Here is a 55,704-nt window from a genome sequence, read left to right on the forward strand (position 1 = left end):
CGGTGTCGTGTACGCGGTGAAGGAGGTCGCCGCGCACGGGCTGACCTGGCAGCCGGTGGCCGTCGGTTTGCTCGGGGCCGCCGCTCTCCACTGGTTCGTGCGGCGCCAACTCACGCTTCCCGCACCGCTGTTGGACGTGCGACTGTTCCGCAACAGGGGCTTCTCCGGAGCCGTGCTCGCCGACCTGTTCACCGTCCTCGGTCTGTCCGGGCTGGTCTTCTTCCTCTCGCAGTACCTGCAACTCGTGCAGGGCAGGGGGCCGTTCGAGGCCGGGCTCGCCGAAGTCCCCGCAGCTGTGGGCGCGGTGGCGGCGGGTCTGGTCGCGGGCACGGTCGCCCGGCGGTTCTCGGTGCGTGCCGTGGTCTCCGCCGGTCTCGCCGCGGTCGGCCTGGCGCTCGCCGTGCTCACCCTGCTGAACCAGTCCACCGGCTATCCGCTGCTCGGCACCGCTCTGCTGGTCGTCGGCATCGGCGCGGGCTTCTCGTTCACCGTCACCGCCGACGTGATCCTGTCCAGCGTGCCCAAGGACCAGGCGGGCGCCGCCTCGGCGGTCTCGGAGACGGCCTACGAACTCGGTGCCGCCCTCGGCATCGCGCTGCTCGGCTCCATCGTGACCGGCGTCTACGCGGGCTTCACGGGCCCGGCGGGCACACCGGCCGCGGCGCACGAGTCGCTGGGCGGGGCGGTGGAGGCGGCGAAGGGTCTGCCCGCGCACACCTCCGAGACCATGTTGAGCGCGGCCCGCGAGTCCTTCGTGGACGGCCTCACGCTCGCGTCGGGCGGCGGCGCGGCGGTCCTGCTGGCGACGGCGGTGGCGGCGTGGTTCCTGCTGAGGAACCAGCGGCTGGAAGGCGGGCGCGAGGAGGCGCCCCGATAGGGCGTGGGTCTTTGTGACATCGTGCGGCTCCGCCGCGTGGGTGCGAGCAGTCACAAGCTACCCGCACCCGACAAACGTCCCCTTGGCTACGCGGCTTTCGCCTTCGTGGCGTACATGTCCACGTACTCCTGCCCCGACAGCCGCATGACCTCGGTCATCACGGAGTCGGTCACGGCCCGCAGGACGTAGCGGTCGCGGTCCATGCCCTCGTACCGCGAGAACTCCATGGCCTCGCCGAAGCGGACCGTGACGCGGCCGGGGCGCGGCATGCCGGCGCCGCCGGGCTGGATCTTGTCCGTGCCGATGATGGCGAACGGGACGACGGGCGCGCCGGTCATCAGGGCCAGCCGGGCGATACCCGTACGGCCCCGGTAGAGCCGGCCGTCGGGGGAGCGAGTGCCCTCCGGGTAGATGCTGAAGACCTTGCCCTCCTCCAGCACCCGGCGGCCGGTCATCAGCGCGGCGACACCGCCGCGGCCGCCGTCCCGGTCGACCGGGATCATGCCGCAGCCGGTGAAGAACCAGGCCATCAACCGGCCCTTGACGCCCTTGCCGGTGACGTACTCGTCCTTGCCGATGAAGAAGACCTGGCGGTCGCAGAAGAGCGGCATGATCATCGAGTCGATGAACGTGAGGTGGTTGCCGGCCAGGATGACCGGACCGTCGCCCGGGATGTGCTCCACGCCCTCCACCCGTGGGCGGAACATCAGGCGCATGATCGGTCCGAGCACTGCCTTGATGAGCGCGAAGCGGGACAACGGGCCCTCCGGTGTCAAGGGATTCGGTATGAGTCTGTGCAGGTGAGGACGATACTCGCGGCTCCCCGGTGATTGCACATCGGGTTCACCGACTGGATACGCACTGTTGACGCACGTTTACCTGCGGTGGCGCGCCGGTGAGCGGCCGACACGCGGACGACACGATGTGACGGACATCGCGTGTCGCGCTCCCCTGACGGGCCGGCGCGCCGCTGACGGTCGCCTACCCGCCCTCGGCCGTCCGAAGCCGACGGACCGTCAAGTCTTATGTCCCGCACGACATCCAGGGGCACCCGCGTGTTCTGCCGCAGGTCTCCCTCCCGTCACACAAGGGCACCTACGATCGTCCCGCTTTGGCAGTCGGGGGCACTACGGCGGGAGGAGCGCTCATGGGGGCGCAGGAGTCGAACGGACAGGAGCGGGGCACGGCGCGGCGGGCGCTGCTCGGGGCCGCGGTGCTCGGCGCGGGCGGAGCGGTCCTCGGACTGCCCGGCGTGGCGAGAGCCGACGAGCGGCACGGGGACGGCGGCTACCGGAGCCTGCCGAAACCTACTGTTATCGGACACCGCGGGGCCAGCGGCTACCGGCCGGAGCACACCTTCGGCTCGTACCAGCTGGCCCTCGATCTGGGCGCGGACGTCATCGAGGCGGGCGACCTGGTGCCCACCAAGGACGGCCACCTCGTATGCCGCCACGAGCCCGAGATCGGCGGGACCACGGACGTCTCGGCGCACCCCGAGTTCGCCGACCGCAAGACCACCAAGACGCTCGACGGGGTCGCCACCACCGGCTGGTTCACCGAGGACTTCACGCTCGCCGAGCTGAAGACCCTGCGGGCCGTGGAGCGCATCCCTGCCAACCGCCCGCACAACACCCTCTACGACGGCCGCTGGGAGATTCCCACCTTCGAAGAGGTGCTCCGCTGGCAGGACGAGCAGACCCGTAAGCGCGGCAAGCAGGTCTGGATCTACCCCGAGACCAAGCACCCCACGTACTTCCGGGCGCTGGGCCTCGGCCTGGAGGAGCGTCTCGCCGCCGTGCTGCGCAAGCACGGCAAGGACAAAAAGAACTCGCCGGTCATCATCCAGTCCTTCGAGCCGAGCAGCATCCAGCGGCTCGACAAGCTCGTCGGCAACCCGCTGGTGGTGCTGCTGTCCGCCGCGAACACCCGCCCCTGGGACTTCGTCGCGTCGGGCGACCCGCGCACGGTCGCCGACCTCGTCACGCCCGCGGGCCTGAAGTGGATCGCCTCGTACGCGCAGGGCATCGGCCCCACGCTCGACCTGGTCATCCCGAAGGACGCGAGCGGCAACCTCACCACGCCGACCACGCTCGTCGGCGACGCGCACGCCGCGGGCCTGATCCTGCACCTGTACACCATGCGCAACGAGAACCCCTTCCTGCCCACGAGCTTCCGCAAGGGCACTGACCCGGACGCCTACGGGGACGCCTTCGGCGCCTTCAAGGTCTACTTCGAGACGGGCATCGACGGCGTCTTCTCCGACAACGCGGACACCGCGCTGCTCGCCCGCGCGGACTTCGTCAACGGATGACCCAGCCACCCCGATTGGGGTGACAGTCGGCCGCCCCGGCAACCTCGCGCCGGGGCGGCCGCGTCGTGCCGCATATGACCCACGAGATGGTTTCCACGCTGCGCCCACTGCTCGCCGCCGAGGCCTCGGCGGAGGCATATGCGGCCGGGACCGAACAGAGCGACCTCGAACAGGCCGTCTGGCTGCGCCTTCTGGAGCGCCTCGACGCGGACGGCCCACCCGTCGACCCGCAGGCGTGGGTACGCCGCGCGGTGCGCTCCGAGGCCCGCCGCAGCCGTCGCGCGGCCCGCCTTGAACTGCCGTACGCCTCGGAACCCGCCGACGACCGCGGGCCCGGTCCCGAGCAGCAGGCGATGACCGCCGACCGCCGTCGCGCCCTGCACGACGCCGTGCGCCGCCTGCCCGGCCGCTGCCCGAGCCTCATGGCGGCGCTGCTCTCCCCGAAGGACCTCACCTACCGGGAGATCGCAGGGGAGTTGGGTATCTCACAGGGCAGCCTTGGTCCGGAACGTTCCAGATGCCTGGGATGTCTGCGTCGTTTGCTCGCGGTGGAGGTTGCGGCCCGCTGACGGCGGGGATAGGAGTGAGGGACAACCGGTGGAACAGGTGAGCGGGAGGCATGCACGCATGGGCATGAGCGTGACCATCTCGGCGGCGACCGAGCAGGACGCCGAGCAGATCCTCAAGCTGCAGTACCTCTGCTACCAGAGCGAGGCCGAGCTGTACGGCGACTACGGCATCGAGCCGCTCACTCAGCCGCTCGACTCCTTCAGGGCCGAGCTGGCGGGCGGCACCGTCCTGGTGGCCCGGCTCGGAGACGAGGTGGTGGCCTCCGTCCGCGGAGCCGTGGACACCGACGGCACGGCCCGTATCAACAAGCTCATCGTCCACCCGCGCATGCAGCGCCACGGCCTCGGCGGACGCCTGCTCGCCGCGATCGAGGCACAACTCGGCGCGGACGGCGCGGCCAAGTCCTTCGAGCTCTTCACGGGCCACCGCAGCGAGCGCAATCTCCGTCTCTACCGCAAGCACGGCTACGCCCCGGTCTCCCAGAAGCGTGTCGACGAGCGGCTGACGCTGGTGACCCTGGCCAAGGGTGCCGACGCGGGCGCGTTCGTGGCCAGCGCGTAGCTGTTGGCGCGCAGCTGTTACTGCGTGGCCGTACGCGCCTTGCGCAGCCAGTACATCGCCGACACCGGCAGCAGCACCGGGATGAAGAGGTAGCCCATCCCGTAGTCCGACCACACCGTGGCGTCGGGGAAGGCGGACGGCTCGACCAGCGTCCAGGTCCCGACGATCAGCACACCCGCGAGCTCGGCGGCGCAGCACACCAGCGCCGCCCTGCGGGCCGTCTCTCCGCCGCGGACCAGCGAGTACGTGATGAAGCCGTAGACGAGGCCCGCGACCGCGGACAGCGAGTAGGCGAGCGGGGCCTTGTCGAACTCCGTCGAGATCTGCACGGCGGAGCGCGACACGGCGCCGACGACCATCACGCCGTAGAGCCAGAGCAGCAGGATGCCGGGGCCGCTGATGAGCCGCGTCCGCTTCTTCGGCGTCTCGTCGTTCGCCGTCTCGTTGTTCTCCGTCTTGCCGGGCACGGGCCCGTTCTCCTCGGTCGCCGTCATCTCAGCCTCCCCAGATGTCATAGAGCCGCACCTCAAGGACGGCGAGGACGATGCCGCCGGCAGCCACCGTGACCGAACCCCAGCGGGTGCGCTCCGCCAGCGACATGAAGCCCGCGGCCGGGATGCACGCGAAGGCGCCGAGCAGATACGCCACGAAGATCGTCGTGCCCTGCTCCGGCTTCTCGCCGCGCGCCAGCTGGACGATGCCGATCACCAGCTGGATCACGGCCAGCAGTGACACCACGGCCATGCCGATGAAGTGCCAGTCCTTGGTGGGCTGATCACGGTAGGCGGCCCAGCCGCACCAGGCGGCGAGCGCGAGCGCGGCGACGGCCGTCGCGACCGTCAGGGCATCAAGCATGCCGTGACCCTATTACGGGCCAAAAGACCCGATGCCCTCGCCCCCGGGTGCCCCATAGGGTCGAGGGCATGAAGATCCATGCTGAAGCCCTCCTGTTCGACAACGACGGAACGCTCGTCTCATCCCTTGAGTCGGTGAACCGGTGCTGGACGCGCTGGGCGCAGGAGTACGGCATCACCGCCGAGGACTTCGCCCGGATCGAACTGCACGGCCGCCCCGCCGTCGAGATAGCCGCCGACCTGCTGCCCGCCGACCTCGTCCCCGAGGCCCTCGCGCGCATCGAGCGGCTGGAGGTCGAGGACGTACCCGGTGGGGTTCTCCTGCTTCCCGGGACCGCGGACTTCCTCGATTCCCTGCCCGCCGACCGCTGGGCCGTCGTCACCTCAGCCACCCGGCGCCTCGCCGAGGCCAGGCTCGACGAGGTCGGCATCCGCCCCAAGACGCTGATCGCCGCCGACGACATCACCCGCGGCAAGCCCGACCCCGAGCCCTACCTCCTCGCCGCCCGCGAACTGGGCGTCGACCCGGCCCGCTGTGTGGTCTTCGAGGACGCCCCCGCCGGTCTCCAGTCGGGCCGCGCGGCCGGAATGACCACCGTGGCGTTGGCCACAACCCACCAGTCTCACGAGCTGGACGCCGACCTCGTGGTCAAGGACCTCTCCGCGCTGTCCGCACTGGTCACGAGTCAGGGAGTGGAGATCTCCGTCCGAGGCTGAAGGCGTCCACCACTGTCCGCTATTCGGACAGTGGTGGCAGGTCCCACCTGTGGGTCTGCTTTACTTGATCCCATGACCACGACGAGCAGCCGCATCCTTGCGACCGAGGCGACCATGACGCCCGGTGCTCGTTGTATGTGTCGAATGTGCGCCTGCTAGAGGGCCCCTGCACCACCGCCTGGCCTCGCGCCCCGAAGCGAGACCGCCGCGCCCCGTCCGTACCTCGTACGTGACTCGGGCTGCCCCGCGCACAAGTTCTCCCCGGATACATCCGGTTCCATCGCCACCGCGAGAACCGTGCCGCGTTCCCGACCGAATGCACCCGTGCCCGGCGCACACCCACGCCCTGCACTCGACAGTGACGGAAACCCCAGTGATCACGACAACGGGCCTCACCAAGGTCTACCGCTCGCGCGGCCGTGAAGTGACCGCCCTCGACGGCGTCGATCTGCACATCCGCGAAGGCGAGGTGTACGGCGTCATCGGCCAGTCCGGCGCCGGCAAGTCCTCGCTCATCCGCTGCGTCAACCTCCTGGAGCGTCCCACCTCCGGCACGGTCACCGTCGCCGGACAGGACCTCACCGCCCTCGCGGGGCGCGGCCCGCGCGCGGGCAGGGAACTCCGCAAGGCGCGCAGCCACATCGGGATGGTCTTCCAGCACTTCAACCTGCTGTCCTCACGGACCGTCCAGGACAACGTCGAGCTGCCCCTGGAGATCCTCGGCGTCTCCGGCAAGGAACGCTCCCGCAAGGCGCTCGAACTCCTCGACCTCGTCGGCCTCTCCGACAAGGCCAAGGTCTACCCGGCGCAGCTCTCCGGCGGCCAGAAGCAGCGCGTCGGCATCGCCCGCGCCCTGGCCGGTGACCCGAAGGTGCTGCTCTCCGACGAGGCGACCAGCGCCCTCGACCCCGAGACCACCCGCTCCATCCTCCAGTTGCTGCGCGACCTGAACCGGCAGCTGGGCCTGACCGTCCTGCTCATCACCCACGAGATGGACGTCGTCAAGACGATCTGCGACTCGGCCGCCCTCATGGAGAACGGGAAGATCGTCGAGTCCGGCACCGTCAGCGAGCTGCTCGCGACGCCCGGCTCCGAGCTGGCCTCCGCGCTCTTTCCGGTCAGCGGCGACGCCTCCGGCGACGACCGCACGGTCATCGACGTCACCTTCCACGGCGAGGCCGCCACCCAGCCCGTCATCTCGCAGCTCTCGCGCACGTACAACATCGACATCTCGATCCTCGGCGCCGCGATGGACACCGTCGCGGGCAAGCAGGTCGGCCGGATGCGCATCGAACTGCCCGGCCGCTACGAGGAGAACGTCGTGCCGATCGGATTCCTGCGCGAGCAGGGCCTGCAGATCGACATCCAGGGCCAGCAGCCCGTACTGGTGAAGGATGGTGCCAAGTGACCTGGTCCGAGATGCAGCCGCTGCTGTCCCAGGCGTGTTGGGACACGCTCTACATGGTCGGCTGGTCCACCGCCATCGCGATCGTCGGCGGTCTCCCGCTCGGCATCCTGCTCGTCCTCACCGACCGCGGCGGACTCCTCCAGAACGTCGTCGCGAACAAGGTCATCGGGCAGGTCGTGAACATCGCCCGCTCGATGCCCTTCATCATCCTGATGGTCGCGCTGATGAGCTTCACACGCACGATCACGGGGACGACGATCGGCCGTGAGGCCGCCATCGTGCCGCTCGCCATCGGGGCGATTCCCTTCTTCGCGCGGCTCGTCGAGACGGCTGTCCGCGAAGTGGACGGCGGGCTCGTCGAGGCCGTGCAGTCGATGGGCGGCAACACCTGGACGGTCGTCCGCAAGGTCCTCGTACCCGAGTCGCTGCCGTCGCTGATCTCCTCCGCGACCACCACGATCGTCGCCCTCATCGGCTACTCGGCGATGGCCGGCACGGTCGGCGCCGGCGGCCTCGGTGACATCGCCATCCGCTACGGCTACCAGCGCTTCGAGACCGGGCTGATGTGGATCACCGTGGCGATCCTCGCCGTGGTCATCTCCGTCATCCAGTTCGCCGGCGACTACGCCGCGAGTGGGCTGCACCGGCGCGGCGGGCACTCCGGTGCCGCGCCGAAGCTCAGGCTGCTGAAGGCCAAGGCGCCCGCCGCGGAAGCGGCCACCGCCGACGTGAGCAAGGCCGCCTGAGCCTCCCGGGTCTCCCGGTTCCGCACCCGCAGATTTCCCCGTCCACCCAACGACGGGGACGCTCCACCCATAAGGAAAGGCACTTTTCGTGCGTAACACCGCCAAGATCACCACCGCCGTCCTCGCCGCCGGAGCCCTCACCTTCGGGCTCACCGCCTGCGGCTCGGGCTCGGACTCCGCCTCCGACACGAGCGGTCCGCTCATCGTCGCCGCGAGCCCCACCCCGCACGCCGAGATCCTGAACTACGTCAAGGACAACCTGGCGAAGAAGGCGGGCCTCGACCTGGAGGTCAAGGAGTTCACCGACTACGTGACGCCTAACACGGCGACCGAAGACGGCTCCGTGGGCGCCAACTACTTCCAGAACCAGCCGTACCTCGACGACTTCAACAAGAAGAACGGCACCCACATCGTGCCCGTCGTCACGGTGCACCTGGAGCCGCTCGGCCTCTACTCCCACAAGATCAAGAGCGCCGACGCCCTGAAGAGCGGTGCGACGATCGCCGTCCCGAACGACACGGTCAACGAGGCGCGGGCGCTCAAGCTGCTCGCCGCCAACGGCCTCATCACGCTCAAGGACGGCGCGGGCAACAGCGCGACCACCAAGGACATCGCGAAGAACCCGAAGAACCTCAAGTTCAAGGAGCTGGAGGCGGCCCAGACCCCGCGCTCCCTGGACGACGTCGACGCCGCGGTGATCAACGGTAACTACGCCATCTCGTCCGGCCTCAAGCCCTCCAAGGACGCGCTCGTCCTGGAGTCCGCGAAGAACAACCCGTACGGCAACTTCCTCGCCGTCAAGAAGGGCAACGAGGACGACCCGCGCGTCAAGAAGCTCGCCAAGCTCCTCACCTCGTCCGAGGTGAAGAAGTTCATCGAGGACAAGTACGCCGGCTCCGTCCTCCCGTCGTTCTAGTCGTTTCCGAGGGAGAACGCGATGCGCAAGCACGTCATATCCGCGGTGTCCGCCGCACTGGCGCTCGGTCTCGGACTGACCGCCTGCGGTTCGGGCTCGGACACGGACTCGGGTTCCGGCAGTGGTGGTGACGACGCCCTGGTCGTCGGCGCCACCGCCGTCCCGGCCGGCGAGGTCCTGTCGTACATCAAGAAGGACCTCGCCGAGAAGGCGGGCCTCAAGCTGGAGATCAAGGAGTTCACGGACTACGTCCTCCCGAACACCGCGCTCCAGGAGGGCTCGCTCGACGCGAACCTGTACCAGAACCAGCCATTTCTGGACGAGTTCAACAAGTCCAAGGGCACCGACCTGGTGTCGGTCGTCAAGGCGTACCTGCCGCCCATGGGCGTGTACTCGAAGAAGATCACGGACATCGGGAAGCTCGCCGACGGAGCCACCGTCGCCGTGCCCAACGAAACCACCAACGAGGGCCGCGCCCTCAAGCTCCTTGCCTCCAAGGGCCTCATCACCCTCAAGGAGGGTGCCGGAACGGCCGCGTCCCCTGCGGACATCACGGCCAACCCGAAGCACCTGACGTTCAAGGAGCTGGACCCCGCCCAGCTGCCGCGCTCGCTCGACGACGTGACCGCGGCGGTCATCAACAACAACTATGCCCAGGACGCGGGCCTCAGCCCCGCCAAGAACGCGATCCTCCTGGAGTCCGCGACGGACAACCCCTACGCGAACCTCCTGGCGGTCAAGAAGGGCAACGAGGACGACCCGCGCGTCAAGAAGCTCGCCAAGCTCCTCACCTCGTCCGAGGTGAAGAAGTTCATCGAGGACAAGTACAAGGGCTCGGTCCTGCCGGTCACCTCCGGCTGACGGCCGCTCCCGTCACCGCACGGGGTCCACTCCATTACCCGGTGGGGGTCCCCCACATCCTTTGGTAATGGGGGAGGACCCCGTTGTGCGGTTCAGTGGTTTCATGCTGCATGCTGGGCAGTTCAGCGGGCCCGACGGTTTTTGCGGGCCCGAAGTCCCCGACGGTTACGGAGCGGCGCATGACTAGCACCTTCCCCGACATCTCCATCAGCACGGAGCGGTTGGTCCTGCGTGCGCTCGAGGACGACGACGTCCCCGCCCTGGCCGAGATGATGAACGACGAGATGGTGGCGGCCTGGACGTCGGTGCCCCAGCCCTTCACCGAGGACGGCGCCCGCAGCTGGATCACCGAGTACGCGCCCACCGAACGCACGGCGGGCCGCGGACTCGACCTCGCCGTCACCGAGTTCCTCACCCAGCGCCTGGTCGGCATCATCCAGCTCGGCAAGACGAACTGGCATGTACGGTCCACCGAACTGTCGTACATCATCGCGCCCTGGGCCCGCGGCGAGGGCTACGCCTCCGAGGCGGCGCTCGCCACCGCCCAATGGCTCTTCCGCGACCAGAAGTTCGAGCGCATCGAGCTGCGCACGGCGGCCGACAACACCGCCTCGCAGCAGGTCGCCCAGAAGATCGGCTGTATCAGCGAGGGAGTGCTGCGCAACGCGTGCATAGCCCGCACCCGTACCGAGGACGGCGCGTGGGTCGACCTGCGCACCGACTTCATCGTGTGGAGCCTGCTGCCGGAGGACCTCGAAGGCGTCGCCGAGCAGCTCGCCGACACCGGTGGTTTCACGTCGTTCTCCGACTGGAACTGACACTGGAGGAGTCCTCGAACGGACACCCGGGAGCCCCGGAGCGGAAGCCACGGGACCGCTCCCACGCTCCGGAGCCCGTCGCGGCGTCGCAAAGCCGCACCGGGTACCCTCACGGAGCCCGCGTGCGGGCTGCCCCCTGACGACCTGCGCAAACCTTCTGGAGACTGACGACGATGGCCGACCGGGTCACGGTGATCGGCTGGGACGGCTCGCCGCTGACCGCCGCGGCGCGCTCCGCCCTCGGTGCCGCCACGCTGGTGGCCGGCGCGGCCCACCACCTCGCGCTCCCCGAGGTGCCCCGGGTCGCCGAGCGCATCCGCCTCGGCAGCGTCGCCCTCGCCGCCCGCCGGATCGCGAACCACCGGGGCACCGCCGTCGTCCTCGCCGACGGGGACCCGGGCTTCTTCGGCGTCGTACGCACCCTGCGGGCCCCCGAATTCGGCTTGGAGGTCGAAGTGGTGCCCGCCGTCTCCTCGGTGGCCGCCGCCTTCGCCCGCGCCGGAATGCCCTGGGACGACGCACAGGTGGTCGTCGCACACCCCCGCACCCTGCGGCGCGCGGTGAATGTGTGCCGCGCCCACACCAAGGTCGCCGTTCTCACCTCGCCGGGCGCAGGCCCCGCCGAACTCGGTCTGCTCCTTGAGGGCGTCCACCGCACCTTTGTCATCTGCGAGGAACTCGGCACCGCACACGAGCGGGTCACGATCCTCACCTCCGACAAGGTCGCCGACCACACCTGGCGCGACCCCAACGTCGTCATCGTCATCGGCGGCTTCGTGGCCGCGGCCGAGGGCGGCGGCTGGATCGCCGGACGCGATCCGGGTGCCGGACCGCGCGGCTGGGCGCTGCCCGCCGGGGCGTACGGCGGCGCACTTGGCGAAGGCGAAACGGATCTGCTGCGCGCCGCCCAACTCGCCCGCCTGGGACCGCGCGTCGGCGACCTGGTGTGGGACATCGGCTCCGGCAGCGGTGCCTTCGCCACCGAGGCGGCGCGCACCGGTGCCGCGGTCATCGCGGTCGACCGGAATCCGGGCTCCTGCGCCCGCACCGAGGATTCAGCCCGCCGTTTCGGGGTCCAGATGCAGATCGTGCAGGGCTCCGCGCCGCACATCCTGGAGAACCTTCCCGAACCCGATGTCGTACGCGTCGGCGGCGGGGGAGTGGCGGTGGTCTCGGCCGTCGCCGACCGCCGTCCGCAGCGCATCGTCACCCACGCGGCCACCCGCGACGCGGCCGAACTCATCGGCCGGGACCTGACGGAGCACGGCTACCGGGTCGAGTGCGCGCTCATTCAGTCCGTCGAACTCGACACAAGGGCCTGGACGGAGAAGGAACGGAGCGTCGCGTTCCTGCTCAGCGGACTGCTGCCCGATCGCGCCCCGTGATCCTGTTGTCGTACTGCGCGCGGTAGGCTGGCCGATCGTTGTACCGCTCTCGGGGGATCGGCCTTTCGTAGGTCAATGTCCGGAAAACGCGCCCGTTTTGAGGCGTGTGTGGTACGGCAGAACCGGAGGACGCGCAACGTGGCGCAGTCCACAGCGGGCCGTCGCGGATCAAGCTGTCGCGAGGGCCGGACGACCGGAACAATGCCAGTTAATGGCTTTGTCGTCTTTCTTGGCCGGTCGTTCGTGCCGCTGGGCACGCACGCTCGTTCTTCACTGTGGGGCGGTCGGTGCGCCGTTCCGGGCGAGCTGGACTTGGAAGCACTAACCGATGGGCGAGGGGTACGCATGACCGACACCGGCCAGGTCCCGGGCGAGGGACTGCCGGAGAACGCAGGCATGGTGGAGCAGCCGGGCGTCCCCGCGCCGGGCGCGTACACCTACCTCGACCCCTCCGAGAACCCCGCCGATGACGACGACCTGCTCCTGATGCCTGGCGCACAGGGCGCGTGGGGCAACGAGGTGGCGCCGCCGGCCCCGCAGCCGCTCCTCCACGAGCCGGGTCCGCACGAGATGGCCGGCCGGGACAGCGGTTCGGTCGACCTCGGCGCCGTCCGCGCTGCGGAACAGGCGCCCGCCCCGCAGTCGATCCCGCCGCGCCGCCCGCTGCACCTCGGTCCGCCGACCCCGGACGGCTCCGCGAGCCCGGTGCGCTCGCTCGCCGACCGTGGGCCCGCGGGTGCGCCGGTGAGCCCCGCTCCCGTCGCTGCGGCGCCCGCGGCCGCTCCCGTGGAGCCTGTACGGCACGCCGGTCCGCCGACGATCGGGCCCGAGTATCTCGATGTGCCGTCGCTCGGCGACATCCCGCCGCAGGGCGCGGTGCCGTGGGGGGCTCCGCCCATGGGCCCCGAGGCGGTGGCTGCAGAAACGGTCGGCCCGGTGGCAGGGCCCGAATACGGGGCTGTTCCTGGGGTGGCGCAGAGCGTGGAGGCGCTGGGCGCGGAGGTGCCGCAGGGCGCCGAGGCCGCTGAGGTCCCGGCTTTCGCGCACGCGTCCCAGGTCGCGGAGGCCGCTCAGGTCGCCCATGCCCCGGAGGCCTCGCAGGTTTCCCAGGCTCCGGAGCCGGCGGAGAATTCCCTCACTCCCCAGGCCCCGGCAGGCGCGCAGGCCCCCGAGGCCGCGCCCTCCCTGGACGGCTCACTGGACCCCCATGCCCCGCAGGTCCCGGACGCGACGCCCTTCCCGGCGGCCCCGGATGTCCCGCACCCCGCACAGTCGGCGGACGACACCGGGCACGCCGGTGACGCCGCCGTGCCCGCCCACGCCGTGGCACCCGTACACGCCGCCGCTCAGGCGCAGGTCACGCCGGACGGCGAGCACTTCGCACCCGCGCAGGAGCCGGTCCCCGCTCAGAACTTCGCCCCCGTCCAGGACCTCGGGCAGGACCTCGTACAGGATCTCGCACCCGCGCAGGACCCGCAGTCGGCGCACGCGGCCCCGCCGCAGCTCGCCGGCCCGGCCTCCGTGGGGCAGGACGCACACGAAGCCGCACCGGCCGAGTCCGCGGCCCAGTTCCCGGCCCAGTTCCCGGCCCAGGCCGCCCAGTTCGCGGACCCCGGTGTCCATATCGCGGAACCCGCCGCTCAGTTCGCGGACACGGGATCCCACGGAGAGGTCGCGCAGCCCGCGTACGCCGCGCAGCCGCTCGTGGCGGAGGCCCCGCACGTTCGCGAGGACGCGCAGGCCGCGCTCTCCGTGGACGCCTCGCACGGCCGGGCGGTCCACGGCCTCGAAGCCTTCCCGGCGCCGCAGTTCGCGGAGCCCGCCGCGTTCTCCGAGCCCGGCGTCGCCGAGCCGCTGTACGGCGTGCCGGTAGGTGTGGGCGCCCACGCGGAGGCGCCCCAGGCGGCCACGGGCCAGTCGCACGGCGAGCACTTCCCCGGCGAGCCCGCGGGCACTTCCGGGTTCCCGCCTGCCGCCTCGGAGCCGCACGCGGACCAGACCCTCGGCCAGTTCGTGCCGGTCGAGGGCACGGTGCCGACGACCCCGCACCTGGCCCCGACCCCGCCGCACGCCATGACCGTGCCGCCCCTTCCCGCGGAGGAGCAGCCCACGGCCGACGAGCCCGCGGAGGAGGTGATCACGGTGGCGCCCGCCCCCGCCGAGCCGATCACCGAGCAGGTCACCGAGCAGGTCACCGACCCGATCGCCGGGCTCGCCGAGGAGACCGCCGAGGAAACCCCGGACGCGCCCGCCGTCGAAGCGGATCCCATCGCTCCGGTAGTCGTGCCGAGCCCGCGCGCGGCCGAAACCGAGATCGAGTCCAAGATCGAGACCGAGACCAAGATCGAGACTGAGATCGAGACACCCCCCGTACCGGAGCCGCGCGCCGCGGACCCGGAGCCCGTAGTCGCACAGCAAGCGGAGGACCTGGACACCCGGGTCGCCGACCAGGAAGAGAGCACGGCCGCAGTGGAAGACGTACGAGAGTCCACCGGCCCGGCGGCCCCCGGCTACGACGACGCCGAGCGCGAGGCCGTACTGCGCGTCATGCGCGAGCGCCGCGACATCCGCAACGGCTTCCGCAGCGACCCGATCCCGCACGACGTGCTGCTCCGCGTCCTGGAGGCCGCGCACACCGCGCCGTCCGTCGGCCACTCCCAGCCCTGGGACTTCGTCGTCATCCGCTCCGCCGACACTCGGCGGTCGATGCACGAACTCGCCCAGCGCCAGCGCGAGGCGTACGCGAAGTCGCTCCCCAAGGGCCGCGCGAAGCAGTTCAAGGAACTGAAGATCGAGGCCATCCTCGACACCCCGGTGAACATCGTCGTCACCGCCGACCCGACCCGCGGCGGCCGCCACACCCTGGGCCGCCACACGCAGCCGCAGATGGCCCCGTACTCCTCCGCGCTCGCGGTCGAGAACCTGTGGCTCGCGGCCCGCGCCGAGGGCCTCGGCGTCGGCTGGGTGAGTTTCTTCGATGAGCGCGAGATGGTCCGTGCCCTGGGCCTGCCCGAGCACCTGGAGGTCGTGGCGTACCTCTGCGTCGGCTACGTCGACGAGTTCCCGGACGAGCCCGAGCTGATGCAGGCGGGCTGGTCCAAGCGCCGCCCGCTGTCGTGGGTCGTCCACGAGGAGACGTACGGCCGTCGCGCGCTGCCCGGTGAGGACCCGCACGACCTGCTCGCCGAGACGGTCTCCAACATCCGTCCGCTGGACGCCAAGGCGCTCGGCGAGGCGTGGGAGCGCCAGAAGCGGATGACCAAGCCCGCGGGCGCGCTCGGCATGCTGGAGATCATCTCCGCCCAGCTCTCCGGCCTGTCCCGGATGTGCCCGCCGCCGATCCCGGAGCCGGCCGCCGTCGCGATCTTCGCGGGCGACCACGGTGTGCACGCCCAGGGCGTCACCCCGTGGCCCCAGGAGGTCACCGGCCAGATGGTGGCCAACTTCCTGGGCGGCGGCGCGGTCTGCAACGCCTTTGCCAACCAGGTGGGCGCCGAGGTCTGCGTCATCGACGTGGGCGTCGCATCCGACCTCCCGGCGACCCCGGGCCTGCTGCCGCGCAAGGTCCGTGCGGGCACCGCCGACATGACGACCGGCCCCGCGATGACGCGCGAGGAGGTCACGGCGGCCATCGAGGTGGGCATCGAGACGGCCCGCGACCTGGTGGCGGCGGGCAACAAGGCCCTGCTGACGGGCGAGATGGGCATCGCCAACACCACGGCATCGGCGGCCCTGATCTCCGTCTACACGGACACCGACCCGTCCGAGGTGACGGGCCGGGGCACCGGCATCAACGACGAGACCCTGGCCCGCAAGACCGAGGTCGTACGCCGCGCCATCGAACTCCACCAGCCCGACCCGGCCGACCCCATCGGCGTCCTCGCGGCCATCGGCGGCCTCGAACACGCGGCGATCGTCGGCCTGCTGCTCGGCGGTGCCTCCCTGCGTACGCCGGTGATCCTGGACGGCGTCAGCGCCGGCGCCGCGGCCCTCGTGGCCCGCGCCATCGCGCCTGAGGTCCTGGCTGCCTGCATCGCGGGCCACCGCAGCGCCGAGCCCGGCCACGTGGCGGCCCTGAACAAGCTGGGCCTGCGCCCCTTGGTCGACCTCGACCTCCGCCTGGGCGAGGGCACGGGCGCTCTCCTGGCCCTCCCGGTGGTCCAGAGCGCGGCAAGGGCGATGCACGAGGTGGCGACGTTCGATTCGGCGGGGGTAACTGAGAAGTAGGCCTTACGGCTGTGGGCAGTCCTTCCGCTGGGGTGGAACGACTCCCCACAGCCGACCCACCGGCCTGCACGCTGGGAGTCCGGGGGCAGAGCCCCCGGTTTCGGGAAGGGGCGGGCTTGGGGAAAGAACCCCCACCCACCCCAGCCCCCACCGGCCCTGCACTCTAAAATCCGCATGTCAGGGGCCACTCCAGAGCCGCAGAGGCCCCGCCTGGCACCACCCCGCACGAGGGAGCCGCACCTCCATGGCCGAACACCCCGCCTACCCCGTAGGCCTCCGCCTCACCGGCCGCCGCGTAGTCGTCCTCGGCGGCGGCCAGGTGGCCCAGCGCCGCCTCCCCGCGCTCATCGCGGCGGGCGCGGACATCCACCTCGTCTCACCGCAGGCGACCCCGTCCGTAGAGGCGATGGCCGACGCGGGCGAGATCACCTGGACGAGGCGTCCGTACGAGGACGGCGACCTGGCGGACGCCTGGTACGCCCTGATCGCCACCAGCGACCACAAGGCGAACACCGAAGCCTCCGCCGAAGCGGAGCGCCACCGCGTCTGGTGCGTCCGCTCGGACGACGCCGACGCGGCGACGGCCTGGACCCCGGCCACGGGCCACAGCGAGGGCGTGACGGTCGCCGTACTCACCACGGATGCCCGGGGCCGCGACCCCCGCCACACCGCGGCGATCCGCGACGCCGTCGTCGAGGGCCTCCGCGACGGCACCCTGGTGGCCCCTCACCACCGCACCCGCACCCCCGGCGTCGCACTGGTCGGTGGCGGTCCCGGTGACCCGGACCTGATCACCGTCCGCGGCCGTCGCCTCCTCGCCGAGGCCGACGTGGTCATCGCGGACCGCCTCGGCCCGCGCGACCTGCTCGCCGAACTCCCGCCGCACGTCGAGGTGATCGACGCGGCGAAGATCCCGTACGGCCGTTTCATGGCCCAGGAGGCCATCAACAACGCGCTGATCGAGCACGCGAAGCAGGGCAAGTCGGTGGTCCGTCTCAAGGGCGGCGACCCGTTCGTCTTCGGCCGCGGCATGGAGGAGGTCCAGGCACTCGCCGAGGCGGGCATCTCCTGCACGGTCGTCCCCGGCATCTCCAGCTCGATCTCGGTCCCGGGCGCCGCGGGCATCCCGGTCACTCACCGCGGAGTCGCCCACGAGTTCACCGTGGTCAGCGGCCATGTGGCCCCCGACGACGAGCGCTCCCTGGTCGACTGGCCGTCGGTCGCCAAGCTGCGCGGCACGCTCGTCATCCTGATGGGCGTGGACAAGATCGGCGCCATCGCCCGTACGCTGATGGACCACGGCAAGGCGGCCGACACCCCCGTCGCCCTCGTCCAGGAAGGCACGACCGCGGCTCAGCGCCGCGTCGACGCCACGCTCGAGACGGTCGCCGACACCGTACGCTCTCAGGATGTGAAGCCCCCGGCCGTCATCGTCATCGGCGACGTCGTGAACGTGGGCGCCGGGCTCCCCGAGTAACCACGGGTAACCCGACCTCTTCCCAGCCGTTGGCACCGCACCCAGGACAAGGCAGTATCACCCTGTGGCCGATCTCATCACCGTTGAGAACCCCGACGACCCGCGTCTGCGCGACTACACGGGCCTGACCGACGTGGAGTTGCGCCGCAAGCGCGAACCCGCCGAGGGCCTGTTCATCGCCGAGGGCGAGAAGGTCATCAGACGGGCCAAGGACGCCGGGTACGAGATGCGCTCGATGCTGCTCTCCGCCAAGTGGGTCGACGTCATGCGCGACGTCATCGACGAACTCCCGGCCCCGGTGTACGCGGTCAGCCCGGACCTCGCCGAACAGGTCACCGGCTATCACGTGCACCGTGGCGCGCTCGCCTCCATGCAGCGCAAGCCGCTGCCCACGGCGGAGGAGCTGCTGCAGTCCGCGCGCCGGGTGGTCGTCATGGAGGCGGTCAACGACCACACCAACATCGGCGCGATCTTCCGCTCCGCCGCCGCCCTCGGCATGGACGCGGTCCTGCTCTCCCCGGACTGCGCGGACCCGCTCTACCGCCGGTCCGTAAAGGTCTCCATGGGGGCGGTCTTCTCGGTCCCGTACGCGCGTCTCGACTCCTGGCCCAAGAGCCTGGATTCGGTTCGCGACGCCGGCTTCAACCTGCTCGCCCTCACACCGGACGAGAAGGCGAAGTCTCTCGACGAGGCGGCCCCGCACCGCATGGACCGGGTCGCGCTGATGCTGGGCGCGGAGGGCGACGGCCTGTCCACGAAGGCCTTGATGGCGGCGGACGAATGGGTCCGCATTCCGATGGCCCACGGCGTCGACTCGCTCAACGTGGGCGCGGCGGCCGCGGTCGCGTTCTACGCGGTGGCGACGGGCCGCCCGCAGGCTTAGGCCTGTCCGGCGGAACATGTCCGGAGGCACGGCGCTGATCAGATGCCGTCGCTTTCCTCGGACCTGACCCGCCGGACGGGCCCCAGGGCCTGTCGTCATAGTTCCGCCTGCCTCGCGATGGCAGGCCCTCAAGCGGCCCGAGAGCCTGCCCGGTCCATCAGACGCCGGACAGCGGCCAACCGCGTCTAACCGTCCTTCCGGACGTCGCTCCGGTACTGCTCCGCCATCAACTCCCCGGTGGACAGCGGCTCGTACGACTGCTCCTGTCGTACGTCCTTCCGCACGCCCCCGTCGTCCAGCCCCCGCGCCGGCCCCTGACACCCCTGTGCCGCCGCGATGCCCAGCGCGACGAGCAGCGTCACCACGACGAACACGAAGAGCCGCTGGCGCAGCAGCCGCGGGTTGGCGGGCCGCCGACCGGTGCCGGTGGTCCGGGGCGCCGGACGTCCGGCGCCACTGCGGGGTGCGGGCCTGCTGCCGGAGCGGCCGGTGTTCCGCGCGGGCGCCGGGCGCGCCCCCGACCGCGAGCCGCCGTTCGTCCCGCCCGTGCGCGGCGGGGGAGTGCCCTGTGGGCGGCGCTGGGTGCGCTGCTCGGCGTACTGCTCGGCGAGGCGTCCCGTCGGCCGGTCGGGATCGGTGCGCGGCGCGGGCGGACGTGCATCCGCCATGCCCTGTGCCTCGCGGGCCGCGATCTCCTTGAGTCGCAGGGACAGTTGGAGCGTGCTGGGCCGCTCTTCGGGGTCCTTCGCCAGACATGCCTTGACGAGCGGAGCCAGGGCGTCCGGAACGCCGTGCAGTTGGGGCTCCTCGTGCACCACCCTGTAGAGCATCACTTCGGAACTGCCGTGTCCGAAGGGGGAGTCCTGGGTCGCCGCGTACGCGAGGGTGGCCCCCAGCGCGAAGACATCCGTGGCCGGAGTGACGGCGGCACCGCGCACCTGCTCGGGGGCGAGGAACCCCGGCGACCCGACGGCCGTACCGACGTGGGTGAGCGTGCTCGCCCCCGTCGCCCAGGCGATGCCGAAGTCGATGATCCGCGGCCCCTTCGGGGACAGCAGGATGTTGGAGGGCTTGAGATCCCGGTGCACGACACCGGCTTCATGTACGGCGACGAGCCCCTCGGAGAGGGCCGCGCCGACGGCGGCCACATCGGCCGCCGACAGCGGCCCTTCCTCGGCGACCTTGTCGTGCAGGGAGGGACCGGGCACGTACTGCGTGGCGAACCACGGCCGGTCCGCCTCCAGATCGGCGGCGACCAGCCGGGCCGTGCACCCGCCCCTGATGCGTCGTGCCGCCGAGACCTCGCGTGCGAACCGCGACCGGAACTCCTGATCCTCCGCCAGATCCGGTCGGATCACCTTCAGCGCGACCCGCTGGCCGCGCCGGTCGGAACCCAGGTAGACAACGCCCATCCCGCCCGCGCCGAGCCGCCTGTGAAGCCTGAACGAGCCGACGACACGCGGGTCCTCGCGCCTCAGGCGCATCATCGCCATGTCCATCCCCGCTGCCCGGTCCGTTTGACGATCCATAGCTTACGTTTACGCGGCCGGGAGCGTGCAGAGGCCGCGCCCTCACGGTCCGATCGATTGTCAGTGCCGGGTGGGAAACTTGAAAGGTGGTCAGGGAACGTGCGAACAGGGCGGTTTTGGACCGCCCATGATCCCAACCATCCGTCGCAGAAGGGGGATTGGACCCGTGAAGGGTGATCGCGTGGAGATAGTCGTGGACGCCGGGGACACGACGCGTACGTACGAGGTGGTGGCGAGCAGGGCGGGCCGTCGGGTGGAGACGGCGGTGCGCCGCGGTGTGGTGGAAGTGAGCGAAGTCACCCGAAGCGGATCAGTGGTGCGCACCGCCCGCTTCATGGCGACTCGGGTGCTGGCGCTGGTCGAGCAGCCGGTCCCCAGGGAGGACAGCTCGGAACAGTCGGGGCACACCGGGCGCCCCCTCCGGGAAGACCCTGAGACCTAGGTCCTCATCTCCACCCAGGGGAGTACACCGCAGGTCATCGCTCATCCTCCGGGAGGCCCGGCAATCGGTACGAGGGCATGACGACCCACCTCCGCCGTGCGCCTAGATTTGAGGTCAAGCGGCGGGTGCAGCACTCGTCCCCCGAGGTCAGACACTCGCCGCTGCCAACCACAACAGAAGCTCGGTCAGGAGAGGGACCATGGCCCACACGGCACCGCGGACAGCGCTCCGCACGCAGGGACGGAAGGCGTACACCGCCACGTTCGGCACCCGCCGCCAGGGTCAGCGCCATCCACTGGTGGCGACAGCGATGGTCCTTCCCCTGGCGGCCCTGCTCGTAGTCGTCTTCGGCGGCTGGGAGTCAGTGGTCACACAAGCGTCGTCCGTGGGCGTGATGCTGGGGCGCTGAGCGGCGCCCCAGGCCCGGAAGAGCGGTCCGGGCGGGGACATCCGGCCATGAAACCCCGTGGGGACGGGGGTGCGGCGGACGGCACAAATGCCCGCGCAGCTGGGGAGCTGCGCGGGCATTGCTTTTCCCGTACGTCACCGGGGGCTGGGGTGGGACGAAACTCTGCGTACGCTCGCGGGGTACCGAACGCACCCCAGGGGGACCCGTGACCGCAGATGTGCTGCCCGCGCTGACCGCCGAGGCGCGCGGCGCGGCCCACCCGGCGGGTACCGCCTGCGCACACCCGGACACCGTGCTCGCCGACAGGCGGGACGGCACCGTCGTCCGTCACGCCGGCACCGTCGCCAAGGCCCACGCCCCCGGCACGGACCCCGTGGAACTCTCCCGCCGCCTGGCGGTCGCCGCGCACCCCGCCCTCGCGGGCGTCCTCCTCGCTCCGCTCCACTCCGACCCCGTCGACCTCCACGGCCGTCTGGTGACCTGCTGGCCGTACGGCAGCCCCGTCGACCCGGAAACCCCCGAGGCGGCCCCCTGGGAGGCGGCCGCCACCCTGCTGGCCCGCCTGCACCGGACGCCCGCGCCGGACGGCCTGCCGCCGATGCGGGGCCCCGTCAAGGCGGCCCGGGCGATCGCCCGGCTGCGGGCGGCCGGCCCGCACCCGGCCGCCGCCCCGGTCCTGCGCGCCTGGGCCGGCCTCCCGGCCTGGGCCCGAGCCGAAGCCCCCATGCCGGCGTCGACCACTCTGTGCCACGGCGACCTCCACCTCGGCCAGCTCGTACGCCACCCGGCGCGCACCGGCCCCTGGCTCCTCATCGACGTCGACGACCTGGGCGTCGGCGCGCCTGCCTGGGACTTGGCCCGCCCGGCCGCCTGGTACGCCTGCGGCCTGCTCCCGCCCGACGAGTGGCTCCGCTTCCTGACCGCCTACCAGCGCGCGGGCGGCCCTGCGGTCCCCGCCGACGGCGACCCGTGGCCCGCCCTGGACGTCGCCGCCCGCGCCCTCACCGTGCAGACCGCGGCCCTGGCGATCGCGAAGTCCGTCGCGGCGGACGACCCGTTGGACGAGGTGCAGCAGGCCGTGATCGACGCCTGTGACCGAATGGGCACCGTCCCGCCCGAGTTGGCGCACGGTTTCGCGACGTAGGGTGCAACCGACCGAAGCCGGGCGGAGTCTGTCCTGGCGGAAGCAGTACCGACCGGCGAGGAGTTGAGCCGAGCATGCAGTGTCCGAAGTGCCATGCGCCGATGCACACGTACAACCGCAATGGTGTCCAGATCGAGCAGTGCAGCGGCTGCCGCGGGATATTCCTCGACTACGGCGAGCTGGAGGCGCTGACCCGCCTGGAGGGCCAGTGGTCCCAGCCCGCGCCGCAGCCCCCGGCCGCTCCGCAGGCGTACCCGTCGGCTCCCGCGCCCGCCTGGGGCGCCCCGCAGCACGGCGGACACGGCGGTCACTACGGCGGCCATGGCGGCCACCACCGCCACAAGAGCTTCGGCCACATGCTCTTCTCGTCCTGAACGAGCGAAGGGGCTCCTCCCGAGTGGAGGAGCCCCTTCGTCGTATCCGCGCATACGACGACGCCGCCGTATGCGCGGATACGACAAAGCCCCCGACCGTACGAGACGGCCGGGGGCTTCGGCTGGTGCGCGATACTGGGATTGAACCAGTGACCTCTTCCGTGTCAGGGAAGCGCTCTCCCGCTGAGCTAATCGCGCAGGTCACGAGGCCGGAGCCACGCTTACTGCTGGTGCTGCGTGCGCGATACTGGGATTGAACCAGTGACCTCTTCCGTGTCAGGGAAGCGCTCTCCCGCTGAGCTAATCGCGCGGGTTCAGATCTTCGAGAAGATCCAGTGGACGATACTGGGATTGAACCAGTGACCTCTTCCGTGTCAGGGAAGCGCTCTCCCGCTGAGCTAATCGTCCTTGGAGGTGGAGACGGGATTTGAACCCGTGTAGACGGCTTTGCAGGCCGTTGCCTCGCCTCTCGGCCACTCCACCAGGAGTGTAGGGGTTCGGGAAGATCCCCCACTTCCTGCGAGCGGACGACCAGGTTCGAACTGGCGACCTCAACCTTGGCAAGGTTGCGCTCTACCAACTGAGCTACGTCCGCTTGTCGTTTCCGGCCCGCTTGCGCGTCCCGGCGACGTGTTGAACTCTAGCGGATTCCGGGGCCAGCACAAAAACGCGTTTGTGCAGCGTGCTGCGCTGCGTCCGCTCCAGGACAGGGTCAGGGCACCCGCAGGTCACCCGCCCTAGACTCGACTGCGTGTCCGACCTCCCTCCTCTCGCCCGCTTCGATGGCCTCGTCGCGACCGGTCTCCTCGATGTCACCAGCGACCCCGCGGCCCTGGACTCGACCGGTTTCTGGGCCGTCTCGGCCGACTTCGAGGGGCGTGTGACCTGCGCCCGCTTCCAGGACGTACGGGAGGAGCGGGTGCCCGCGCCGGTGCCGGGGCAGTGGCGGGGCCCCGCGACCGGTGACTGGAAGTCGTCCCTCGACCGCGCCGCGTACACCGCGGGCGTCCGCCGCATCCGCGAGCACATAGCCGCCGGCGAGGTCTACCAGGCGAACCTCTGCCGCGTGCTGTCGGCGCCGGTGGCCCCCGACGCCGACGTGGACGCGCTCACCGCCCTGCTCGCGCGCGGCAACCCGGCGCCGTACGCCGGAACGATCCGCCTGCCCGGCCAGGGCGTCGAAATAGCCACCGCCTCCCCCGAACTCTTCCTGCGCCGCGACGGCCGGAGCGTCGACTCGGGCCCGATCAAGGGCACCGGACGCACCGAGGCGGACCTCTTGGAGAAGGACTACGCCGAGAACGTGATGATCGTGGACCTCGTCCGCAACGACCTGGGACAGGTCTGTGCCACCGGCAGCGTGACCGTCCCCGACCTCTGTGTCGTCGAGAAGCACCCGGGCCTGGTCCATCTCGTCTCCACCGTCCACGGCGAGCTGCGCTCCGGTGCCGGCTGGCCCGAACTGCTCACCGCCGCCTTCCCGCCCGGCTCCGTCACCGGCGCCCCCAAGTCCAGCGCCCTGCGGATCATCGACGCCTTGGAGACCGTGCCCCGCGGCCCCTACTGCGGAGGCATCGGCTGGGTCGACGCCGACCGCGGCACCGGACAGCTCGCCGTCGGTATCCGCACCTTCTGGATCGACCGGGCGGAAGGTGTCCTGCGGTTCGGTACGGGCGCGGGCATCACCTGGGGCTCCGACCCCGAGGGGGAGTGGCGGGAGACCGAGCTGAAGGCCGCCCGGCTGCTCGCGGTAGCGTCAGGTGTGTACGAGGCAAGTGGAGGGACTCTCACGTGAAGATCTGGCTCGACGGCGGGCTGCAGGACATCGAGTCCGCCCGCGTCTCCGTCTTCGATCACGGACTGACCGTCGGCGACGGCATCTTCGAGACCGTGAAGGCGGTCGACGGGCGGCCGTTCGCGCTGACCCGGCATCTGGACCGGCTGGTCCGCTCGGCGAGCGGCCTCGGCCTGCCCGAGCCCGACCTCGACGAGGTCCGCCGCGCCTGCGCCACCGTCCTCGACGCCAACCCGATGCCGCTCGGCCGACTGCGGATCACCTACACCGGTGGTCATGGCCCGCTCGGCTCGGACCGGGGTGAGCACGGTCCGACCCTGGTCGTCGCCGTCGGCGAGTCCGCCCGGCGCCCCGACTCCACCGCCGCGGTCACGGTCCCGTGGACCCGCAACGAGCGCGGCGCTCTGACGGGCCTCAAGACCACCTCGTACGCCGAGAACGTCGTCGCCCTGGCCCGCGCGCGCGAACAGGGCGCCTCCGAAGCGCTGTTCGCCAACACGGTGGGCCAGTTGTGCGAGGGCACGGGGTCCAATGTCTTCGTCGTCCTCGACGGCGAGATCCACACCCCGCCGGTCGCCTCCGGCTGCCTCGCCGGCATCACGCGTGCGCTCACCGTCGAGTGGACCGGCGCGAAGGAGACCGACCTGCCGCTGGATGTCCTGGAGCGTGCCGAGGAGGTCTTCCTGACGTCCACGCTGCGGGACGTGCAGGCCGTGCACCGGGTCGACGCCCGTGAACTCCCGGGCGCGCCGGGCCCGGTGACCGCCAAGGCGATGCGGATCTTCGACGAGCGGGCCGGGGACGACCTCGATCCCTGAAGGCTGGACAAAATCAGCTGACCTCGGACTCCACAGCGGGTAAAACACCCCTGATGACCACCACCCTGCGGCCGACCGAGCCGCTTCAGCACGCCGCCGACGGGACGCGCTCGCGCCACTACCAAGTGTGTGTGAACAGCCGTCCCGTGGGGGCGATACGCCTCGCCACGCATCCCGTCTTCGGGCCCTCCGTCGCGCGGATCGCGGATCTCCGCATCGAGGAGCCGGACCGCGGTCGTGGCCGGGGCACGGTGGCCGCGCTCGCAGCCGAGGAAGTGGCGCGCGGCTGGGGCTGCAAGCGGATCGAGGCGTCGGTCCCCGCCGATGCCGAGGCCGCTGTCAGGCTGATCACCGCGCTCGGTTACGTGACACGCAACCGAAGCATGGAAAAGCCGCTCGGCGAGACGCCGCCCGCGCTGCCCGCCGGGAGCCTGGGCCGTTCCCTTACGGAGGCCGAGTACGAACGGTGGCTGGAGCTCAGCCACGAGGGGTATGCCCGCAGCTGGATCGAGCGCGGAGTGCCCGAGGCGGAGGCGTACGCCAAGTCGGAGCGGGACCATGCCGAGTTGCTGCCGGACGGTCCGGCCACCGAGGGGATGACGCTGCGCGTGCTGGAGCACGACGGGACCGTGGTCGGCTCCCTGTGGGTGGGGGAGCGGGCGGGGGCCGCCTTCGTGTACAACGTCGAGGCAGACGCCGGACACCGCGGCAAGGGCCACGGTCGTACGCTCATGCTGCTGGCCGAGGCCCAGGCGGTGGCCGCCGGGAAGGACCGCATCGCCCTGAACGTCTTCGCGGGGAACACCCCGGCCGAGCGGCTCTACGAGTCACTCGGCTACGGGACGACGATGCTCCACCTCTACAAGAACCTGCTGTAGGCGTTACGCCTCCTGCTCGGCCAGCAACCGGTCGGCGATCTCCTCGATCCGCTCGCGCAGGCCCTCCTGGCTCTTGCCGCCGTCGAGGCGTTCGCCGCCGATGACGTACGTCGGCGTGCCGGTCACGCCGATGGCCTTGCCCTCGGCCTGGTCGGCGTCGACGATCAGGATGTGCCGGCCGTCGATCAGGGCCGTGTCGAACTCCTCGGCGTCCAGGCCGAGTTCACCGGCGATCTCGACCAGGAGGGGTTCTCCCTTACGGTCCAGCTCCTCGACCCGGCCGAGCACCGCCTCGACGTACGGCCAGGCGCGGCCCTGCTCCGCGGCCTCCTCGGCGGCCTGCGCCGCGGCGAAGGCGTGCTTGTGCTTCTCCAGGGGGAAGTGCCGCAGCCGCAGCTCCAGACGGTCGCCGTAGCGGGCGCGCAGCGCGCGCAGGTCGGCGAGGGCGCTGCGGCAGTCGGGGCACTGGAGTTCGCACCAGACGTCCAGGACGGCGGCGGCCGGGCGCGCGGAGGAGAAGTCGTTCATGGAGCCCAGTCTCCCAGCCCCGGCGCGGGCGACCCAACCGGGACCGAGGACGCCGCCTCTGCACGCGGGCCGAAGCCGCAGTCTCCGCACACGGGCCGAAGACGGCGTCTGTGCACGCGGGCCGAAGACATCGCGTCTGCACGCGGACCGGGACCTGGGAAGGACCCCGACCCGGAGATGTCCCTGAGGTCCGCCCGGAGCATGGCATACCGGGCGTCGGGCGGTGCAGGATGGAAGGGACGAACCGACCCTGCCCGACCGAGCTCTGCCTGGAGGACCGGATGATTGCCGAGACTGTCTGTTCCGCCGTCTCCGCGGCCGGCCTGGGCATCGCCGCGGTCACGGCCTACCGCAAGCGCTTCCTCGCGGCCACCCGCATCGCCGCCTACTCGCTCGTGCCGGTCGGCCTGGTGATGACCGGCGTGGTCGGCTGGATCGCCGACACCGCGTTCAGCCCTACCGCGTGGGCGGGCTTCATCGTGCTCGGCGGCTCCTGGCTGCTGTTCATGACCACGCGGGTCGTGGAGCGGCGCGGCGGCGGGACGCGGAAGGAACGCAAGGCGGCGAGGGCTGCCGCCGAGCGCGAGGCGGTGGCCCCCGCGGCCTCGGCGCCCTCGCTCGGCCAGGGCTCCCGCCCGGCCGCCCGGCCCGCGGCCACGCCCCGCGCCACCGGCTCCGGGGAGGACTTCAGCGACATCGAAGCCATCCTGAAGAAGCACGGCATATGACCGACTGAAACGACACAAGGCTTCAGCGGGGTTTCACGGAGCGTGCGGAAGCGTTCACATTCGAGCGCGTCCGTCACATGATCCGGCGAACTCCCGCATTTTCCGGGCGTGTTGATCGCGCCGAGGGCGTCGGCTGCGCCATCATCACCGCGAGATGCTGGACACAACACAGAGCGACACCGCCGCCCCGCCCGAGGAGCGGCGTGGTTGTCTCTTCGCGCTCTCCCAGCCGCCGCTGATGATCTTCCTTGCGGTGATCGGCTGTTTGCTGCTCATGGCTTCGCTGCACGACCTGCTGCTGCTCTGAGCCGTACACGGAGCCCCTGGCGTCACCCGCCGAGGGCTCCGTCAGTCCGCCACCTCCATGCCTCGCGCCGGAGGTCGTACGTCCGTCAGCCCGCCGCTTCCTTCCGCCGTGCCCGGTACGCGGCCACGTGGAGGCGGTTCCCGCAGGTGCGGCTGTCGCAGTAGCGGCGGGAGCGGTTGCGGGAGAGGTCGACGAAGGCGCGCCGGCAGTCCGGGGCCTCGCAGCGGCGCAGCCGCTCCTGCTCCCCGGCGACCACGAAGAAGGCCAGCGCCATCCCGCAGTCGGCCGCGAGGTGGTCGGCGACGGAGGCGCCCGGCGCGAAGTAGTGCACATGCCAGTCGTAGCCGTCGTGGTCGGTGAGCCGGGGCGTGGTGCCCGCCGCGGCGACCAGCTCGTTGATGAGTCCGGCGGCGATCCGCGGGTCCTCGGCGGCGAAGATCCCGGCGAACCGGCCGCGCACCTTGCGTACGGCCGCGAGATCGTGCTCCGAGAGCACACCGACATCGCTGATCTCGTGCTTTCGTACGAAATCGGCGAGGGACGGGACATCCGCGAGTCCGTCCGTCGTGTGATCCTCCGGTGCGGTGTTCACCAGATCCACCACGGTGTCGAGGGCACACCGGGTGTCGTGGGTGATCAGCACGTTTCGCTCTCCCTGGCCTGGGGGGTCGGGGGGGCCCCCCCCCGATGCTGGCCGATGGTAGTGGCTTCCCGGTGCGGGCGGAGCGGGCGCGGGGCACGCACCGGCGCCGCCGCCGCGGAGGTCCGCGGCGCCGGCGCCGGTGTTTGTGCCCTTGCGGTTGTGCCCTATGCGGTTGTCTAGGCCCGAGCCGTCTCCCCGAGTGGACGGCGCCGGGCGGCTCTGTGGTGTCTCGCTAACTCTCGGCCAGGATGTGTGAGAGCTCCGTGTCGAGATCGAAGTGCCGGTGTTCCGTGCCGGGGGGCACGGCGGCGTCCGTTCGCTTCAGGAATGACTCCAGGGCCCGCGCAGGGGCCTCGAGCAGGGCCTCGCCCTCCGGGGAGCTCAGGGCGATGCATACGACGCCCTGGCCATGGCTACGGGACGGCCAGACTCGGACGTCGCCGGTACCGGTGGGCCGGTGCAGGCCCTCGGCGAGGAGGTCGCGGGCGAACACCCACTCGACGGTTTCCTCGGCTCCGGTGTGGAAGGTGGCGTGCACGGCGTAGGGATCGGCCGTGTCATACCGCAGTCCTGCGGGAACAGGCAGTGAGGACTCGCTCGACACAACGAGGCGCAGGTGCAGCTCGCAGCTGACCGTGGTGTTCATAAGCGCCAGGGCCTTTCGCTCAGTGTGCGCTCGGGGATTCGCACGTCGGCGAAATCGACATGCCACCTACGGTGCCGTTGTAAACCCCTCTGAGTGTTTTGCGTGCCTTTACGTAACTCTTCCGGCCGAGGGTGCGTTCGCCGGATAGGGCCATTCCGGTGACCGGTTTCTCTCGGGTAGGGTCTGGCCGTATGAATACGGGGAGTGACGAGCCGGGCGAGGTCGCCACGGCTGACGGCGGGACGAAGGACGAGCGGGCGCTCGGGTCGCGGGCGCCGGAATTCATCAAGGCGCGTCGCGCGCTGCACCTGAGCTGGCAGGTGGGCGTTTTCGTCGTGGGGCTCGCGGTGGTCGTCGCGGGCGTGATCATGCTTCCGCTGCCGGGGCCCGGCTGGCTGGTGATCTTCGGCGGTATGGCGATCTGGGCGACCGAGTTCGTCTGGGCACAGCTGGTGCTCCGCTGGACGAAGCGCAAGGTGACGGAGGCGACCCAGCGGGCGCTCGACCCCGAGGTGCGGCGCCGCAACATCATCCTGACGACCGTCGGCCTCGTGATCATCGCCGCCCTTGTCGCCGTCTACGTCTGGAAGTTCGGCCTCGAGATGCCCTGGAACATCAAGGAGTGACGGGGTCCTCGGGTACCGCTCCGAGGGTCTCTCCGCTGGTCGAAGCCACCCCCTGACATGGGGTAATGTTCTCCCTGCGCCCGGGCGATTAGCTCAGCGGGAGAGCGCTTCGTTCACACCGAAGAGGTCACTGGTTCGATCCCAGTATCGCCCACACACACGATAGGCGACCCGGTCCACGGAAAGCGTGGACCGGGTCGCCTTCGTCGTTTTTCCGCGGCTGCGCCGCGGGTGGCGGGGGCTTCGCCGCCCGCGCCCCCAGGGGCGGGGTGTTGCTGGCCGGGGTCTGGGAGCTGGCCCAGCGAGGGTGCCGGCGGTCGCCTGGCCGGAGCGGGCGCGATGCCGCGTTGGGCCAGTTGGAGCACCGGAGTTGACGTCGGCCGGAGGGCGCGGACGGGCATACGTCGGTGGGGCGTCCCGGCCGACGGGACGGCGAAACGTCAACGGGCGGTTGATGGGGCGGCGAGGCCGACAGTCGGTTGCTGGGGCGTCGGAGCCGATGGCCTGTTGCTGTGTACCGGAGTCAACGGTCGCTTGTCGGTGCAGGCAAGCCGACGGCCTGTTCCCGGGATGCCGAAGTCAACGGCCTGTTGGGCGCCGAAGCCGACGGTCTGTTGCGGGCGGTGCCCAAGCCCGACGGCCTGTTGTGGGCGGTGTCCAAGGCGACGGCCTGTTACCGGGGCGCCGAAGTCGACGGTCCCCCCAATCGTTTTCAGCCCCGCCCCCAACTTGCCCAACCCGCCGCATCCCGTTCGATAGGTCGACCGCACGTGCCCGACCTGCGCAGTTGCCCCCGTCGGCGCGCCCCGACCCTCCGCCCTCGCCGCCGCGCAGGCAAGCCGCATCACATCAATTCCTGTCCGAATCATTGACGCGCCCGAAAGCCCTCCGTACCTTGTGCCAGCAAGCGCTTACTTGAAACGATTCATGCAGGCGGCGACGACGGCGCGAGGAGGCCCGACTGTGGGAACAAATGGGAGTGTTGAGAGGCGGACGGTCCTCAAGGCGGCCGGGGCGTCGCTGGCCACGCTGGGGCTGGCCGCAACGACGGGCTGCGGTGGGGACAGCGGCTCGGGGGACGGGACGGTGACGATCCGTTACGCCTGGTGGGGTGCCGACGAGCGGGCGAAGAGGATCAATCAGTCCATCAAGCTCTTCGAGAAGAAGTACCCGAAGATCAAGGTGAAGACGGACTTCCAGGATTATGTGGCCTTTTGGGAGAAGTTCCAGACCCAGGCCGCCGGTGGAAATCCGCCGGACGTATTCCAGAACGCCGTCGGATTTCTGCGGAAGTACGACAAGCGAGGCGTGCTGCTCGACCTCAAGTCCCAGATAGACGCCGGAAATCTGAGCCTGGAAAACTTCCGTTCCGGAGTCGAGAAGGTCGGACAGGTCGACGGAAAGCAGCTCGGCATTCCAGTCGGATCCAACACCATGTCACTTGTCATCGACGAGAAGGTGTTTGAGAAGGCGGGAATCAAGCCCAAGCAGGGCTGGACCTGGGACGAGTATTTCGCTGCCCTCAAGAAGATCCACGACACGCAGAAGATAGCGGGCGACACCGGCTACTTCAGCATCATGTACCTGTACGACCTCTACCTCCGGCAGAACGACAAGGCGTTCTTCACCAAGGACGGACTCGGCTTCGACGAGGCCGACCTGACGGAGTGGTGGACGGACGGCTACAACCGCGTCAAGGCCGGAATCATCACCGACCCCAAGCGGGTCGAGCAGGACAAGCCCAAGTCCTCCCTCTCGGCCGGGCATGCCGCCTCCGAGTTCACCTGGGACAACTTCACGGTCCGTTACACGGCGGAAGGCGACAGCAGCTACGGCCTGGCGCCGATCCCGACGACGGACGGCAAGCAGACCGGCCAGTACCTCGCCTCCCTGATGCTCAGCGCCTCCGCGCGCACCAAGCATCCCAAGGAAGTCGCCCAGTTCATCAACTTCATGGTCCACGACCCCGAGGTCGGCAAGATCATGGGCTACGACCGCGGCATCCTCGCGACCACCGAGCAGTTCGAGGCGTACAAGCCGACCGACGCCCCCAACAAGGCGATCGCGCAGTACGAGACGGATGTCGCCGCGACCGGTGTGCTCGGCACCATCACTCCGCACCCGGCCGGCGCCGACACCGTCGAGTCCGCCTTCTTGCGCATAGGCGGTGACATGTCGCAGGGCACGACCAAGGTCTCCGATGCGGTGAAGCAGTTCTTCTCCGAGGCGAAGACCGCCCTCGCCTCCTGATGGGAACCGCAGTGACGCTCGTCAAGGACTCCTCTCCGCCCGACGCCCCGGAGATGCGCTCCGTGGCCCCCGCCGCCGTAAAGCGGCGGGGGCGCCGGGAGAATCTCGCCGGCTATCTCTTCATGTCCCCGTGGATCGCCGGCTTCCTGCTGCTGACCGCGGGCCCGATGGTCGCCTCGCTCTACTTCGCGTTCACCGACTACAACCTGTTCAATTCACCGAAGTGGATCGGCTTCGACAACTTCACCAAGATGTTCGACGATCCACGGTGGCAGAAGTCGGTCGAGGTGACGGCCAAGTACGTCATCATCGGCACGCCGCTCAAGCTGCTGCTCGCGCTCGGGGTCGCCCTGCTGCTCGCGCAGAGCCGTCGCGGCCAGGCCTTCTACCGAGCCGCGTTCTACGCTCCGTCGCTGATCGGCGCGAGCGTCTCCGTCGGCTTCGTCTGGCGCGCGCTCTTCTCCGACGACGCCATCGTGGACCGTACGCAGTCGTTCTTCGGCTTCCACACGGGCGGCTGGGTCGGTGACCCGAACTGGGTGCTCTACAGCCTGGTCGCGCTTACCGTCTGGCAGTTCGGCGCGCCCATGGTGATCTTCCTCGCCGGGCTCAAGCAGGTGCCGAAGGAGCTGTACGAGGCAGCCGAGGTGGACGGCGCGGGACCCTTCCGGCGGTTCTGGAACATCACCCTGCCGATGATCTCGCCGGTGCTGTTCTTCAACGTGCTCCTGGAGACCATCCACTCGTTCCAGATCTTCGGCTCGGCGTACGTGGTCTCCAACGCCACCTGCGGACCGGCCGACGCCACGCTCGTCTACACCTGCTACCTGTACCAGAAGGGCTTCAAGGAGTCCCAGATGGGCTTCGCCTCCGCCATGGCCTGGATGCTGCTGCTCGCCGTCGCGCTGGTGACGGCCGTCCTCTTCTGGTCGCAGAAGCGGTGGGTGCACTACGAGGAGGACGCCCGATGAGCAGCGCCACGACCAAATCCCTGGCCCTCGGCCGCAAGCGCTCCGGATCACTCGCCTGGCACATCGGGGCCCTGGCCGTCCTCGCGGTCGTCCTCTACCCCGTCATCTGGGTCCTCGGCGCCTCGTTCAAGCCCAGCCGGGACATCATCGGCAGCCTGGACCTGTTCCCGACCAGCCCCATCCTCGGCAATTTCAAGGGGCTGGCCGACGGCATCGCGGACATCTCGATCGCCACGTTCTTCCAGAACTCCCTCTTCTACGCGCTCGGCTCCGTCGTCGGCATCCTCATCTCCTGCTCGCTGACGGCGTACGCCTTCGCCAAGATCCGGTTCGCCGGGCGGAACCTGCTGTTCTCGCTGATGATCGGCACGCTCCTGCTGCCGTACCACGTGCTGCTCATTCCGCAGTACGTGATGTTCCAGAAGATGGAGCTGGTCAACACCTACGTACCGCTGCTGATCGGCAAGTACCTGGCCACCGAGGCGTTCTTCGTCTTCCTCATGGTGCAGTTCATGCGGAACCTGCCCCGCGAGCTGGACGAGGCGGCCCGGCTCGACGGGTGCGGACACCTGCGGATCTACTGGTCGATCGTGCTGCCGCTGTGCCGGCCCGCGCTCATCACCAGTGCGATCTTCACGTTCATCAACGCCTGGAACGACTTCATGGGCCCGCTGATCTATCTCAACGAGCCCAGCAAGTACACGGTCTCGCTGGGCATGATGATGTTCCGCGACCAAGAGGGAGTCGCCAACTACGGCGGCATGATCGCGATGTCGCTGGTCGCGCTGCTGCCCGTGCTGCTGTTCTTCCTCGCCTTCCAGCGGTACCTGATCGACGGTATGGCGACCTCCGGATTGAAGGGCTGAGATGGCCACCAGTCAGCCGCGGGCTCACACGAGAGCGAAGGCGCGCAGGGCACCCCGCGAATCCGTCTTCGCCGAGCGGTTCGCCGTGTTCGCCGAGTGTCTGCTCACCGGAGTGTGGATCGCGGTGGCCTCGCTGCCCGTGGTCACCTATCCCGCCGCGTTCGCCGCCGGCGCGCGCCATCTGCGGCGGCGTACGTCCCATGAGGCGGGCGGCTGGCGGGAGTTCGTCGCCGACTTCCGGGCGGCCGCCCGGGGCGGCTGGATCGCCGGGGTCGCCGGATGGGCCGCGGCGGTCGCGGTCTGGGTGGACGTCCAGGCCGTGCGCGCCGGACTCCCCGGCGGCCCGCTCGTCGGCGCCGTCGGTCTCTTCGCCCTGATCGGCCTCGCCGTCGCCGGACTGCGCGCGGCGGCGGCCTGGGAGCCCGGGGCGTCCTGGCGCGAACTGCTCGCGGCGGCCGGGCGCCGCACCGTACTCGACCCGGCCGGGTCCTTCCTGCTCATCGGCGGACTGGCCGTGGTGGCCTCCTCCGCCTTGTTCATCGCGCCGCTGGCGGTCCCCGTCCTGGGGGCCGTCGCGGCGGCGGCCGTCGCCGTGGAGGAGCGGTACCGGCGCCGCTGACCGGCCACCGCCACGCACAGGTCGGCGCCCCGGGCGCCGCACCTCTCTCTGTCATGCCCCTGACTTCCCCGCACGGAAAGGAAAGGCCATGTCTCCCATCCCCCGCAGGTCCCTTCTCAAGGCGGCCGCCGTCGCCGGAGCCGCCGCACAGTTCAGTTGGGCGCTGGGAAGCACGAACGCCCAGGCCGCACCGAGAGCCGAAGCCGCCGACGCCGACCCCGTGACCCTCGACTGGCTGGAGGACGGCGGCCTCGGCGCCGCCCCCGGCTCCACCGTCGGTGTGCCCTGGCCGAAGGGCGCCTACCAGGAGGACCAGACCTTCGCGATCACGGACGCGGACGGCAAGGCCGTGCCCGTGCAGTCCTGGCCGACCGCGTACTGGCCGGACGGCTCTCTGAAGTGGACCGCGCACGCGGTCAGTTCAGGTTCCGGCAAGTTCACCCTCGCCGCCGGGGAACCCGCCGCCCCCGAAAAGAAGGTCACCGTCGACAAGAGCGGCGCCACCATCGACATATCGACCGGCGTCATCACCGCGAAGATCGGCAAGAGCGGCTCCACCCTGGTGAAGTCGGTCACGCGGGGCTCCACCGAGATCGCCAAGAACGGGCGGCTCGTGCTCATCCGCCAGCCCGAGATCGAGGACGAGGACCAGGGCGCGGAGAAGTTCGAACGCTTCGAGAGCGCGATTTCCGCGGTGGAGGTCGAGCAGGCGGGCCCGGTGCGTGCCGTCGTCCGCATCGACGGCAAGCACCGCAAGGGCGACCGCAGTTGGCTGCCCTTCTCGGTCCGGCTGTACTTCTACGCGGGCGCCGAGTCGTTCCGCATGGTGCACACGATCACGTTCGACGGGAAGCAGGAGCCCGGCAAGGCGAGCGGCGACTTCATCCGCGGCCTAGGTGTCCGCTTCACCGTCCCGATGCGCGACGCGGCGTACGACCGGCACATCCGTATCGGCGGCGACGGGACCGGTCTGCTGCGCGAGGCCGTCAAGGGCATCACCGGGTTGCGCCGCGACCCGGGCGCGAGCGTGCAGGCGGCGCAGTTCGCGGGGGAGAAGCTGGCCGACCCGTCCACCTGGGACCAGCGGGTCACGACTCGGCTCCAGTACATCCCCGAGTGGGGCGACTACACCCTCTCGCAGCTCTCCGCCGACGGCTTCACGCTGAAGAAGCGGACGAAGAAGGGGTACGGCTGGATCGGCGCCGGCGGTGGCCGACGCGCGTCCGGCTTCGGTTACGTCGGCGGTCCCAGCGGTGGATTCTCCTTCGGGCTGCGGGACTTCTGGGAGAAGCACCCCGCCCAGCTCGACATCCGCGAGGCGCAGACCGACGAGGCCGAGGTCACCCTCTGGCTCTGGTCGCCCGAGGCCCAGCCCATGGACCTGCGCTTCTACCACGACGGCATGGGCCAGGACACCTACGCCGAACAGCTCGAAGGCCTCAACATCACCTACGAGGACTACGAACCGGAGTTCGGCACCCCGTACGGCATCGCCCGCACCTCCGAGCTCCTCTTCTGGGCCAACGAGTCGACGCCCACACCCGAGAAGCTCGCCGAACAGGTCGAAGCCGTAAGGGTGTTGCCGCAGCTCGCCGCGGAGCCCAAGCACCTCATCAAGGCCAAGGTCTTCGGCGGCCTCTTCTCCGAGCCCGACCGCTCCACCACCGCCAAGGCGAAGATCGAGGACCACCTCGACTTCCTCTTCACCTATTACAAGGATCAGGTGGAGATGCGTCGTTGGTACGGCTTCTGGGACTACGGCGACTTCATGCACTCGTACGACACCGTGCGCCACCAATGGCGGTACGACGTGGGCGGCTACGCCTGGGACAACTCCGAGCTGTCACCCGACATCTGGCTCTGGATGGCCTATCTCCGCTCGGGCCGCTCGGACATCTTCCGTTTCGCCGAGTCGCTCACCCGGCACACCGGCGAGGTCGACGTCTACCACCTCGGCCAGTGGGCGGGCCTCGGCACCCGTCACGGCGTCCAGCACTTCGCCGACAGCGCCAAGCAGCAGCGCATCGCCAACACCACGTACCGGCGCTACTACTACTTCCTCACCGCGGACGAGCGCGTCGGCGACCTCATGCACGCCAACGTCGACTCCGACGAGACCTTCCTCGTCCTCGACCCGATCCGCAAGATCCGCACCGAGCCGTACACCCCCGACCGGCACGCCCTGTCGGTCGGCTTCGGCACGGACTGGAGCGGGCTGGTCTCCGCCTGGCTCACGGAGTGGGAGCGCAAGGGGCCCAAGTGGGAGAAGGCCAAGGCGCGTGTCCTTTCGACGATGGAGACAATCGCTGCCCAGCCCAACGGATTCGTGCAGGGCAGCGGCCTGTACGACCTCGACACGGGCAAGTTCGCCATCGCGGCCGAGCCCGTCGTCTCCGTCTCGCACCTGTCCGCGGTCTTCGGTCTGAACGAGCTGTGCGCCGAGCTGATCGACCTCGTCGACGTGCCGAAGTTCAAGGAGGTCTACCTCGACTACTGCCGCTACTTCAACGCCAGCAAGACCGAACAGGCGGCCCGCTACGGCACCAACTTCGGTTCCCTGCTGCTCTTCCAGGGCCACTCGCGTCTCGACGCGTACGCCGCCGTGCAGACCGGCGACGCGACGCTCGCCAAGCGCGCGTGGACGAAGTTCTACAGCTCCGACGGCTACATGGAGTCCTCGCCCTGGAAGACCGAGCCGCTGAGCGGCCCGGTCACGCTGGTCCCGGGCAGTGAGGCCAACTGGGTGAGCTCGAACGACACGGCCCTGTACGGCCTCGCCGCCATCGAGAACCTGGCCCTCCTCGGCGACAAGATGCCGTAACGCGCTAGCGCATTCTCCCCAGCACCTCCCGCACTCGCCGTGCGTCGCGAATCCGCTGCTCGTACGTGGCACCCAGCGCGAGCAGCAGCAGACCGGCGAGTGCGGGAGGCACCCAACGGGGGAGCGCGTCGACCACCTGCACGAGGTACGGGGCGAGTTCGTGCAGCGCGTCCAGCGCGAGCACCGTGCCGCCCACCACGAGCGGCGCCTGGAGACGGTGCCGGGCGCCCACGAGGGTGACCAGGAGCGCCGCCGCGCCGAGCAGCAGCGGGCGGAGCCAGTGGGTGTCGCCCCACGCCGCGAAGAGGCTCGGCACGAGCGTGACGGCCAGCCCCGGACCGTACGCCGCCCACGACGAGACCGCCGTGTCCTTGCGGCGCCTGACCGCCCCCACGAGCAGCGCCGGGACGGTCACCGGAAGCGTGTACGCCTCCGGGGAGCCGATGCCCCAGGACGCCAGGCGGACCCAGGTGGCCAGCACGAACAGGGCGGCGGCCGCGTATCCGACGGGGCGCCGGTCCTCCCGTATCGCCGTGCCCGCGGTGATCACTCCGCAGAGCGACAGGATCAGGGCCAGCATCGGCGGATCGGTGACCGTGAGCCCGATGGCCAGCAGACCCGCGGCAGCTCCGGTCACCTCCACCGGCACGGTCATGGACGAGCCGCCCAGGTGCGCCGCGAGGAGGGCCGCGCCGACCGGCACCACGAGGACGAGCAGCGCGGTCTGTTGCGGCTGCCAGCCGAGGGACGCTCCCGCGGCGCAGGTCAGGGCGGTGGCGTATGCGAGGGAGGCGGGCGCCGCGACCGGTCCGAGGCCCCGTCGCCAGGCGGCGGCCGCGAACAGCACGGTCAACGAGGCGAGGACGGTGAGGGTGGCGCCCTCGGAGGCCAGTGAGAGGAACGCGAGGCTGAGGGAGGTGAGGAGGGCCAACAGAAGCGGGGGCGTCTGTGGCTGTGTCGGGCGGGCGTACGCCAGGGCCGCCGCCGTCGTGAGCCCCTGCGCCGACAGCCCCACCGTGTAGGGGAGTTCGAGAGCCGTAGGGAGGACGAGCACCGTCGCCCAGCTCAGCGTCAGCGCGCACGTCAGGGCCTGCTGACGCCAGTCCGAGCCGCGGACCGCCACCACCAGGACTCCGGCGACGAGCGCGAGGACGAGAGGCGCCGTGGCCGCGTGCGCAGGCCAGGGGACGTCGAGAGTCACCGCGTCGCGGGCGGTCGCCGGGGAACCGGACCATGCCCTCTCCGCCCATCCGACAGGGCCCAGCAGAGTGATGCCGACAAGAGGCAGCGCCCACACCACCGCGACCGCCTGCACGCAGCCGGAGGCCCAGGCGAGCCCGCGCCGCAGCGGCTCCGGGAAGCCGGTGCGCACGACGGCCAACAGGGCGACGCCGCACGCCAGGTAGCCCGGGACCGTCCAGTCGTCGGGCAGCGACGAGCGCAGGACGCCGCCGAGGGCGGCGACGGTGATCAGACCGCCCGCCAGCGCGATGCCGGTCGCGACGTTCGGCTTGGGGGCGTGCCATGCCGCCGCGAAGGCGATCGCCGCGGCAAGGAGGAGGAGCGCCGCCGCACGGGCGGCGGCGCTCGGGCCGGAGGCCGTCCAGGACAGCCAGCCGGCGGCAATGGTGCCCCAGCCGCCGAGGCCGTACGCGGCGATCGAGGCGACGACGCGTACGGACTTCACGGGGACCCGGAGCGCTACGGCCGTGTCGAACGCGGCCGTCACCAGCAGCGCGGCTGTGCTGGCGTGCGCACCCGCGTCGGCCGCGGCCGCCCAGAGGAGCAGAGGGAGCTGGGCCGCGATCACGGCGGCGGGGAGCGGGAGCCGCAGCGGGAGATGCGGTCCGGTGGTGGCCGCGTGCTGTCCCTCGGCGGAGCCGGTCGTGCCCGTCCGCGATCCGTCCGGGCGGTGCAGGGCGCCGACCCCGAGGCCGTACACCGTCCACACCGAGGCCAGCGCCGCCGAGGCGAGCGCCGCGTAACCGGTGCCGTCGGCGTCCGGGACGGCGACCTCGTACAACGCGTACACGTCCAGAACCGTCAGCGCGAGGCCGAGTCCCGCCAGCGACTCGGCGGTCGAGCGCAGCCCGCGCCCCAGGAGGAACACCGGCGCGCCGAGCGCGGCCAGCGTCACCGCGCCGAGCACCAGCGCCCGCCCGGCGATCCCCAGGTGCCCCCAGCTGACGACCGTGAACGCGATGGCAGCCACGGTCAGCAGGATGCCGCCGAGCAGCAGGAGCACGTTCTGGACGCCGGGTGCCGTGGTCTCGGGCCGGCGCGCAGGGGCCGTCTGGGGCGCGTGCGGTGCGGGGGGCGGCTGGAGCGCGGTGAGCAGCCAGGCGCGGCGCGTCAGCAACAGGGCCCGGCGCGCGTCGAGTTGCCGCAGCTCGGTGTCGAGGAGCCGCAACTCCTCGGCCGGGGGCGGGATGTGCGTCATGCTCCGGAGTGTGGTCCCGGTCACGTTCGGCGGCATGAGTGCGCGTACTCAGGCCGTACTCAGATCCGCGGATGGGCACACTCGGTACATGGACTGGAGTCATTACCGCTTCCGCAGCGTGTGGGACCTGCCCGCGCCGCCGACCGACGTGTACGTCGCCCTGGAACAGGCCCAGGACTACCCACGCTGGTGGCCCCAGGTGCGCGAGGTGACCCCCATCGACGAACGCAGCGGCGTCATCCGGATCCGCTCGGTCCTTCCGTACGACATGACGTTCACCGCGCGTGAGGTGCGGCGCGATCCGGCGGCCGGGTCGCTGGAGATCGCGATGACCGGGGACATCGACGGCTGGGCCCGCTGGACACTCGCCTCCGACGGGCCGGGCACCCGCGCCACGTACGACCAAGAGGTCGACGTCAGCAAGCCCCTGCTGCGGCGGCTCGCGGTCCCGGGGCGGCCCGTCTTCCGCGCCAACCACGCCCTGATGATGCGCGCGGGACGGCGAGGACTCACGGCTTACCTCGAAGCGGTTTGAACCACACCCGCCGGGACCTGTATTGTTCAGTCCGTTCCCGGGCGATTAGCTCAGTGGGAGAGCGCTTCGTTCACACCGAAGAGGTCACTGGTTCGAACCCAGTATCGCCCACCCGGAGAAAGCCGGTCCGTCACCGACGGACCGGTTTTTCTGTGTCCGCGCAGGTGCGCTCAGGCCGCCGCCGGAAGCTCCGGACGCAGCGGCCACGCCGGATCCACCGCCTCCTCCGAGCCGCTGCGCGCGAACCACGCCTGGAGCCCGCGTGCCTGTGCCGCGTGCCACACCGCCTGCAGCGTGTGCAGCTCGGCCGGCGAGAGCCGCTCCAGTCGGGTCGCGAAACGGCGCCCCACCGCCCGTACGACATCCATCGAGGCCAGCGCGTCGGCCGCCGCGTCGTGCGCGCCCTCCAGGACCACGCCGTAGTGCGCGCACAGGTCGGTGAGGGTGCGGCGGCCCTTGCGATAGCGGTCCAGATGCTTGTCGAGGACCCGGGGATCGAGCACGCGCAGCGGCGTCGACTCGAACCAGTGGTCGAGGGACGAGGCGCGATGGCGGCGCAACTCCCGGTCCAGCAAGGTCAGATCGAAGGGCGCGTTCATCACCACGAGCGGGCGGCCCGCCGCGGCCTGTTCGCCCAGCTCCCGGGCTATCTCCTCCATCACCGGCGACGGCCAGCGGCCGTTGCGCTGCAGATGTTCGTCCGTGAGCCCGTGCACCGCCGTCGCCCCCGCGGGCACCGGCACTCCCGGGTTCACCAGCCATCGGGTCACCCGCGGACGGGAACCCGGGGCATCCTGGACGACGACGGCGGCCGACACGATCCGGTCGGTCTCGACGTCCACGCCCGTGGTCTCCGTGTCGAACGCGGCCAAGGGGCCCTCGTACCAGCACGTCATACGTACACAACTCCTCGTTCACCCACGGCAGCTGACGCACCGTCTTCTGCCCGTTTGGTGATACCCGGGCTGTTTGCGCCGTACGCCGGGAGGAGACAACAGAGGTACGGGTCTTTGCAGTTCAGCGGCCCGCAGCGGGGATTTACTTGGCTTGGAAGGCTGTTGGGCTCATGGCACTCGCGCAGCCCGAGCGGGGTGGGCTGCTGCCCCAGCGGACGGCACCCCATCGCGGCACGCTCGCCACCACCGCCTGCATGGAGACCTTGCAGGTGGGCTATCTGCACGCCGTCGCGGCGGCCGCGGGCTGCTCGCTGTCCCAGCCCTTTCCCGACAACGGCATCGACTGGCACGTCAGCCACAGCGCCCCCGGGCACACGGTCGACGACGAAGTCACCATCAAGGTGCAGCTCAAGTGCACGTACCAGATCCCGCCGAACCCGCCGGGGCCCGCCTTCTCCTTCACGCTCGACAACGAGCACCTGGCGAAGCTCGCCCGCACCCCGGTCTCGGTGCACAAGATCCTGGTCGTGATGCTCGTGCCCAGGTCCCAGGACGACTGGCTGCGCGCCAGCCACGACCGCCTCGACCTGCGGCACTGCTGCTACTGGACCAACCTCGCCGGACACGCCATCACCGGCCGGCGCAGGACCACCGTCCGAATACCGACGGCCCGGATCTTCGACGACCGGGCGCTCTGCGAGATCATGACGCGGGTCGGGACGGGAGGCAGACCATGACGCACCGCCCGATCGACGAAGTCCTGCGGCCGGTCAGGCCGCATCCCGTCGACACCGTCTGGAACCGGCCGCCCGAGCCCGGCCAGGTCGACCCCGCCGTGCTCAGCGCGCTCCTTCACCGGCACGGCTGGCAGCGGCGCGGGGGAGCCGCGGGACGGTACGGCCGGTGGACCCCACCCGGGCCCGGTGGCGGCGGCACGAGCCTTCTCGTGCCGGAGAACCGGGCCTTCCCCGACAGCGACGACCTGCTCGGCGAGGCCCTCGTCGCGCTCTCCCGCAGCGGTTCGCCGTCCGCGCGCGACGTGCTGGTCGCGCTCGCCGTGCCCAGCGACGAGATCCGCTGGTGGCGGGACGTGCCGACCGGGCCCGTGGGCGCCGCGCCCTGGACCGTCGAGGAGCAGCTGCGCGCGTCCGCCCGCCAGATGCTGCTCGCGGGCGCGCTGGCCACCCGCGCGCGTGCCGGCTATTACGGCGCCCGGCACCGCAGGCCCGCCGCCGCGTCCCTGGAGAACGTCCTCGTGGGCGCCGAGCCCGGCGGACGCCAGCTCACCGCCTTCGTGCCCGTCAGCACTGGGCGGCCGCTCGCCGTACGCCTGCACCAGGCGCTGTACGCGGCCCGCGAGGCCATCGACTACCAGCGGGCCACCGGTGGCATGGACGCCTTCGACGCGGCCGTCGAGGCGGGCGTCAGCCACGAGCTCATGGAGGCCCTGGTGGCCCTCGTCCGTGGCACCGAGGGAGCCCGCATCGCCGTCGAGTGGGCGCCCGCGGCCGGAACCCCCGAAGGCTGTGCCGCGCCCGCCGAGCCCGTCGAGTTCTCGCCCGGCGACCTGCCCGTCCTGCGCGAGGCCGGGGCCCGCTATCTGCGCGAGGAGCCGTCCGTGCCGGTGCGCATCACGGGTGCCGTGGTGCGCATGCGCAGGTCGGGGCCGCGCGGCGAGGGCACCGTACGGCTGCGGGTCATCGCCGGCGCCGAGGTCCCGCACGTCCGCATGACGCTCGACGAGGAGGCGTACCGGATAGCGGGCCATGCCCATCTGGTCGGGCTGCCGGTGCGGGTGCACGGGCGGCTGGAGAGCCGCGGCGGCTTCCGCCGGCTCACGGACGCCTCCGGGGTCGTACCCGTGCAGGTGGACGAGGCCGAGCGGGACCGGCTGATGAAGTCGCTCCAGGAGAACCTGGACTTCTTTGAAGAGGCGTGCAGCGAGGACTGAGACGGACGGGGGGTTATCCGTTTCGCAAAGGGGACCCCGGGCTCGGTACGATTCCTGTCTGCGTACGCGAGTGCGGCGCGCCACCTTCAGGCAGGAGAGTCCGGTGTCAGACGTCCGTGTGATCATCCAACGCGATTCCGAGCGGGAAGAGCGCGTGGTGACGACGGGCACTACGGCCGCCGATCTCTTCGACGGTGACCGCACCATCGTCGCGGCCCGCGTGGCCGGCGAGCTGAAGGACCTCGCCTACGAGGTGAAGGACGGTGAGGAGGTCGAGCCCGTCGAGATCTCCTCCGAGGACGGCCTCAACATCCTGCGCCACTCCACCGCGCACGTCATGGCGCAGGCCGTGCAGGAGCTCTTCCCCGAGGCCAAGCTGGGCATCGGCCCGCCGGTCAAGGACGGCTTCTACTACGACTTCGATGTCGCCGAGCCGTTCACGCCCGAGGACATCAAGCGCATCGAGAAGAAGATGCAGGAGATCCAGAAGCGCGGGCAGAAGTTCGCGCGCCGGGTCACCACTGACGAGGCCGCCCGCGAGGAGCTGGCCGACGAGCCGTACAAGCTGGAACTCATCGGCCTCAAGGGCAACGCCGCGCAGGCCGCCGAGGGCGCCGACGCCGAGGTCGGCGGCGGCGAGCTGACGATCTACGACAACCTCGACGCCAAGACCGGCGAGCTGTGCTGGAAGGACCTCTGCCGCGGTCCCCACCTGCCCACCACCCGCAACATCCCGGCGTTCAAGCTGATGCGCTCGGCCGCCGCCTACTGGCGGGGCAGCGAGAAGAACCCGCAGCTCCAGCGCATCTACGGCACCGCCTGGCCGTCCAAGGACGAGCTGAAGGCGTACCTGGACTTCCTCGTCGAGGCCGAGAAGCGCGACCACCGCAAGCTCGGCGCCGAGCTGGACCTCTTCTCCATCCCGGAGGAGCTGGGCTCCGGCCTCGCGGTCTTCCACCCCAAGGGCGGCATCGTCCGCCGCGAGATGGAGACCTACTCGCGCAAGCGCCACGAGGACGCGGACTACGAGTTCGTGAACACCCCGCACATCTCGAAGGAAAACCTCTTCGTGACCTCGGGGCACCTGCCGAACTACGGGGACGCGATGTTCCCGCCGCTGGAGTTCGACGGGCAGAACTACCGCCTCAAGGCGATGAACTGCCCCATGCACAACCTGATCTTCAAGGCGCGCGGCCGTTCCTACCGCGAGCTGCCGCTGCGGCTCTTCGAGTTCGGCACGGTGTACCGCTACGAGAAGTCGGGCGTCGTGCACGGTCTGACCCGCGCCCGTGGCTTCACGCAGGACGACTCGCACATCTACTGCACCAAGGAGCAGATGGCGAGCGAGCTGGACTCGCTGCTCACCTTCGTCCTGGACCTGCTGCGCGACTACGGCCTGAACGACTTCGAGCTGGAGCTGTCCACCCGCGACGACTCCCCGAAGTTCATCGGTGAGGACGCGGAGTGGGAGGAGGCCACCGACGCGCTGCGCCAGGCGGCCGAGAAGCAGGGCCTCCCGCTGGTTCCCGACCCGGGCGGCGCCGCGTACTACGGCCCGAAGATCTCCGTCCAGGCCAAGGACGCCATCGGCCGCTCCTGGCAGATGTCCACCGTCCAGGTCGACTTCCAGCAGCCCAAGCGGTTCAACCTGGAGTACACCGCGGCGGACGGCTCCAAGCAGCAGCCGGTCATGATCCACCGCGCGCTGTTCGGTTCGATCGAGCGCTTCTTCGCGGTGCTCCTGGAGCACTACGCGGGCGCGTTCCCGGCGTGGCTGGCGCCCGTGCAGGCGATCGGCATCCCGATCGGCGACGCGCACGTGCCGTACCTGGCCGAGTTCGCCAAGAAGGCGAAGGCCGCGGGGCTGCGCGTCGAGGTCGACGGATCCTCGGACCGCATGCAGAAGAAGATCCGCAACGCTCAGAAGCAGAAGGTGCCCTTCATGGTCATCGCGGGCGACGAGGACATGACGGCCGGCGCCGTTTCCTTCCGCTACCGCGACGGCTCGCAGGAGAACGGCATCCCGGTCGACGAGGCGATCGCCAAGATCGTGAAGATCGTCGAGGAGCGCGCGCAGGTCTGACGCGTACGTGGTGTGAGGCCCCCGGGGAGCTCAGCTCCCTGGGGGCCTTTCCTCGTCCTCGCGGGAGAACACCTGCAGCAGCCACGACGAGAACGAACCCGTGACCGCGCCGAGCAACGCCAGGCCGCACCCCATCAGCCCCACTGCGATCGCGCGCCCCTTCAGCGTCACCGGTGTCACATCCCCGTACCCCACCGTCGACAGCGTGGAGCAGGTCCACCACACCGAGTCCCCGAAGGTCTGGATCGTGGCGTGCGGCGCCGCGTGCTCCGCCTGGTAGACGGAGAGGGCGCCCGCGAAGCCGATCAATGTGACCGACAGGCCCGCGTAGACGACCACGCGCGCGTGCAGGGAGAGCCGGGGCTGCCCGTGGCGGCGCTGCACGGCCTCGTAGGTCTTCACCACGCGCACGGGGCGCAGCAGGGGCAGGACCAGCACCACGGTGTCCAGCCAGTGCGACCGTACGAAGCGGAGACGCTGCCCGCTCAGCCGCCAGCGCACCGCGAAGTCGACGCCGAACACCGCCCAGGCGGCCAGCATCGCCGCCAGGCAGGCGTCCCGCGCGGCGGCGGGCAGACCGTGACCCAGGACGAGGACCGCGTACGAGGCGAGGAACACCAGGGAGGCCGAGGCGAGCAGCAGTCCGGTGCGCTGCTCCCAGCGGGCCTGTGGGCTGTCGTCGTCCATCGGCCCAGCTTGGCCCCGGACGTATGGAGGAGAGCCCCGCCGACACGCCGCGAACGGGCGAAGCAATATGCTGCACATCATGACGAGTGAGCCGGAGCAGCAGATCGGAGTGGGAACGCAGGACGCGTTCCAGCGCTTGTGGACGCCCCATCGGATGGCTTACATCCAGGGTGAGAACAAGCCCACCGGCCCGGGGGCCGATGACGGCTGTCCCTTCTGTTCGATCCCGGCCAAGTCCGACGAGGACGGGCTGATCGTGAAGCGCGGCGAGCAGGTGTACGCGGTGCTCAACCTCTACCCGTACAACGGCGGCCACCTCATGGTCGTGCCCTACCGCCATGTCGCGGACTACACGGACCTGACGGACCCGGAGACCGCCGAACTCGGCGAGCTGACCAAGCAGGCCATGACCGCGCTGCGTACCGCCTCGGGCGCGCACGGCTTCAACATCGGCATGAACCAGGGCACGGTCGCGGGCGCCGGCATCGCCGCCCACCTCCACCAGCACATCGTCCCCCGCTGGGGCGGCGACACCAACTTCATGCCGGTCGTCGGCCACACCAAGGTGCTGCCCCAGCTGCTCGCGGACACCCGCAAGATGCTGGCGGAAGCCTGGCCGACGGCCTCCTGATCCCGGCTTCCGACTCCGGTGCCTCGCGGGGCACCGGAGCCTGCGCCGCCGAGGGACGCTACGCGTCGTACATGTCCGCCTTCCGGGGCATCGGGTCCTGAACCGCGGTGCTGAGGAACGACGACCGGTTGCCGAACTTCTCCGTGTCGACCCCGTTCTCCTCCAGCACCCTGATCGCCGCAGAGTGCACCACACGCAGCACAGGTGCCGCCGCCCGCAGCGCGTCGTCCGCCATGAACCGGTGCCGCCACGGCTGATCGGCCCAGGCGTGCCGCAGCCCGAAGGGCTCAGGCAGCGTCAGGGTCCCGCCCAGCCAGTTGAGAAACGGCGGATACCAGGTGAAGGGCGCCCGCGCGGTGAGCCGCACGACCTCGTCCGTGGTGACCAGCGGCAGATTCACCTTGCGGGTCTCCCAGAACTTGACCGCCTTCGCGACCTCCTTCGTCGGGGCCTCCGGCTTGGTGGTGAAGAGCGAGTTCACCGGACCCAGGGCATGCCCGGTGACCTCGATGCGCAGCGTCTCGTGCAGCACCGTCACGGTGATCAGCATGGTGATGACCAACTGACCGTCCCAGAGCGTCCATTGGACCCCGAGGTAGTGCCGGTCGCCGCTGCCGAACTGCTGCTTGTTGCAGATGTCCTGTATGGCGTGGGTCTTGATCGTGTACGCGTCCACATCCGTACCGCCCGGCCGGGACACCGCCTTGGCGTTCTCGCCGATCGGCGTGACGATCCAGTGCTTTATCGAAGGGGCCGGAAAACCACCGGTGTTGAGCGGGCCGCGCTCCAGCATGCGCAGCTGGTCGTGGATGGACCGGATGACGTCCCAGCTGCGGAAGGGGTGGATCTCCTTGTCCGCGTCCCGCGCCACCAGGTCCTCGGCGAGCTGCCAGCTGCCCCAGCGGGTGCCCATGCCGAGTATGCCCTTGGGGCCCGCGTAGAAGACCGAGTTCGACTGCTGCTCCGCGGTGAGCCGGGCGAGGGCCTGGCGCAGCCGCTCCGCCGCGGTCTCACCGGGGCTGCCCGGCACCGCCTCGGGGATCTTCGCGCCGATGCCGCCGCCGGACAGGAGGCTGTCCCACCGGTCGCGCAGGTCCTTGGCGGTGCGCTCGCAGATCTGTTTGGCCCAGAGCCAGCCCACGACCGGGATGACGACCGACGCGCGGGCATACCAGGCCCAGAATCCGGTGAACGGCATCTTGACGAGGAAGAGCACGGCGAGGGCGCCGACGGCGATCAGGAGCGTGGTGGCGAGGGCGGAGGCGCGCTTGTCCTCGCGCTCGGCGATCGTGGACCGGATCTGGAAGACCAGCAGCCAGACCAGGAGCCCGGGCAGGAAGAGCACTCCGCACAGCACCATCACGGCCGACAGCCGGTTGTCCCGCTCCCTGCGGATGCGGTTGGCCGCCAGGCAGTGCTCCACGACGACCTGCGGCTCGGTGCCGAAGGACTGGATGAGCGGCTTGCGGCCGCCGCCCAGCATGCGGTCCTGGACGGCCCGCGCGAAGGCCTCGCCGAGATTCGGCGCGAACAGCTTGATCTTTCCGGCCTTGACGGTGGATTTGTGCCATTCGTTGTCGGCCTTGAGGATCTCCGTGACCTCGGCGTCCCGGTACGCCGCCGAGGCCAGTGCGAAGGTCGCCGCCGTCTGTCCCGCGGAGCCCGAGAGCGGCACCTGCGCCCCGGGACTGAAATCGAAACCGTCGAATGCCACTTCCGCCCCCTCGCCGCAGTCCCGCTGGTGCGGCATTTTCCCGACTTCCGTGCCCCGCACACCTGTTGATCAGGTCATCGTCTTGATCAGGTTCTCAGAGTATCGGCCGGGACCGACATTCGTCGGCGGACGGCCGAAGCCGCCCGCCGACTGATGAAGCGCCGAACCGTCAGGCGTCCTGCGTCTGTTCGCGGATCCGTTCGGCGATCTGAGGAGGCATCGGCTCGTGCCGCGCGTAACTGCGGTTGAAGCGCGCGGTGCCGTGCGAGAGGGAGCGCAGATCGACGGCGTACCGTCCGATCTCGATCTCCGGGACCTCGGCCCGTACGAGGGTGCGCCCGCCGCCCGCCTGCTCGGTGCCGACGACCCGGCCGCGCCGCCCCGACAGGTCGCTCATCACGGCGCCCACGTAGTCGTCGCCGACCAGCACCGTCACCTCGGCCACCGGCTCCAGGAGATGGATCCTGGCGTCGGCGGCGGCCTCGCGCAGGGCGAGCGCGCCCGCCGTCTGGAACGCGGCGTCGGAGGAGTCCACCGAGTGCGCCTTGCCGTCGAGCAGCGTGATCCGTACGTCGATGAGCGGGTACCCCGCGGCCACTCCCTTGGCGGCCTGGACGCGTACGCCCTTCTCGACGGACGGGATGAACTGCCGTGGCACGGCGCCGCCGACGACCTTGTCCACGAACTCGATGCCCGAGCCGTTCGGCAGCGGTTCGACCTCGATCTCGCAGATCGCGTACTGGCCGTGCCCGCCGGACTGCTTCACATGGCGGCCGCGTCCTGCGGACCTGTCCGCGAACGTCTCCCGTAGGGAGACCTTGTGCGGGATCACGTCGACCTGGACGCCGTAGCGGTTGCGCAGCCGCTCCAGGGCGACGTCCGCGTGGGCCTCTCCCAGGCACCACAGGACGACCTGGTGGGTGTTCTGGTTCTGTTCCAGGCGCATGGTGGGGTCCTCGGCGACCAGCCGGCCGAGGCCCTGCGAGAGCTTGTCCTCGTCGGCCTTGCTGTGCGCCTGGATGGCGAGCGGCAGCAGCGGGTCCGGCATCTGCCACGGCTCCATGAGCAGCGGGTCGTCCTTGGCCGAGAGAGTGTCTCCGGTCTCGGCGCGGTTCAGCTTCGCCACGCACGCGAGGTCGCCCGCGATGCAGTGCGTGAGGCCACGCTGCTGCTTGCCGAACGGCGTGGACAGGGCGCCGATGCGCTCGTCGACGTCGTGGTCCTCGTGGCCGCGGTCCGTCAGCCCGTGCCCGGAGACGTGCACCGTCTCGTCGGGGCGCAGGGTGCCCGAGAAGACCCGTACGAGCGAGACGCGGCCCACGTAGGGGTCGGACGCGGTCTTCACGACCTCCGCGACCAGCGGCCCGTTCGGATCGCAGGCCTTGAGCTCGCGGGCCCGGCCGTCCGGGGTGGTGACGGTGGGCGCCTGGCGCTCCAGCGGGGTCGGGAAGCCGCCCGTGACGAGCTCGAGGAGCTCGACCGTGCCGAGCCCCTGGCGGGCGCCCTCGGCGGCCGGAGCGGCGGCCAGTACCGGGAAGAAGGTTCCGCGCGCCACGGCCCGTTCCAGGTCCTGCACGAGGGTCTTGAGGTCGATCTCCTCGCCGCCGAGATAGCGGTCCATGAGGGTCTCGTCCTCGCTCTCGGCGATGATCCCCTCGATCAGCCGGTTGCGCGCCTCCTCGATGAGCGGCAGTTGGTCGGGTCCCGGCTCCGCCTCCTTGCGCTCCCCGGAGGAGTAGTCGAACAGCCGCTGGGACAGCAGCCCGATCAGACCCGTCACGGGCGCGTGCCCGTCGGGACCCTCCTCGCCGTGCAGCGGCAGATACAGCGGCAGTACGGCGTCGGGATCGTCCGCGCCGAAGGCCTCCGCGCAGATCCGGGTCATCTCCTCGAAGTCCGCTCGGGCGGATTCGAGGTGAGTGATCACGATGGCCCGCGGCATGCCGACCGCCGCGCACTCCTCCCACACCATCCGGGTCGAGCCGTCCACCCCGTCCGAGGCCGAGACCACGAAAAGGGCCGCGTCCGCCGCTCGCAGACCGGCCCTCAGTTCCCCGACGAAGTCGGCGTATCCGGGGGTGTCCAGAATATTGATCTTGTATCCGTCCCATTCGACGGGTACCAGGGAGAGCTGCACCGAGCGCTGCTGCCGGTGCTCGATCTCGTCGTAGTCGGAGACGGTGCCGCCGTCCTCCACGCGGCCCGCCCGGTTCACCGCTCCCGCCGTCAGCGCGAGAGCTTCCACCAGAGTCGTCTTGCCCGATCCGCTGTGGCCGACCAGCACCACATTCCGTACGGACGCGGGGTGGTCGGCCGCCGTAGCCCTGCCGGCGGCTCCGGGGTGTGCGTTCGCCTTGTCGCCCATGGCCTTGCCTCCCGTGCACGGTGAGGTCACTTTGGGCGCGGACATGCGGAATCCGCGTGCAGTGGCGGCTCCGTCGACGCCCGCGGTGTCTTCGAGCTTTGCACTCGCGTCACGGTGCGTCCATACGGCGGACGCGATCGTGCCGTGACACCGACGCAAGCCGGCCGTGACACGGGGTGCGGGTGCCCGACCGTCGCACAAGCGCACGCGTGGCTACGATGGGCCAGCCGGTGGCCAGCAGGGGCCGCGCGGCCACACCGACCCTCGGGAAGGCCATGCTGAACAAGTACGCGCGTGCATTCTTTACGCGTGTCCTCACACCGTTCGCCGCGTTTCTCATCCGCCGGGGGGTAAGCCCCGACACGGTCACCCTCCTGGGCACGGCCGGAGTGATGGCGGGCGCGCTGGTCTTCTACCCCCGGGGGGAGTTCTTCTGGGGCACGATCGTCATCACGCTCTTCGTGTTCTCGGACCTCGTCGACGGCAACATGGCGCGCCAGCTCGGCCGCTCCAGCCGCTGGGGAGCCTTCCTGGACTCGACGCTCGACCGGGTCGCCGACGGCGCGATCTTCGGCGGCTTCGCGCTCTGGTACGCGGGCGGCGGCGACAACAACGTCCTGTGCGCCGTCTCGATCTTCTGCCTGGCCAGCGGCCAGGTGGTCTCGTACACCAAGGCCCGCGGCGAGTCGATCGGCCTGCCGGTCGCGGTCAACGGTCTCGTCGAGCGCGCCGAGCGCCTGGTGATCTCGCTGGTCGCGGCCGGGCTCGCGGGCCTGCACAAGTTCGGGGTTCCCGGCATCCAGGTCCTGCTGCCCATCGCGCTGTGGATCGTCGCCGTCGGCAGCCTCGTCACGCTGATCCAGCGCGTCGTGACGGTGCGCAGGGAGTCCGCGGAGGCGGACGCCGCCGCGGCCGCCCAGAACAGCGAGGCGGCGTCGTGACCAGCCTCCAGGACAGGCTGGTGGACGGGGCGTACGCGCTCGGCTGGAGCACCGTCAAGAAGCTCCCCGAGCCGGTCGCCGTGCGGCTCGGCCGGACCATCGCCGACCTCGCCTGGAAGAAGCGCGGCAAGGGCGTACAGCGCCTGGAGAGCAACTACGCGCGCGTGGTGCCCGACGCGACCCCGGAGCGGCTCGCCGAGCTCTCCAGGGCGGGCATGCGCTCGTATCTGCGCTACTGGATGGAGTCCTTCCGGCTCCCGGCGTGGAGCCAGGAGCGCGTGAAGACGGGCTTCGACCCGAAGGACGCGCACTACCTCACCGAGGGGATCGCCTCCGACAAGGGCCTCATCCTCGCCCTCCCGCACATGGGCAACTGGGATCTCGCGGGCGCCTGGGTCACCACCAAACTCGAAACGCCCTTCACGACCGTCGCCGAGCGTCTCAAGCCCGAATCGCTGTACGACCGTTTCGTCGCCTATCGCGAGGGCCTGGGCATGGAGGTCCTGCCGCACAGCGGTGGCACCGCGTTCGGCACGCTGGCCCGGCGACTGCGCGACGGCGGCCTGGTCTGCCTGGTCGCCGAACGCGACCTGTCCGCGTCGGGCGTCGAGGTGGAGTTCTTCGGCGAGGCCACCCGGATGCCCGCGGGACCGGCCCTGCTCGCCCAGCAGACAGGCGCCACCCTCCTGCCGGTGACCCTCTGGTACGACGAATCGCCCGTGATGCAGGGCCGTGTGCATCCCCCCGTCGAAGTCCCGGAAACAGGCACCCGGGCCGAAAAGACGTCTGCCATGACGCAGGCGTTGGCCGACGCCTTCGCCACGGGGATCGCCGACCACCCGGAGGACTGGCACATGCTGCAGCGCTTGTGGCTCAAGGACCTCGATCCTGCGAAGGGCCCCGAGAAGGATCCCGAGAAGGATCCCGAGAAGGATCCCGAGAAGGATCCCGAGAAGGGGACCCCGTGAGGATCGGCATCGTCTGCCCGTACTCCTGGGACGTGCCGGGCGGCGTCCAGTTCCACATCCGCGATCTGGCCGAGCACCTCATCCGCCTCGGACACGAGGTGTCGGTCCTCGCCCCCGCCGACGACGAGACACCGCTGCCGCCGTACGTCGTCTCGGCGGGCCGCGCGGTCCCGGTGCCGTACAACGGCTCCGTGGCGCGCCTGAACTTCGGCTTCCTGTCGGCGGCCCGGGTGCGGCGCTGGCTGCACGACGGCACGTTCGACGTGGTCCACATCCACGAGCCGTCCTCGCCGTCGCTGGGGCTGCTGACGTGCTGGGCCGCGCAGGGCCCGATCGTCGCGACCTTCCACACCTCGAACCCGCGCTCCAGGGCGATGGTCGCCGCGTACTCGATCCTCCAGGCGGCTCTGGAGAAGATCAGCGCGCGGATCGCGGTGAGCGAGTACGCGCGGCGCACCCTCGTCGAGCACCTGGGCGGCGACGCCGTCGTCATCCCGAACGGCGTCGACGTCGACTTCTTCGCCCGCGCCGAGCCCAAGGCCGAGTGGCAGGGCGAGACCCTCGGCTTCGTCGGCCGCATCGACGAGCCCCGCAAGGGCCTGCCGGTGCTCATGAAGGCCCTGCCGAAGATCCTCGCCGAGCGCCCGCGGACACGGCTCCTGGTCGCGGGGCGCGGTGACCAGGAGGAGGCCGTCGAGAGCCTGCCGGCCGAGATGCGCTCGCGCGTCGAGTTCCTCGGCATGGTCAGCGACGAGGACAAGGCGCGTTTCCTGCGCAGCGTCGACCTCTACGTCGCGCCCAACACCGGCGGCGAGAGCTTCGGGATCATCCTGGTCGAGGCGATGTCGGCGGGCGCGCCGGTGCTCGCCTCCGACCTCGACGCCTTCGCCCAGGTCCTCGACCAGGGCGCGGCGGGCGAGCTGTTCGCCAACGAGGACGCCGATGCGCTGGCCGCTGCCGCCGTACGGCTGCTCGGCGACCCCGAGCGCCGAGCCGAGCTGCGCGCGCGGGGGAGCGCCCATGTGCGGCGCTTCGACTGGGAGACGGTCGGGGCGGACATCCTGTCCGTATACGAGACCGTGACGGACGGTGCGGCGGCGGTGGCCGCGGACGAACGCACCGGGTTGCGGGCGCGGTTCGGGCTGGCCCGGGACTGAGCGTGTCGGACCCCTCCGCCTCGGATGAGCGAGCGTCGTGCTGCGCACCCGCGCGCGGGGAGGTCAGTTCACTTTTCCAACTGGCCGCACCCGCTCCACGAAGTGGCGGCGGCTCCGGGCATGACGCCTCCGCGGTCGCCTTGCCCGGTGGCGAGTTCCACATGGGTGACTCGTTCGGCGAGGGGTATCCGGACGACGGCGAGGGGCCGGTCCGTACGGTCACTGTCGCGCCCTTCCGGATCGACGCGACCGCCGTCACCAACGCCCGGTTCGCCGACTTCGTGTGCGCGGCCGGGTACCGGACCGAGGCGGAGCGGTACGGCAGTTCGTTCGTGTTCCATCTGTCGTTGCACCCCGATGCGCGACACGCGGTGATGGGGGCCGTCGCCGCCGCGCCCTGGTGGCTGGGCGTCGAGGGTGCCTCCTGGAGCGCGCCCGAGGGACCCGGCTCGGATCTCGCCGGGCGCGCAGACCACCCGGTCGTGCACGTCTCGTACCACGACGCGCTCGCGTACTGCTCCTGGGCGGGCGCCCGGCTGCCCACCGAGGCCGAGTGGGAGTACGCGGCCCGGGGCGGCCTTGACGGGCGCCGCTATCCCTGGGGCGACGATGTCACGCCGGGCGGCCAGGAGCGGATGAACACCTGGCGGGGCGACTTCCCCCGGGTCAGCACGCGCCCGGGCGGCGGCTCCGGGACCGTTCCCGTGGACACGTACGAGCCCAACGGCTTCGGGCTGTACAACACGTCGGGCAACGTCTGGGAGTGGTGCGCCGACGCCTTCTCCGCGGCGGACGCCGGCCAGCGCGTCATCCGCGGCGGCTCGTACTTGTGCCACGCCTCCTACTGCAACCGCTACCGCGTGGCCGCCCGGTCGAAGAACACACCCGACTCCTCGACCGGGCACGGCGGGTTCCGTTGCGCCTGGGACCGCCAAGAGCCGTGACCTCACCCGGGTAGCCTTGCCGCCCGTGACCGCAACCCTCATCTGGATCCTCGTCGGCCTCGTCGCCATCGGCCTCTACCTGAGCTGGACCGCCGGGCGTCTCGACCGGCTGCACGCCCGCATCGACGCCGCCCGCGCCGCCCTCGACGCGCAGCTGCTGCGCCGCGCCTCGGTCGCGCAGGAGCTGGCCACGTCCGGGGTCCTCGATCCGGCCGCCTCGATCGTGCTGTACGAGGCGGCACACGCGGCTCGGCAGGCCGAGGAGGAGCAGCGCGAGGTGGCCGAGAGCGAGCTGAGCCAGGCGTTGCGGGCCGTGTTCGGGGAGGTGCAGCAGGTCGAGGCGGTGCGGGCGGTTCCCGGTGGGGAGGAGGCTGCGGGCGAGCTGGCGCAGGCCGTGCGGCGTGTACCGATGGCACGGCGCTTCCACAACGACGCCGTGCGCGCCGCGCGCGCCCTCCGTCGCCACCGCAAGGTCCGCTGGTTCCGCCTGGCCGGTCACGCCCCCTTCCCGATGGCCTTCGAGATGGACGACGAGCCACCGACGGCCCTGGCGGACCGTCCGACCAGCTGAGCGAGGAGTTGTTCCGCCCCGATCCGCGAACGCCTGAGGGGCTGGTTTTCAGCCCGTCCGGCGTTCATGGAGGAGCGCGAAGCACGATCCGGGGGTCTGGGGCGGAGCCCCAGGGACGATGGGGGTCCCCCTCGCTCGAGCGAAGCCGAGAGTGGGGGAGGGTAGGGGCGGAGGGGGCGAAAAAAATCCACCGGCTCCCCATTGGCCCTTGCTGTGGCCTGCTCCACTCACGTTTCCTCGAAGCTGCAGAAACCCTCTTTCACCGAGTGAGGTCAACCCGTGTCCAGCACGCTCTCCAACTCCGCCCAGACTCCCGAGATCGGCACCGCCCGTGTGAAGCGCGGCATGGCCGAGCAGCTCAAGGGCGGCGTGATCATGGACGTGGTCAACGCCGAGCAGGCGAAGATCGCCGAGGACGCCGGCGCCGTGGCCGTCATGGCCCTGGAGCGGGTCCCCGCCGACATCCGCAAGGACGGCGGCGTGGCCCGTATGTCGGACCCGAACATGATCGAGGAGATCATCGACGCGGTCTCGATCCCGGTCATGGCAAAGTCGCGCATCGGCCACTTCGTCGAGGCCCAGGTGCTGCAGTCCCTCGGCGTCGACTACATCGACGAGTCCGAGGTCCTCACCCCGGCCGACGAGGTCAACCACTCCGACAAGTGGGCCTTCACGACCCCCTTCGTCTGCGGCGCCACCAACCTCGGTGAGGCCCTGCGCCGCATCGCCGAGGGCGCGGCCATGATCCGCTCCAAGGGCGAGGCCGGCACCGGCAACGTCGTCGAGGCCGTCCGCCACCTGCGCCAGATCAAGAAC

52 protein-coding genes and 7 tRNA genes (2 of these 59 running past the window's edge) are annotated in these 55,704 nt (G+C 70.6%); 42 read left to right on the plus strand and 17 right to left on the minus strand.

Annotation, left to right across the window (positions count from 1 at the left end):
• Positions 1-877 carry the 3' portion of an MFS transporter gene (locus ACZ4WS_RS10015; protein WP_467978911.1) on the plus strand. It extends 662 nt beyond the left edge of the window, so the window shows 877 of its 1,539 coding nt (coding positions 663-1,539); its start codon lies off the left edge, out of view; the stop codon is at positions 875-877.
• Positions 878-963: 86 nt separating this feature from the next.
• Here ACZ4WS_RS10015 and ACZ4WS_RS10020 read toward each other — a convergent pair whose 3' ends face one another.
• Positions 964-1,653 (minus strand): lysophospholipid acyltransferase family protein, encoded by a 690-nt coding sequence (locus tag ACZ4WS_RS10020; protein ID WP_467978913.1) that lies wholly within the window; start codon positions 1,651-1,653, stop codon positions 964-966.
• Between the two features lie 371 nt (positions 1,654-2,024).
• On the opposite strand from ACZ4WS_RS10020, the gene ACZ4WS_RS10025 reads away from it, so the two are divergent.
• The 3 genes from ACZ4WS_RS10025 to ACZ4WS_RS10035 all read left to right on the plus strand — a co-directional run bounded on the left by ACZ4WS_RS10025 (position 2,025) and on the right by ACZ4WS_RS10035 (position 4,319).
• On the plus strand, positions 2,025-3,188 hold the full coding sequence (locus ACZ4WS_RS10025; RefSeq protein ID WP_467978915.1) for a glycerophosphodiester phosphodiesterase: 1,164 nt from the start codon (positions 2,025-2,027) through the stop codon (positions 3,186-3,188).
• A gap of 74 nt (positions 3,189-3,262) precedes the next feature.
• Entirely contained in the window at positions 3,263-3,757 is a 495-nt protein-coding gene (locus tag ACZ4WS_RS10030) for a sigma-70 family RNA polymerase sigma factor (protein WP_467978917.1), read from the plus strand.
• Between the two features lie 58 nt (positions 3,758-3,815).
• The gene (locus ACZ4WS_RS10035; RefSeq protein ID WP_467978919.1) at positions 3,816-4,319 is read left to right on the plus strand and encodes a GNAT family N-acetyltransferase; all 504 of its coding nucleotides are present in this window, start codon (positions 3,816-3,818) and stop codon (positions 4,317-4,319) included.
• Positions 4,320-4,336: 17 nt separating this feature from the next.
• Here the strand turns inward: ACZ4WS_RS10035 and ACZ4WS_RS10040 are convergent, their stop codons facing one another.
• Together ACZ4WS_RS10040 and ACZ4WS_RS10045 are read right to left on the minus strand one after the other, a co-directional pair.
• Positions 4,337-4,813, minus strand: coding sequence for a hypothetical protein (locus ACZ4WS_RS10040; protein WP_467978920.1), 477 nt, complete (start codon positions 4,811-4,813; stop codon positions 4,337-4,339).
• A 1-nt stretch (position 4,814) separates the two neighbouring features.
• Complete coding sequence (locus ACZ4WS_RS10045; RefSeq protein WP_467978921.1) at positions 4,815-5,174, minus strand: hypothetical protein; 360 nt, start codon at positions 5,172-5,174, stop codon at positions 4,815-4,817.
• Positions 5,175-5,242: 68 nt separating this feature from the next.
• Between ACZ4WS_RS10045 and ACZ4WS_RS10050 the strand changes: the two genes are divergently transcribed.
• The 10 genes from ACZ4WS_RS10050 (at position 5,243) to ACZ4WS_RS10095 (ending at position 18,611) form a co-directional block, all read left to right on the plus strand.
• Positions 5,243-5,890 carry an HAD family hydrolase gene (locus ACZ4WS_RS10050; RefSeq protein ID WP_467978923.1) on the plus strand — a complete coding sequence of 216 codons (648 nt, stop codon included), beginning with the start codon at positions 5,243-5,245 and terminating at the stop codon, positions 5,888-5,890.
• Positions 5,891-6,206: 316 nt separating this feature from the next.
• Positions 6,207-7,298 carry a methionine ABC transporter ATP-binding protein gene (locus ACZ4WS_RS10055; RefSeq protein ID WP_467978924.1) on the plus strand — a complete coding sequence of 364 codons (1,092 nt, stop codon included), beginning with the start codon at positions 6,207-6,209 and terminating at the stop codon, positions 7,296-7,298.
• On the plus strand, positions 7,295-8,044 hold the full coding sequence (locus ACZ4WS_RS10060; protein WP_467978926.1) for a methionine ABC transporter permease: 750 nt from the start codon (positions 7,295-7,297) through the stop codon (positions 8,042-8,044). The genes ACZ4WS_RS10055 and ACZ4WS_RS10060 overlap by 4 nt, the downstream gene beginning before the upstream one ends.
• Before the next feature lie 88 nt (positions 8,045-8,132).
• Positions 8,133-8,960 (plus strand): MetQ/NlpA family ABC transporter substrate-binding protein, encoded by an 828-nt coding sequence (locus tag ACZ4WS_RS10065; RefSeq protein ID WP_467978928.1) that lies wholly within the window; start codon positions 8,133-8,135, stop codon positions 8,958-8,960.
• 21 nt (positions 8,961-8,981) lie between these two features.
• Positions 8,982-9,821: a MetQ/NlpA family ABC transporter substrate-binding protein gene (locus ACZ4WS_RS10070; RefSeq protein WP_467978930.1), complete on the plus strand. Its 840-nt coding sequence runs from the start codon at positions 8,982-8,984 to the stop codon at positions 9,819-9,821.
• A gap of 179 nt (positions 9,822-10,000) precedes the next feature.
• Entirely contained in the window at positions 10,001-10,639 is a 639-nt protein-coding gene (locus tag ACZ4WS_RS10075) for a GNAT family N-acetyltransferase (RefSeq protein WP_467978931.1), read from the plus strand.
• 173 nt (positions 10,640-10,812) lie between these two features.
• The gene (cbiE, locus tag ACZ4WS_RS10080) at positions 10,813-12,024 is read left to right on the plus strand and encodes a precorrin-6y C5,15-methyltransferase (decarboxylating) subunit CbiE (RefSeq protein ID WP_467978933.1); all 1,212 of its coding nucleotides are present in this window, start codon (positions 10,813-10,815) and stop codon (positions 12,022-12,024) included.
• Positions 12,025-12,369: 345 nt separating this feature from the next.
• A complete protein-coding gene (gene cobT, locus ACZ4WS_RS10085) occupies positions 12,370-16,251 on the plus strand; it encodes a nicotinate-nucleotide--dimethylbenzimidazole phosphoribosyltransferase (RefSeq protein WP_467978934.1) in 3,882 nt (1,293 codons plus the stop codon).
• Between the two features lie 244 nt (positions 16,252-16,495).
• The gene (gene cobA / locus ACZ4WS_RS10090) at positions 16,496-17,728 is read left to right on the plus strand and encodes a uroporphyrinogen-III C-methyltransferase (RefSeq protein WP_467978936.1); all 1,233 of its coding nucleotides are present in this window, start codon (positions 16,496-16,498) and stop codon (positions 17,726-17,728) included.
• Positions 17,729-17,792: 64 nt separating this feature from the next.
• Positions 17,793-18,611 (plus strand): TrmH family RNA methyltransferase, encoded by an 819-nt coding sequence (locus tag ACZ4WS_RS10095; RefSeq protein ID WP_467978937.1) that lies wholly within the window; start codon positions 17,793-17,795, stop codon positions 18,609-18,611.
• Positions 18,612-18,796: 185 nt separating this feature from the next.
• On the opposite strand, the gene ACZ4WS_RS10100 is transcribed toward ACZ4WS_RS10095, so the two are convergent.
• Positions 18,797-20,110 (minus strand): serine/threonine-protein kinase, encoded by a 1,314-nt coding sequence (locus tag ACZ4WS_RS10100; protein WP_467979268.1) that lies wholly within the window; start codon positions 20,108-20,110, stop codon positions 18,797-18,799.
• A gap of 196 nt (positions 20,111-20,306) precedes the next feature.
• Here ACZ4WS_RS10100 and ACZ4WS_RS10105 point away from each other — a divergent pair, with 196 nt between their 5' ends.
• The 4 genes from ACZ4WS_RS10105 (at position 20,307) to ACZ4WS_RS10120 (ending at position 22,509) form a co-directional block, all read left to right on the plus strand.
• Entirely contained in the window at positions 20,307-20,582 is a 276-nt protein-coding gene (locus ACZ4WS_RS10105; protein ID WP_060902353.1) for a hypothetical protein, read from the plus strand.
• A 199-nt stretch (positions 20,583-20,781) separates the two neighbouring features.
• On the plus strand, positions 20,782-20,991 hold the full coding sequence (locus ACZ4WS_RS10110; protein WP_467978939.1) for a hypothetical protein: 210 nt from the start codon (positions 20,782-20,784) through the stop codon (positions 20,989-20,991).
• Between the two features lie 205 nt (positions 20,992-21,196).
• Positions 21,197-22,135 (plus strand): phosphotransferase, encoded by a 939-nt coding sequence (locus ACZ4WS_RS10115; RefSeq protein ID WP_467978940.1) that lies wholly within the window; start codon positions 21,197-21,199, stop codon positions 22,133-22,135.
• 74 nt (positions 22,136-22,209) lie between these two features.
• Positions 22,210-22,509: a TFIIB-type zinc ribbon-containing protein gene (locus ACZ4WS_RS10120; RefSeq protein ID WP_467978941.1), complete on the plus strand. Its 300-nt coding sequence runs from the start codon at positions 22,210-22,212 to the stop codon at positions 22,507-22,509.
• A gap of 123 nt (positions 22,510-22,632) precedes the next feature.
• Here ACZ4WS_RS10120 and ACZ4WS_RS10125 read toward each other — a convergent pair.
• The 5 genes from ACZ4WS_RS10125 to ACZ4WS_RS10145 all read right to left on the minus strand — a co-directional run bounded on the left by ACZ4WS_RS10125 (position 22,633) and on the right by ACZ4WS_RS10145 (position 23,104).
• A tRNA-Val gene (locus ACZ4WS_RS10125) sits at positions 22,633-22,707 on the minus strand.
• Between the two features lie 40 nt (positions 22,708-22,747).
• Positions 22,748-22,819: transfer RNA gene (locus tag ACZ4WS_RS10130), tRNA-Val, on the minus strand.
• Between the two features lie 26 nt (positions 22,820-22,845).
• Positions 22,846-22,917 (minus strand) — tRNA-Val (locus ACZ4WS_RS10135).
• A gap of 1 nt (position 22,918) precedes the next feature.
• Positions 22,919-22,992 (minus strand) — tRNA-Cys (locus ACZ4WS_RS10140).
• Positions 22,993-23,031: 39 nt separating this feature from the next.
• Positions 23,032-23,104 (minus strand) — tRNA-Gly (locus tag ACZ4WS_RS10145).
• A gap of 156 nt (positions 23,105-23,260) precedes the next feature.
• Here ACZ4WS_RS10145 and ACZ4WS_RS10150 point away from each other — a divergent pair.
• Genes ACZ4WS_RS10150 through ACZ4WS_RS10160 form a run of 3 tightly spaced genes read left to right on the plus strand, consistent with a single transcriptional unit; the run spans position 23,261 to position 26,000 of the window.
• Complete coding sequence (locus ACZ4WS_RS10150; RefSeq protein ID WP_467978942.1) at positions 23,261-24,304, plus strand: chorismate-binding protein; 1,044 nt, start codon at positions 23,261-23,263, stop codon at positions 24,302-24,304.
• A complete protein-coding gene (locus tag ACZ4WS_RS10155) occupies positions 24,301-25,122 on the plus strand; it encodes an aminotransferase class IV (protein WP_467978944.1) in 822 nt (273 codons plus the stop codon). Before ACZ4WS_RS10150 ends, ACZ4WS_RS10155 begins: the two co-directional genes overlap by 4 nt.
• Before the next feature lie 53 nt (positions 25,123-25,175).
• Positions 25,176-26,000, plus strand: coding sequence for a GNAT family N-acetyltransferase (locus ACZ4WS_RS10160; protein WP_467978946.1), 825 nt, complete (start codon positions 25,176-25,178; stop codon positions 25,998-26,000).
• Between the two features lie 3 nt (positions 26,001-26,003).
• On the opposite strand, the gene ACZ4WS_RS10165 is transcribed toward ACZ4WS_RS10160, so the two are convergent.
• Positions 26,004-26,528 carry a DsbA family protein gene (locus ACZ4WS_RS10165; RefSeq protein ID WP_467978948.1) on the minus strand — a complete coding sequence of 175 codons (525 nt, stop codon included), beginning with the start codon at positions 26,526-26,528 and terminating at the stop codon, positions 26,004-26,006.
• A 281-nt stretch (positions 26,529-26,809) separates the two neighbouring features.
• Here ACZ4WS_RS10165 and ACZ4WS_RS10170 point away from each other — a divergent pair, with 281 nt between their 5' ends.
• Both ACZ4WS_RS10170 and ACZ4WS_RS10175 read left to right on the plus strand, forming a co-directional pair.
• A complete protein-coding gene (locus ACZ4WS_RS10170) occupies positions 26,810-27,256 on the plus strand; it encodes a hypothetical protein (protein ID WP_467978949.1) in 447 nt (148 codons plus the stop codon).
• A 154-nt stretch (positions 27,257-27,410) separates the two neighbouring features.
• Positions 27,411-27,563, plus strand: a complete 153-nt coding sequence (locus ACZ4WS_RS10175) for a hypothetical protein (protein WP_010988207.1) — start codon at positions 27,411-27,413, stop codon at positions 27,561-27,563.
• An 85-nt stretch (positions 27,564-27,648) separates the two neighbouring features.
• Here ACZ4WS_RS10175 and ACZ4WS_RS10180 read toward each other — a convergent pair whose 3' ends face one another.
• The gene (locus ACZ4WS_RS10180; RefSeq protein ID WP_467978951.1) at positions 27,649-28,206 is read right to left on the minus strand and encodes a CGNR zinc finger domain-containing protein; all 558 of its coding nucleotides are present in this window, start codon (positions 28,204-28,206) and stop codon (positions 27,649-27,651) included.
• 232 nt (positions 28,207-28,438) lie between these two features.
• Positions 28,439-28,852 carry an SsgA family sporulation/cell division regulator gene (locus ACZ4WS_RS10185; protein WP_003959770.1) on the minus strand — a complete coding sequence of 138 codons (414 nt, stop codon included), beginning with the start codon at positions 28,850-28,852 and terminating at the stop codon, positions 28,439-28,441.
• Between the two features lie 191 nt (positions 28,853-29,043).
• On the opposite strand from ACZ4WS_RS10185, the gene ACZ4WS_RS10190 reads away from it, so the two are divergent.
• The 7 genes from ACZ4WS_RS10190 to ACZ4WS_RS10220 all read left to right on the plus strand — a co-directional run bounded on the left by ACZ4WS_RS10190 (position 29,044) and on the right by ACZ4WS_RS10220 (position 37,005).
• The gene (locus ACZ4WS_RS10190) at positions 29,044-29,478 is read left to right on the plus strand and encodes a TIGR02611 family protein (protein ID WP_467978952.1); all 435 of its coding nucleotides are present in this window, start codon (positions 29,044-29,046) and stop codon (positions 29,476-29,478) included.
• Between the two features lie 82 nt (positions 29,479-29,560).
• Positions 29,561-29,632 (plus strand) — tRNA-Val (locus tag ACZ4WS_RS10195).
• A gap of 809 nt (positions 29,633-30,441) precedes the next feature.
• Positions 30,442-31,728, plus strand: coding sequence for an ABC transporter substrate-binding protein (locus tag ACZ4WS_RS10200; RefSeq protein ID WP_467978954.1), 1,287 nt, complete (start codon positions 30,442-30,444; stop codon positions 31,726-31,728).
• Complete coding sequence (locus tag ACZ4WS_RS10205; RefSeq protein ID WP_467978956.1) at positions 31,728-32,699, plus strand: carbohydrate ABC transporter permease; 972 nt, start codon at positions 31,728-31,730, stop codon at positions 32,697-32,699. Before ACZ4WS_RS10200 ends, ACZ4WS_RS10205 begins: the two co-directional genes overlap by 1 nt.
• On the plus strand, positions 32,696-33,565 hold the full coding sequence (locus ACZ4WS_RS10210; protein ID WP_467978957.1) for a carbohydrate ABC transporter permease: 870 nt from the start codon (positions 32,696-32,698) through the stop codon (positions 33,563-33,565). The genes ACZ4WS_RS10205 and ACZ4WS_RS10210 overlap by 4 nt, the downstream gene beginning before the upstream one ends.
• A gap of 1 nt (position 33,566) precedes the next feature.
• A complete protein-coding gene (locus ACZ4WS_RS10215; protein WP_467978959.1) occupies positions 33,567-34,184 on the plus strand; it encodes a hypothetical protein in 618 nt (205 codons plus the stop codon).
• An 88-nt stretch (positions 34,185-34,272) separates the two neighbouring features.
• A complete protein-coding gene (locus tag ACZ4WS_RS10220) occupies positions 34,273-37,005 on the plus strand; it encodes an exo-rhamnogalacturonan lyase family protein (protein WP_467978960.1) in 2,733 nt (910 codons plus the stop codon).
• Positions 37,006-37,009: 4 nt separating this feature from the next.
• On the opposite strand, the gene ACZ4WS_RS10225 is transcribed toward ACZ4WS_RS10220, so the two are convergent.
• Positions 37,010-39,445: an SCO7613 C-terminal domain-containing membrane protein gene (locus ACZ4WS_RS10225; RefSeq protein ID WP_467978962.1), complete on the minus strand. Its 2,436-nt coding sequence runs from the start codon at positions 39,443-39,445 to the stop codon at positions 37,010-37,012.
• An 88-nt stretch (positions 39,446-39,533) separates the two neighbouring features.
• On the opposite strand from ACZ4WS_RS10225, the gene ACZ4WS_RS10230 reads away from it, so the two are divergent.
• Both ACZ4WS_RS10230 and ACZ4WS_RS10235 read left to right on the plus strand, forming a co-directional pair.
• Entirely contained in the window at positions 39,534-39,980 is a 447-nt protein-coding gene (locus tag ACZ4WS_RS10230) for an SRPBCC family protein (RefSeq protein WP_467978963.1), read from the plus strand.
• A gap of 39 nt (positions 39,981-40,019) precedes the next feature.
• A tRNA-Val gene (locus tag ACZ4WS_RS10235) sits at positions 40,020-40,091 on the plus strand.
• Positions 40,092-40,150: 59 nt separating this feature from the next.
• Here ACZ4WS_RS10235 and ACZ4WS_RS10240 read toward each other — a convergent pair.
• Positions 40,151-40,876 (minus strand): exonuclease domain-containing protein, encoded by a 726-nt coding sequence (locus ACZ4WS_RS10240; RefSeq protein ID WP_467978965.1) that lies wholly within the window; start codon positions 40,874-40,876, stop codon positions 40,151-40,153.
• Positions 40,877-41,046: 170 nt separating this feature from the next.
• Between ACZ4WS_RS10240 and ACZ4WS_RS10245 the strand changes: the two genes are divergently transcribed.
• From ACZ4WS_RS10245 to thrS, 3 genes are all read left to right on the plus strand, one after another.
• Complete coding sequence (locus tag ACZ4WS_RS10245) at positions 41,047-41,613, plus strand: DUF4365 domain-containing protein (protein ID WP_362020980.1); 567 nt, start codon at positions 41,047-41,049, stop codon at positions 41,611-41,613.
• A complete protein-coding gene (locus ACZ4WS_RS10250; RefSeq protein ID WP_467978967.1) occupies positions 41,610-42,827 on the plus strand; it encodes a hypothetical protein in 1,218 nt (405 codons plus the stop codon). Before ACZ4WS_RS10245 ends, ACZ4WS_RS10250 begins: the two co-directional genes overlap by 4 nt.
• A gap of 103 nt (positions 42,828-42,930) precedes the next feature.
• Complete coding sequence (gene thrS, locus ACZ4WS_RS10255; protein ID WP_467978968.1) at positions 42,931-44,910, plus strand: threonine--tRNA ligase; 1,980 nt, start codon at positions 42,931-42,933, stop codon at positions 44,908-44,910.
• A gap of 30 nt (positions 44,911-44,940) precedes the next feature.
• Here the strand turns inward: thrS and ACZ4WS_RS10260 are convergent, their stop codons facing one another.
• The gene (locus tag ACZ4WS_RS10260; protein WP_467978970.1) at positions 44,941-45,597 is read right to left on the minus strand and encodes a potassium channel family protein; all 657 of its coding nucleotides are present in this window, start codon (positions 45,595-45,597) and stop codon (positions 44,941-44,943) included.
• 67 nt (positions 45,598-45,664) lie between these two features.
• Here ACZ4WS_RS10260 and ACZ4WS_RS10265 point away from each other — a divergent pair, with 67 nt between their 5' ends.
• Positions 45,665-46,228, plus strand: coding sequence for an HIT family protein (locus ACZ4WS_RS10265; protein WP_467978971.1), 564 nt, complete (start codon positions 45,665-45,667; stop codon positions 46,226-46,228).
• Between the two features lie 58 nt (positions 46,229-46,286).
• Here ACZ4WS_RS10265 and ACZ4WS_RS10270 read toward each other — a convergent pair whose 3' ends face one another.
• Both ACZ4WS_RS10270 and ACZ4WS_RS10275 read right to left on the minus strand, forming a co-directional pair.
• Complete coding sequence (locus tag ACZ4WS_RS10270; protein ID WP_467978972.1) at positions 46,287-47,978, minus strand: hypothetical protein; 1,692 nt, start codon at positions 47,976-47,978, stop codon at positions 46,287-46,289.
• Positions 47,979-48,111: 133 nt separating this feature from the next.
• Complete coding sequence (locus ACZ4WS_RS10275) at positions 48,112-50,307, minus strand: elongation factor G-like protein EF-G2 (protein WP_467979270.1); 2,196 nt, start codon at positions 50,305-50,307, stop codon at positions 48,112-48,114.
• Positions 50,308-50,525: 218 nt separating this feature from the next.
• On the opposite strand from ACZ4WS_RS10275, the gene pgsA reads away from it, so the two are divergent.
• From pgsA to pdxS, 6 genes are all read left to right on the plus strand, one after another.
• Entirely contained in the window at positions 50,526-51,248 is a 723-nt protein-coding gene (pgsA, locus tag ACZ4WS_RS10280; protein WP_467979273.1) for a phosphatidylinositol phosphate synthase, read from the plus strand.
• Complete coding sequence (locus tag ACZ4WS_RS10285) at positions 51,245-52,216, plus strand: phosphatidylinositol mannoside acyltransferase (protein WP_467978974.1); 972 nt, start codon at positions 51,245-51,247, stop codon at positions 52,214-52,216. The genes pgsA and ACZ4WS_RS10285 overlap by 4 nt, the downstream gene beginning before the upstream one ends.
• Positions 52,213-53,373 (plus strand): glycosyltransferase family 4 protein, encoded by a 1,161-nt coding sequence (locus ACZ4WS_RS10290; RefSeq protein ID WP_467978975.1) that lies wholly within the window; start codon positions 52,213-52,215, stop codon positions 53,371-53,373. Before ACZ4WS_RS10285 ends, ACZ4WS_RS10290 begins: the two co-directional genes overlap by 4 nt.
• Before the next feature lie 80 nt (positions 53,374-53,453).
• The gene (locus tag ACZ4WS_RS10295) at positions 53,454-54,317 is read left to right on the plus strand and encodes a formylglycine-generating enzyme family protein (protein WP_467979275.1); all 864 of its coding nucleotides are present in this window, start codon (positions 53,454-53,456) and stop codon (positions 54,315-54,317) included.
• Positions 54,318-54,342: 25 nt separating this feature from the next.
• The gene (locus ACZ4WS_RS10300; RefSeq protein ID WP_467978977.1) at positions 54,343-54,888 is read left to right on the plus strand and encodes a LemA family protein; all 546 of its coding nucleotides are present in this window, start codon (positions 54,343-54,345) and stop codon (positions 54,886-54,888) included.
• Positions 54,889-55,167: 279 nt separating this feature from the next.
• Positions 55,168-55,704, plus strand: partial view of a pyridoxal 5'-phosphate synthase lyase subunit PdxS gene (gene pdxS, locus ACZ4WS_RS10305; RefSeq protein WP_467978979.1) — the 5' portion only. The gene runs 378 nt beyond the window's last position; the window shows 537 of its 915 coding nt (coding positions 1-537); its start codon is at positions 55,168-55,170; its stop codon lies off the right edge, out of view.

This window comes from Streptomyces sp. NPDC029292 (assembly GCF_055569295.1).

Bases quoted from the DNA above. Each gene is read 5' to 3' on its own strand.
- ACZ4WS_RS10025 (WP_467978915.1), top strand. From the start codon at position 2,025: ATGGGGGCGCAGGAGTCGAACGGACAGGAGCGGGGCACGGCGCGGCGG.
- ACZ4WS_RS10030 (WP_467978917.1), top strand. From the start codon at position 3,263: ATGACCCACGAGATGGTTTCCACGCTGCGCCCACTGCTCGCCGCCGAG.
- ACZ4WS_RS10035 (WP_467978919.1), top strand. From the start codon at position 3,816: ATGGGCATGAGCGTGACCATCTCGGCGGCGACCGAGCAGGACGCCGAG.
- ACZ4WS_RS10040 (WP_467978920.1), bottom strand. From the start codon at position 4,813: ATGACGGCGACCGAGGAGAACGGGCCCGTGCCCGGCAAGACGGAGAAC.
- ACZ4WS_RS10045 (WP_467978921.1), bottom strand. From the start codon at position 5,174: ATGCTTGATGCCCTGACGGTCGCGACGGCCGTCGCCGCGCTCGCGCTC.
- ACZ4WS_RS10050 (WP_467978923.1), top strand. From the start codon at position 5,243: ATGAAGATCCATGCTGAAGCCCTCCTGTTCGACAACGACGGAACGCTC.
- ACZ4WS_RS10055 (WP_467978924.1), top strand. From the start codon at position 6,207: ATGCACCCGTGCCCGGCGCACACCCACGCCCTGCACTCGACAGTGACG.
- ACZ4WS_RS10070 (WP_467978930.1), top strand. From the start codon at position 8,982: ATGCGCAAGCACGTCATATCCGCGGTGTCCGCCGCACTGGCGCTCGGT.
- ACZ4WS_RS10075 (WP_467978931.1), top strand. From the start codon at position 10,001: ATGACTAGCACCTTCCCCGACATCTCCATCAGCACGGAGCGGTTGGTC.
- cbiE (WP_467978933.1), top strand. From the start codon at position 10,813: ATGGCCGACCGGGTCACGGTGATCGGCTGGGACGGCTCGCCGCTGACC.
- cobT (WP_467978934.1), top strand. From the start codon at position 12,370: ATGACCGACACCGGCCAGGTCCCGGGCGAGGGACTGCCGGAGAACGCA.
- cobA (WP_467978936.1), top strand. From the start codon at position 16,496: ATGGCCGAACACCCCGCCTACCCCGTAGGCCTCCGCCTCACCGGCCGC.
- ACZ4WS_RS10100 (WP_467979268.1), bottom strand. From the start codon at position 20,110: ATGGACATGGCGATGATGCGCCTGAGGCGCGAGGACCCGCGTGTCGTC.
- ACZ4WS_RS10110 (WP_467978939.1), top strand. From the start codon at position 20,782: ATGGCCCACACGGCACCGCGGACAGCGCTCCGCACGCAGGGACGGAAG.
- ACZ4WS_RS10120 (WP_467978941.1), top strand. From the start codon at position 22,210: ATGCAGTGTCCGAAGTGCCATGCGCCGATGCACACGTACAACCGCAAT.
- ACZ4WS_RS10160 (WP_467978946.1), top strand. From the start codon at position 25,176: ATGACCACCACCCTGCGGCCGACCGAGCCGCTTCAGCACGCCGCCGAC.
- ACZ4WS_RS10165 (WP_467978948.1), bottom strand. From the start codon at position 26,528: ATGAACGACTTCTCCTCCGCGCGCCCGGCCGCCGCCGTCCTGGACGTC.
- ACZ4WS_RS10170 (WP_467978949.1), top strand. From the start codon at position 26,810: ATGATTGCCGAGACTGTCTGTTCCGCCGTCTCCGCGGCCGGCCTGGGC.
- ACZ4WS_RS10175 (WP_010988207.1), top strand. From the start codon at position 27,411: ATGCTGGACACAACACAGAGCGACACCGCCGCCCCGCCCGAGGAGCGG.
- ACZ4WS_RS10185 (WP_003959770.1), bottom strand. From the start codon at position 28,852: ATGAACACCACGGTCAGCTGCGAGCTGCACCTGCGCCTCGTTGTGTCG.
- ACZ4WS_RS10190 (WP_467978952.1), top strand. From the start codon at position 29,044: ATGAATACGGGGAGTGACGAGCCGGGCGAGGTCGCCACGGCTGACGGC.
- ACZ4WS_RS10205 (WP_467978956.1), top strand. From the start codon at position 31,728: ATGGGAACCGCAGTGACGCTCGTCAAGGACTCCTCTCCGCCCGACGCC.
- ACZ4WS_RS10210 (WP_467978957.1), top strand. From the start codon at position 32,696: ATGAGCAGCGCCACGACCAAATCCCTGGCCCTCGGCCGCAAGCGCTCC.
- ACZ4WS_RS10215 (WP_467978959.1), top strand. From the start codon at position 33,567: ATGGCCACCAGTCAGCCGCGGGCTCACACGAGAGCGAAGGCGCGCAGG.
- ACZ4WS_RS10220 (WP_467978960.1), top strand. From the start codon at position 34,273: ATGTCTCCCATCCCCCGCAGGTCCCTTCTCAAGGCGGCCGCCGTCGCC.
- ACZ4WS_RS10225 (WP_467978962.1), bottom strand. From the start codon at position 39,445: ATGACGCACATCCCGCCCCCGGCCGAGGAGTTGCGGCTCCTCGACACC.
- ACZ4WS_RS10230 (WP_467978963.1), top strand. From the start codon at position 39,534: ATGGACTGGAGTCATTACCGCTTCCGCAGCGTGTGGGACCTGCCCGCG.
- ACZ4WS_RS10240 (WP_467978965.1), bottom strand. From the start codon at position 40,876: ATGACGTGCTGGTACGAGGGCCCCTTGGCCGCGTTCGACACGGAGACC.
- ACZ4WS_RS10245 (WP_362020980.1), top strand. From the start codon at position 41,047: ATGGCACTCGCGCAGCCCGAGCGGGGTGGGCTGCTGCCCCAGCGGACG.
- ACZ4WS_RS10250 (WP_467978967.1), top strand. From the start codon at position 41,610: ATGACGCACCGCCCGATCGACGAAGTCCTGCGGCCGGTCAGGCCGCAT.
- ACZ4WS_RS10260 (WP_467978970.1), bottom strand. From the start codon at position 45,597: ATGGACGACGACAGCCCACAGGCCCGCTGGGAGCAGCGCACCGGACTG.
- ACZ4WS_RS10265 (WP_467978971.1), top strand. From the start codon at position 45,665: ATGCTGCACATCATGACGAGTGAGCCGGAGCAGCAGATCGGAGTGGGA.
- ACZ4WS_RS10270 (WP_467978972.1), bottom strand. From the start codon at position 47,978: ATGCCGCACCAGCGGGACTGCGGCGAGGGGGCGGAAGTGGCATTCGAC.
- ACZ4WS_RS10275 (WP_467979270.1), bottom strand. From the start codon at position 50,307: ATGGGCGACAAGGCGAACGCACACCCCGGAGCCGCCGGCAGGGCTACG.
- pgsA (WP_467979273.1), top strand. From the start codon at position 50,526: ATGGGCCAGCCGGTGGCCAGCAGGGGCCGCGCGGCCACACCGACCCTC.